General features: G+C 58.5%; 44 protein-coding genes and 1 pseudogene (1 of these 45 cut by a window edge). 16 read left to right on the forward strand and 29 right to left on the reverse strand.

The features are described 5' to 3' along the window. A protein-coding gene (locus tag ACIQ0Q_RS00280) for an NTP/NDP exchange transporter (RefSeq protein WP_395770957.1) crosses the window boundary here: on the reverse strand, positions 1 to 272 show its 5' end (the start). It extends 1039 nt beyond the left edge of the window; the window shows 272 of its 1311 coding nt (coding positions 1-272); the start codon lies at positions 270 to 272; its stop codon lies beyond the left edge, outside the window. 125 nt (positions 273 to 397) lie between these two features. On the opposite strand from ACIQ0Q_RS00280, the gene ACIQ0Q_RS00285 reads away from it, so the two are divergent. After that, entirely contained in the window at positions 398 to 1984 is a 1587-nt protein-coding gene (locus tag ACIQ0Q_RS00285; RefSeq protein ID WP_395770958.1) for a GMC family oxidoreductase, read from the forward strand. Here the strand turns inward: ACIQ0Q_RS00285 and ACIQ0Q_RS00290 are convergent. Together ACIQ0Q_RS00290 and ACIQ0Q_RS00295 are read right to left on the reverse strand one after the other, a co-directional pair. Next, positions 1981 to 3111, reverse strand: coding sequence for a PilT/PilU family type 4a pilus ATPase (locus ACIQ0Q_RS00290; protein WP_395770959.1), 1131 nt, complete (start codon positions 3109 to 3111; stop codon positions 1981 to 1983). The genes ACIQ0Q_RS00285 and ACIQ0Q_RS00290 overlap by 4 nt on opposite strands. 16 nt (positions 3112 to 3127) lie before the next feature. After that, a complete protein-coding gene (locus ACIQ0Q_RS00295) occupies positions 3128 to 4165 on the reverse strand; it encodes a type IV pilus twitching motility protein PilT (RefSeq protein WP_395770960.1) in 1038 nt (345 codons plus the stop codon). A gap of 75 nt (positions 4166 to 4240) precedes the next feature. Between ACIQ0Q_RS00295 and ACIQ0Q_RS00300 the strand changes: the two genes are divergently transcribed. Then, positions 4241 to 4924, forward strand: coding sequence for a YggS family pyridoxal phosphate-dependent enzyme (locus ACIQ0Q_RS00300; RefSeq protein WP_395770961.1), 684 nt, complete (start codon positions 4241 to 4243; stop codon positions 4922 to 4924). After that, positions 4921 to 5739, forward strand: a complete 819-nt coding sequence (gene proC / locus ACIQ0Q_RS00305) for a pyrroline-5-carboxylate reductase (protein ID WP_395770962.1) — start codon at positions 4921 to 4923, stop codon at positions 5737 to 5739. Before ACIQ0Q_RS00300 ends, proC begins: the two co-directional genes overlap by 4 nt. On the opposite strand, the gene ACIQ0Q_RS00310 is transcribed toward proC, so the two are convergent. The 3 genes from ACIQ0Q_RS00310 to ACIQ0Q_RS00320 are packed head-to-tail and all read right to left on the reverse strand — an operon-like array spanning position 5736 to position 7973. Beyond that, positions 5736 to 6527, reverse strand: a complete 792-nt coding sequence (locus tag ACIQ0Q_RS00310) for a cobalamin-binding protein (RefSeq protein ID WP_395770963.1) — start codon at positions 6525 to 6527, stop codon at positions 5736 to 5738. The two genes, proC and ACIQ0Q_RS00310, sit on opposite strands and share 4 nt — an antisense overlap. Beyond that, entirely contained in the window at positions 6524 to 7117 is a 594-nt protein-coding gene (gene pdxH, locus ACIQ0Q_RS00315; protein WP_395770964.1) for a pyridoxamine 5'-phosphate oxidase, read from the reverse strand. Before pdxH ends, ACIQ0Q_RS00310 begins: the two co-directional genes overlap by 4 nt. A 58-nt stretch (positions 7118 to 7175) precedes the next feature. Next, on the reverse strand, positions 7176 to 7973 hold the full coding sequence (locus ACIQ0Q_RS00320) for an NAD(P)H-binding protein (protein WP_395770965.1): 798 nt from the start codon (positions 7971 to 7973) through the stop codon (positions 7176 to 7178). 45 nt (positions 7974 to 8018) lie between these two features. Between ACIQ0Q_RS00320 and ACIQ0Q_RS00325 the strand changes: the two genes are divergently transcribed. The 4 genes from ACIQ0Q_RS00325 to hemE all read left to right on the forward strand — a co-directional run bounded on the left by ACIQ0Q_RS00325 (position 8019) and on the right by hemE (position 11073). Then, positions 8019 to 8564 carry a shikimate kinase gene (locus ACIQ0Q_RS00325; protein ID WP_395770966.1) on the forward strand — a complete coding sequence of 182 codons (546 nt, stop codon included), beginning with the start codon at positions 8019 to 8021 and terminating at the stop codon, positions 8562 to 8564. Further along, on the forward strand, positions 8557 to 9633 hold the full coding sequence (aroB, locus tag ACIQ0Q_RS00330; protein ID WP_395770967.1) for a 3-dehydroquinate synthase: 1077 nt from the start codon (positions 8557 to 8559) through the stop codon (positions 9631 to 9633). The genes ACIQ0Q_RS00325 and aroB overlap by 8 nt, the downstream gene beginning before the upstream one ends. Positions 9634 to 9766: 133 nt before the next feature. Continuing rightward, positions 9767 to 10024, forward strand: coding sequence for a WGR domain-containing protein (locus ACIQ0Q_RS00335; RefSeq protein ID WP_395770968.1), 258 nt, complete (start codon positions 9767 to 9769; stop codon positions 10022 to 10024). Beyond that, a complete protein-coding gene (gene hemE / locus ACIQ0Q_RS00340) occupies positions 10021 to 11073 on the forward strand; it encodes a uroporphyrinogen decarboxylase (RefSeq protein WP_395770969.1) in 1053 nt (350 codons plus the stop codon). The genes ACIQ0Q_RS00335 and hemE overlap by 4 nt, the downstream gene beginning before the upstream one ends. Positions 11074 to 11122: 49 nt before the next feature. On the opposite strand, the gene ACIQ0Q_RS00345 is transcribed toward hemE, so the two are convergent. The 5 genes from ACIQ0Q_RS00345 to rluD all read right to left on the reverse strand — a co-directional run bounded on the left by ACIQ0Q_RS00345 (position 11123) and on the right by rluD (position 18014). Continuing rightward, positions 11123 to 12454 carry a dicarboxylate/amino acid:cation symporter gene (locus ACIQ0Q_RS00345; protein ID WP_395770970.1) on the reverse strand — a complete coding sequence of 444 codons (1332 nt, stop codon included), beginning with the start codon at positions 12452 to 12454 and terminating at the stop codon, positions 11123 to 11125. Between the two features lie 123 nt (positions 12455 to 12577). Continuing rightward, complete coding sequence (gene clpB, locus ACIQ0Q_RS00350; protein ID WP_395770971.1) at positions 12578 to 15166, reverse strand: ATP-dependent chaperone ClpB; 2589 nt, start codon at positions 15164 to 15166, stop codon at positions 12578 to 12580. Positions 15167 to 15263: 97 nt separating this feature from the next. Continuing rightward, complete coding sequence (locus ACIQ0Q_RS00355) at positions 15264 to 16214, reverse strand: tetratricopeptide repeat protein (protein WP_395770972.1); 951 nt, start codon at positions 16212 to 16214, stop codon at positions 15264 to 15266. A gap of 67 nt (positions 16215 to 16281) precedes the next feature. Beyond that, positions 16282 to 17016 (reverse strand): peptidoglycan editing factor PgeF, encoded by a 735-nt coding sequence (gene pgeF, locus ACIQ0Q_RS00360; RefSeq protein ID WP_395770973.1) that lies wholly within the window; start codon positions 17014 to 17016, stop codon positions 16282 to 16284. Beyond that, complete coding sequence (gene rluD, locus ACIQ0Q_RS00365; RefSeq protein WP_395770974.1) at positions 17013 to 18014, reverse strand: 23S rRNA pseudouridine(1911/1915/1917) synthase RluD; 1002 nt, start codon at positions 18012 to 18014, stop codon at positions 17013 to 17015. The genes pgeF and rluD overlap by 4 nt, the downstream gene beginning before the upstream one ends. Before the next feature lie 104 nt (positions 18015 to 18118). Here rluD and ACIQ0Q_RS00370 point away from each other — a divergent pair, with 104 nt between their 5' ends. Continuing rightward, complete coding sequence (locus tag ACIQ0Q_RS00370; protein ID WP_395770975.1) at positions 18119 to 18973, forward strand: outer membrane protein assembly factor BamD; 855 nt, start codon at positions 18119 to 18121, stop codon at positions 18971 to 18973. Here ACIQ0Q_RS00370 and ACIQ0Q_RS00375 read toward each other — a convergent pair whose 3' ends face one another. From ACIQ0Q_RS00375 to sucC, 3 genes are all read right to left on the reverse strand, one after another. Next, complete coding sequence (locus tag ACIQ0Q_RS00375) at positions 18974 to 20623, reverse strand: NAD+ synthase (RefSeq protein ID WP_395770976.1); 1650 nt, start codon at positions 20621 to 20623, stop codon at positions 18974 to 18976. 76 nt (positions 20624 to 20699) lie between these two features. After that, positions 20700 to 21578, reverse strand: a complete 879-nt coding sequence (gene sucD / locus ACIQ0Q_RS00380) for a succinate--CoA ligase subunit alpha (RefSeq protein ID WP_395770977.1) — start codon at positions 21576 to 21578, stop codon at positions 20700 to 20702. A 51-nt stretch (positions 21579 to 21629) separates the two neighbouring features. Further along, positions 21630 to 22793 (reverse strand): ADP-forming succinate--CoA ligase subunit beta, encoded by a 1164-nt coding sequence (gene sucC, locus ACIQ0Q_RS00385; protein ID WP_395770978.1) that lies wholly within the window; start codon positions 22791 to 22793, stop codon positions 21630 to 21632. 131 nt (positions 22794 to 22924) lie between these two features. Between sucC and ACIQ0Q_RS00390 the strand changes: the two genes are divergently transcribed. The 7 genes from ACIQ0Q_RS00390 to coaE all read left to right on the forward strand — a co-directional run bounded on the left by ACIQ0Q_RS00390 (position 22925) and on the right by coaE (position 31275). Next, a complete protein-coding gene (locus tag ACIQ0Q_RS00390; protein WP_395770979.1) occupies positions 22925 to 24520 on the forward strand; it encodes a sensor histidine kinase in 1596 nt (531 codons plus the stop codon). Between the two features lie 43 nt (positions 24521 to 24563). Then, positions 24564 to 25847 carry a sigma-54-dependent transcriptional regulator gene (locus ACIQ0Q_RS00395; protein WP_395770980.1) on the forward strand — a complete coding sequence of 428 codons (1284 nt, stop codon included), beginning with the start codon at positions 24564 to 24566 and terminating at the stop codon, positions 25845 to 25847. Between the two features lie 235 nt (positions 25848 to 26082). Further along, entirely contained in the window at positions 26083 to 26502 is a 420-nt protein-coding gene (locus tag ACIQ0Q_RS00400; protein ID WP_395770981.1) for a pilin, read from the forward strand. A 305-nt stretch (positions 26503 to 26807) separates the two neighbouring features. Beyond that, positions 26808 to 28529: a type IV-A pilus assembly ATPase PilB gene (pilB, locus tag ACIQ0Q_RS00405; RefSeq protein WP_395770982.1), complete on the forward strand. Its 1722-nt coding sequence runs from the start codon at positions 26808 to 26810 to the stop codon at positions 28527 to 28529. Positions 28530 to 28565: 36 nt separating this feature from the next. Next, positions 28566 to 29795, forward strand: a complete 1230-nt coding sequence (locus tag ACIQ0Q_RS00410; RefSeq protein ID WP_395770983.1) for a type II secretion system F family protein — start codon at positions 28566 to 28568, stop codon at positions 29793 to 29795. Between the two features lie 2 nt (positions 29796 to 29797). Beyond that, entirely contained in the window at positions 29798 to 30661 is an 864-nt protein-coding gene (locus ACIQ0Q_RS00415; protein WP_395771002.1) for a prepilin peptidase, read from the forward strand. Beyond that, positions 30661 to 31275, forward strand: coding sequence for a dephospho-CoA kinase (gene coaE / locus ACIQ0Q_RS00420; RefSeq protein WP_395770984.1), 615 nt, complete (start codon positions 30661 to 30663; stop codon positions 31273 to 31275). Before ACIQ0Q_RS00415 ends, coaE begins: the two co-directional genes overlap by 1 nt. 49 nt (positions 31276 to 31324) lie before the next feature. Here the strand turns inward: coaE and ACIQ0Q_RS00425 are convergent, their stop codons facing one another. The 3 genes from ACIQ0Q_RS00425 to ACIQ0Q_RS00435 form a co-directional block, all read right to left on the reverse strand. Beyond that, a complete protein-coding gene (locus ACIQ0Q_RS00425) occupies positions 31325 to 32290 on the reverse strand; it encodes a Nudix family hydrolase (protein WP_395770985.1) in 966 nt (321 codons plus the stop codon). Beyond that, complete coding sequence (secA, locus tag ACIQ0Q_RS00430; protein WP_395770986.1) at positions 32287 to 34995, reverse strand: preprotein translocase subunit SecA; 2709 nt, start codon at positions 34993 to 34995, stop codon at positions 32287 to 32289. Before secA ends, ACIQ0Q_RS00425 begins: the two co-directional genes overlap by 4 nt. Positions 34996 to 35117: 122 nt before the next feature. Then, positions 35118 to 36026, reverse strand: coding sequence for a peptidoglycan DD-metalloendopeptidase family protein (locus tag ACIQ0Q_RS00435; protein ID WP_395770987.1), 909 nt, complete (start codon positions 36024 to 36026; stop codon positions 35118 to 35120). On the opposite strand from ACIQ0Q_RS00435, the gene ACIQ0Q_RS00440 reads away from it, so the two are divergent. Continuing rightward, positions 36013 to 36387, forward strand: coding sequence for a DciA family protein (locus tag ACIQ0Q_RS00440; protein ID WP_395770988.1), 375 nt, complete (start codon positions 36013 to 36015; stop codon positions 36385 to 36387). The two genes, ACIQ0Q_RS00435 and ACIQ0Q_RS00440, sit on opposite strands and share 14 nt — an antisense overlap. A gap of 83 nt (positions 36388 to 36470) precedes the next feature. Here ACIQ0Q_RS00440 and lpxC read toward each other — a convergent pair whose 3' ends face one another. From lpxC to ACIQ0Q_RS00500, 12 genes and pseudogenes are all read right to left on the reverse strand, one after another. Continuing rightward, the gene (lpxC, locus tag ACIQ0Q_RS00445; RefSeq protein WP_395770989.1) at positions 36471 to 37382 is read right to left on the reverse strand and encodes a UDP-3-O-acyl-N-acetylglucosamine deacetylase; all 912 of its coding nucleotides are present in this window, start codon (positions 37380 to 37382) and stop codon (positions 36471 to 36473) included. Positions 37383 to 37588: 206 nt separating this feature from the next. Then, positions 37589 to 38815: a cell division protein FtsZ gene (ftsZ, locus tag ACIQ0Q_RS00450; protein ID WP_395770990.1), complete on the reverse strand. Its 1227-nt coding sequence runs from the start codon at positions 38813 to 38815 to the stop codon at positions 37589 to 37591. A gap of 29 nt (positions 38816 to 38844) precedes the next feature. Continuing rightward, positions 38845 to 40086, reverse strand: coding sequence for a cell division protein FtsA (gene ftsA, locus ACIQ0Q_RS00455; protein WP_395770991.1), 1242 nt, complete (start codon positions 40084 to 40086; stop codon positions 38845 to 38847). A 1-nt stretch (position 40087) separates the two neighbouring features. Beyond that, positions 40088 to 40831 carry a cell division protein FtsQ/DivIB gene (locus ACIQ0Q_RS00460; RefSeq protein ID WP_395770992.1) on the reverse strand — a complete coding sequence of 248 codons (744 nt, stop codon included), beginning with the start codon at positions 40829 to 40831 and terminating at the stop codon, positions 40088 to 40090. Beyond that, on the reverse strand, positions 40831 to 41769 hold the full coding sequence (locus tag ACIQ0Q_RS00465) for a D-alanine--D-alanine ligase (RefSeq protein WP_395770993.1): 939 nt from the start codon (positions 41767 to 41769) through the stop codon (positions 40831 to 40833). The genes ACIQ0Q_RS00460 and ACIQ0Q_RS00465 overlap by 1 nt, the downstream gene beginning before the upstream one ends. After that, the gene (gene murC / locus ACIQ0Q_RS00470) at positions 41766 to 43199 is read right to left on the reverse strand and encodes a UDP-N-acetylmuramate--L-alanine ligase (RefSeq protein WP_395770994.1); all 1434 of its coding nucleotides are present in this window, start codon (positions 43197 to 43199) and stop codon (positions 41766 to 41768) included. The genes ACIQ0Q_RS00465 and murC overlap by 4 nt, the downstream gene beginning before the upstream one ends. 8 nt (positions 43200 to 43207) lie before the next feature. Continuing rightward, positions 43208 to 44278 (reverse strand): annotated as a pseudogene (murG, locus tag ACIQ0Q_RS00475) (undecaprenyldiphospho-muramoylpentapeptide beta-N-acetylglucosaminyltransferase); the annotation flags it as partial. Then, on the reverse strand, positions 44275 to 45561 hold the full coding sequence (gene ftsW, locus ACIQ0Q_RS00480; RefSeq protein WP_395770995.1) for a putative lipid II flippase FtsW: 1287 nt from the start codon (positions 45559 to 45561) through the stop codon (positions 44275 to 44277). The gene ftsW and the pseudogene murG, both read right to left, overlap by 4 nt. Then, positions 45561 to 46643 carry a phospho-N-acetylmuramoyl-pentapeptide-transferase gene (mraY, locus tag ACIQ0Q_RS00485; protein ID WP_395770996.1) on the reverse strand — a complete coding sequence of 361 codons (1083 nt, stop codon included), beginning with the start codon at positions 46641 to 46643 and terminating at the stop codon, positions 45561 to 45563. Before mraY ends, ftsW begins: the two co-directional genes overlap by 1 nt. After that, positions 46633 to 48018: a UDP-N-acetylmuramoyl-tripeptide--D-alanyl-D-alanine ligase gene (murF, locus tag ACIQ0Q_RS00490; protein ID WP_395770997.1), complete on the reverse strand. Its 1386-nt coding sequence runs from the start codon at positions 48016 to 48018 to the stop codon at positions 46633 to 46635. Before murF ends, mraY begins: the two co-directional genes overlap by 11 nt. After that, the gene (locus tag ACIQ0Q_RS00495) at positions 48015 to 49490 is read right to left on the reverse strand and encodes a UDP-N-acetylmuramoyl-L-alanyl-D-glutamate--2,6-diaminopimelate ligase (protein WP_395770998.1); all 1476 of its coding nucleotides are present in this window, start codon (positions 49488 to 49490) and stop codon (positions 48015 to 48017) included. Before ACIQ0Q_RS00495 ends, murF begins: the two co-directional genes overlap by 4 nt. After that, positions 49487 to 49744: penicillin-binding transpeptidase domain-containing protein (locus ACIQ0Q_RS00500; protein WP_395770999.1), on the reverse strand; the 258-nt coding region annotated here is incomplete at its 5' end. The genes ACIQ0Q_RS00500 and ACIQ0Q_RS00495, both read right to left, overlap by 4 nt.

Consider the following 49744-nt stretch of genomic DNA (forward strand, 5'->3'; position numbering starts at 1 on the left):
CCATAGAGCGGTTGCAACAGGATCATCACCACAAAGGTGCCGGTGAACAGCGCCTGCAAGGTGTATTCACCCAAAGCGATGCCATGGCCGGCGAACCAATCCACCATCGCCAGCGGGAACACATCCATGGCATTGGCCGAGGACCCCATGGCTTCGCGCACCGGGCGCAGCAGGTAGTAGGCGGTCAGCAACAGAAAGAAATACAGAAATGACCACGCCAGCGCCGGCGTCTGCCGGCCGTGTTCCCTGAATTGGACGAGCTTGTCGAACATGTACGGCAATCCTGTGGCGGTGAATCATTAAAACACAGTCCAGCACCGGCCGGCAGGACATGGTTAGAGTATCTGCTCTATGCCGCGGGCATAGTCTGCTTATAGTCATCATTAAAATACCAAATATGTACGATTACATCATCGTGGGCGCCGGATCCGCCGGTTGCGTGCTGGCCAACCGTCTGAGCGAGAATCCGGAAGTCCGTGTACTGCTGCTGGAAGCCGGCGCAGAAGATTGGAATCCGCTAGTGCACATGCCGGCCGGCATCGCGCAACTGGTCGGCCAGAAAAGTGTGAACTGGGATTACACCACGGCGCCCGAACCCAATCTGAAACAGCGCAGCCTGTGGTGGCCACGCGGCAAAGTCATCGGCGGCTCCAGCTCGATCAATGCCATGTGCTACATCCGCGGCCATGCCCGGGACTATGATGAATGGGAAAGTCTCGGCTGCGAGGGCTGGAACTGGAACAGTGTGTTGCCGTATTTCCGGAAGTCCGAGGGCAATGTGCGCGGTGGCGATGCCCTGCACGGCGCAGATGGCCCATTGACCGTGTCCGATCCGCGCCATCTGAATCCGCTGACCCAGGTTTTTCTGGAAGCCGTCGAACAGGCCGGCTTCGAGACCACCGATGATTTCAACGGTGCGCGGCAGCAAGGCTTTGGTCTGTATCAGACCACCACCCGCGAAGGCCGCCGGTGCTCCAGTGCCGTGGCCTACCTGCAGCCGGCCCGCAAGCGGCCGAATCTGAAAGTCATCACCAAGGCCACGGCTTCGCGCATCGTGTTCGAAGACGGCCGTGCCAGTGCCGTGGTCTATGCCGTGGCTGGCAAAGGCGGTTTCTGCGAAGCCGCCAGCCGTGAAGTGATTCTGTGCGGCGGCAGCATCAACTCGCCACAACTGCTGATGCTGTCTGGCATCGGGCCCGCGGCACACCTGCACCAGCACGGAATTCCGGTCGTCGCTGATTCCCCCGGCGTCGGCGGCAATCTGCAGGACCATCTCGATGTCTGCGTGCTACATAAATGTACGCAGGACATCACCTATGATTCGACCAGCCAGATCCTGGCCGGCCTGCAGTTCCTGCTGTTCAAGCAAGGCCCGGGCACCAGCAATGTCGCGGAATCCGGAGGATTCTGGACCTCGGCACTGGCCGAAGACGAGCGCCCGGACATCCAGTTCCATTTCGTTCCGGCACAACTCGATGACCACGGCCGCACCAAGATGCCGGGCGCGGGCTATACGCTGCACGCCTGCGTTCTACGCCCGAAAAGCCGCGGCCGCTTAACTCTGGCCGGCAACAGCATCGGGCAGAAACCGCGCATCGATGCCGGCTATCTGTCCGACGACGGCGGCTACGATATGAAGGTCATGCTGGCGGCGCTCAAGTTATCCCGCCAGCTGCTGGCGCAGCCGGCATTCGATGCCTACCGCGGTCCGGAAGTATTTCCAGGCAAGGCCGTACACAGCGATGCCGAGCTGGAAAACTTCATTCGCGAGAAAGCCGAATCCATCTACCATCCAGTCGGCACCTGCAAGATGGGTGCGCTCGACGATGCCAACGCCGTGGTCGACAGTCAGTGCCGGGTCAAAGGCGTGCGCGGTCTGCGTGTAGTGGATGCTTCGGTGATTCCAAAGCTGATCGGCGGCAACACCAATGCGCCCACCATCATGCTGGCGGAACGCGTGGCGGATATGATCAAAGCCGGTTAACGGTTTTCCGAAATCTTGATGTCGTCCATGCCTTGGGACAGGCTGGCAGCATCACCGCCCTGGGCCAGTTTGATGTTCAGACGGACTTCGTTGCGGGAATCAGCGCATTGCAGGGCAGATTCGTAGCTGATTTCCCCGGCCTGATAGAGCTCGAACAGACTCTGGTCGAAGGTCTTCATACCGAGCAGGGTCGATTCCTTCATCACTTCCTTGAGCTTGTGCACTTCACCGGTGCGGATGTAGTTCTGCACCAAGGGCGTACCGATCAGGATTTCAATGGCGACACGACGTTCCTTACCATCAACGGTCGGCACCAGCTGCTGCGCGATGATGGCTTTCAGGTTCAACGATAGATCCATCAGCAACTGCGCCCGGCGTTCTTCCGGAAAGAAGTTGATCATCCGATCGATGGCCTGGTTAGCGTTGTTGGCATGCAGGGTACACAAAACCAAATGGCCAGTTTCAGCAAAAACCACGGCATGGTCCATACCTTCGCGGGTTCGCACCTCCCCGATCATAATCACGTCCGGCGCCTGCCGCAACGTGTTCTTTAAGGCATTTTCCCAGGAGTCGGTATCGATGCCGACTTCGCGTTGGGTAATGATGCAGCCTTCGTGCTTGTGCACGAACTCGATTGGATCTTCGATGGTGATAATATGGCCAGTTGAATTCAGATTGCGGTAACCGATCATCGCGGCCAATGTGGTGGATTTACCGGTACCGGTAGCGCCCACGCACAGGATGATGCCGCGCTTGGTCATCGCCAGCGATTCCAGGATGACCGGCAGATTCAATTCTTCGATGGTCGGAATCTTGGTTTCGATCCGTCGCAGCACCATGCCGACCTGATTGCGCTGGTAGAAGCAGCTGACCCGGAAGCGGCCGATGCCGGCGGCACCGATGGCGAAGTTGCATTCGTGGGTCTTTTCGAACTCCTCACGCTGCGAGGGACTCATCACCTCGAGCACCATATCGCGACTCTGCTGAGTGGTCAGCGGGTCCTGGGTGATCGGTGAAACCTTGCCCTGTACTTTCATTGATGGCGGCACGCCGGCGGTGATGAAAAGATCCGACGCCTTTTCGTGGGCCATCAGTTTCAGGAACGAGGTGAAATCGATACTGCTCATCGCGCGTCTCCGTGGCCTATTCGAACAGGCGTTTATCTTTGGCGTAGCCCCAGGCTTGGGTCTTGCTGACCTGGCCGTTCTTGACCAATTCAAGCATGCACTGGTCGAGCGTCTGCATGCCGGACGCCTGGCCGGTCTGGATCGAGGAATACATCTGGGCGACCTTGTCTTCGCGGATCAGATTACGGATAGCCGGTGTAGCTACCATAATTTCATGCGCAGCCATTCGACCGCCGCCGATTTTCTTCATCAGGCTCTGTGAAATCACCGCGCGCAGGGATTCCGAAAGCATCGAACGCACCATCGATTTTTCAGCGGCAGGAAACACATCGATGATACGGTCGATGGTTTTCGCTGCTGAACTGGTGTGCAAGGTCCCAAACACCAAATGGCCGGTTTCAGCTGCAGTCAGAGCCAAGCGGATAGTCTCCAAATCGCGTAGCTCGCCAACCAAGATGTAATCCGGGTCCTCACGCAGGGCCGAGCGCAATGCGGCCTCGAAACCATGTGTATCGCGGTGCACTTCACGCTGATTGATCAGACACTTCTGGGATACATGCACGAATTCAATCGGGTCTTCAATGGTTAGGATGTGACCGAATTCATTCCTGTTGATATGATCCACCATGGCTGCGAGCGTGGTCGACTTACCGGAGCCCGTCGGGCCGGTGACTAAAATCAGGCCCTGGGGCTGTTCAATCAGCTCTCGGAATATTTTCGGGCAACCGAGTTCATCAAGGGTGAGGATCTGGCTGGGAATGTTGCGGAATACCGCGGCCGAACCGCGGTTCTGGTTGAACGCGTTGACGCGGAAACGGGCCAGACCGGGAATCTCGAAGGAGAAGTCGACTTCAAGGAACTCTTCGAAATCACGGCGCTGCTTGTCGGACATGATGTCGTAGACCAAGGCATGCACCTGCTTGTGATCGAGCGCCGGAATGTCGATCCGGCGCACATCGCCATCGACTCGGATCATTGGCGGCAGACCCGACGACAGGTGCAGGTCGGAAGCCTTGTTCTTGACCGAAAATGCCAACAACTCGGCGATATCCATATATTTTCCCCTAATCCGTGGCTATCATGGCACAGTACTGACCCAGTATACCCCCCCAGAGTATTTCGACAAGTCATGCCGGATTTGGCCCTGAACCTGCAGTCACTGCAAAACGCCCTGGCGGCCTGTGCCCCCAAAGGCCACTCGCCGGCTCTGCTTGCCGTCTCGAAAACCCAGACTGCCCAGCGTGTCGCCGAGTGCGCCGCGCTGGGTCAGCGCGCCTTCGGCGAAAATTATGTTCAGGAAGCTGTGTCCAAAATCATGGCACTGGCGATGCTCGATCTTGAATGGCACCTGATTGGCCCCTTGCAATCGAACAAATGCAAAACCGTGGCCGAACATTTCGACTGGGTGCAGACCGTTGACCGGGAAAAAATCGTGCCGCTGCTGGCCCAGCACCGTCCGGCCCGGTTCGCGCCTCTGAATGTGCTGATCCAGATCAACATCGATGAAGAACCGGGCAAGTCCGGTTGTTCGCCGGAAGCTGCAAACAGGCTTGCTGATCTGATCGACAGTTTTCCACGCCTGCGCCTGCGCGGACTGATGGCCATCCCCAATCCGGCACACAGCACCAATGGCATGGCTTTCGAACGCATGCAAGCACTTTACCGGACATTACAACAACGTCATCCACAGATGGATACCCTATCCATGGGTATGAGCGACGACTTTCCGGTCGCTATTGCGCACGGTGCCACTTTGGTTCGCGTTGGCAGCGCCCTTTTCGGCCCACGACCGTCACACAGCGAGGACATATGAAACCCACCATTGCATTCATCGGCGGCGGCAATATGGCGCGCAGTCTGATCGGTGGTCTGCTCAAGCAGGGCTACGATCACTCCAGCATTCGTGTTTCGGAACCTCATGCACCGACCCGTGAGGCCTTGGCCATCGAAACTGGACTTGCCGTGCATGATGACAATTTACGCGCCGCAACCGGCAATGCGGTCTGGTTGTTCGCGGTAAAACCCCAGGCCATGAAAGCCGTCTGTGCCGAACTGAAAGATCTGGCCCAGCGCGAGCGCCCTCTGATACTCTCGATTGCGGCCGGCATCACCGCCACGCAGCTAGAGAACTGGCTGGGCGGCAATCTGCCAGTGGTGCGCATCATGCCGAATACGCCGGCCCTGCTCGGCGCCGGTGCCAGCGGCCTGTTTGCCAATGCGCGGGTCAGTGCCGAACAGAAAACTATCGCCGGCATGCTTTTCGAAGCCACCGGCATCTGTGCCTGGATTTCCGATGAGGCGCAGATGGACACTGTTACCGCACTCTCGGGCAGCGGCCCGGCCTATGTCTTCCTGCTATGCGAAGCCATGCAGGCCGCTGCGGAAAAACAGGGCTTGCCTGCCGATACCGCGCGCGCTTTGGCGGTGCAGACTTTCGTCGGCGCGGCGCGCATGCTGTCCGAATCGGGCGAACCGGCGGATGTGCTGCGGCAACGGGTGACCTCCCCCAATGGCACTACGCATGCGGCGGTCACCGCCTTCGAGAATGGCGGCTTGCGGGACTTGGTGCAGACTGCGCTGGATGCCGCACGTGAGCGTGGCGAGTGCCTGAGCCGCGAAAACGATTAAGCCGGATGCCAGTCGCGGATATGCTGCGCCATAGCATGGACGCCATCGGTCAGCGCCGCTGGACCCGGTTGCAGAATGATCGGGGATTTTATTTCGAACAGCTGCTGATTCCGGACTGCCGCGATGTTTTGCCAGCCCGGACGTATCGCTACTTTATCCGGACGGAATTTCTTGCCGCACCAGGAACCGAAAATGATATCCGGATTCCGCGCGATGATCGTGCTGCCATCCGCCATGATGCGGTTTTTGGCCATGGGCTCGGCGGCAAGCTCGGGCAGGATGTCGTCGCCGCCGGCAATGCGGATTAATTCGGCTACCCACTGGATGCCGGAAATCAAAGGCTCGTCCCACTCCTCGAAATATACTTTCGGACGGACTGCATGGCGTGACGCCTGCAAAGCCAGCGACTCCAGATCGGCACGCAGGCCATCGGTATAACTGCGTGCTTTACCGGCGGCACCGACCAGCGCACCGAGCCGGAGGATGTAATCCAGAATACCCTCCACACTGCGGTGGTTACTGATCCAGACTTCCACACCCTGACGGATCAGTGCCGCAGCGATATCGGCCTGGATATCGGAAAAGCCGACAACGAAGTCCGGCTTAAGCGCCAGAATGGCTTCGATTTTGGCACTGGTGAAGGCACTCACCTTCGGCTTGTCACGGCGCGCCTGCGTCGGCCGCACGGTGAATCCGGAAATGCCGACGATGCGGTCCTGCTCGCCGAGCGCATACAGCACTTCGGTCGGTTCTTCGGTCAGGCACACGATCCGCTGCGGCCCGGTCATGGATACAGCATCACCTGGGACCAGACACCATTGCTACGCTCGTAACATTGCCGCTCGTGCAGACGGAACTGCGCGCCATACCAGAACTCGATGCGCTCGGGCACGACACGGAAGCCCGACCAATGCGGCGGACGCGGCACCGATGCGTCTTCATATTGTTTTTCGACATCGGCATAGCGCTTCTCGAACTGCTCGCGCGACGCCAGCGGCTGGGATTGCAGTGACGCCCAGGCACCGAGCTGACTGCCACGCGGCCGGCTGGCGAAATAGGCATCGGCCTCTTCGGCGCTGACCGGCTCGACGGTGCCCTCAATCTTGACCTGGACGCCATCACGCAGGTGCCGCCAATGGAACAGCAGCGCGGCCTGCGGATTGGCCGCGAGCTGCCGGCCTTTACGGGAACTGAAATTGGTATAGAACACGAAACCGCGTTGGTCGAACCCTTTCAGCAATACGGTACGTGCAGCCGGCCTCCCGTCACGGCCGACAGTGGCCACCGTCATCGCGGTCGGTTCCGGGTCGATGCTTTGCTTGGCCTGAGCCAACAGGTCGGCGAAAGTGCTCAGTGCAGTGCTGTACAGTGGGTCCATGGGCGTTCTCCTTGCCGCTTATTGTCACCTGATTTGCGGCAAGCCGATGTGATTTCAGTCAAACTCCGGGCACAGCATAGCTGTCCCGGTATGTCGGAAATACCGGTTGCCAGCCGCTGGCCTTCAGGCGGGCATTGGCAATGCGCCGGCCCGTGGGCGCCTGTGCAAAGGGCGGCAAGGCCGGAAGGCCATGCCCGGCGCGGATCCAATTGGCCACATCTATTTGCAGCGCAGGCAGATCATCACTGGCAATCCAGAGCGGTTCGGGGTCGGGCAGGTCCAGCAGATGGGAAAGCGCACCGGCGGCATCATCGATATGGATGCGGTTGCTCCAGGAATTGGCGATGCCCTCGCCCAACAAGGCTTTATTGATCAGCATGTGCCGGCCCGGACCGGTAATGCCGCTCAGGCGCAGGACGCGGTTGCCGGAGTGAATCTGGTTTTGTCTTTCGGCTTCACGCAGCACCCGGCCGTTGAAACTCTGTGCCATGGCTGGGCTGGTTTCATCCACCCGCTCGCCGGCATCCTGGGCATAAACGGCCGTGGAGCTTACCAACAAACAGCGCTTAGGTTGCAGGACGTCGCAGGCCTTGGCCAAGCCTTCCACATACAGGCGACGATAGGCGGCTTCATTGCGGGCATCCGGCGTGGCGCAGAACACCAGCCAATCCGGTGCGGCCGGCAGACGTTTCAAATCATCGGCCTGCGAGAGATCGCCGGTCACCGCCTGCACGCCCTCGGGCATGGCCAGCGGCCGACGGCGCAAAGTCGCCACGGCATCGCCGGCAGCGATACGCTGCTGCGCGACACGCCGACCGAGGTCGCCGGCACCGAGGATTGCGATCTGGAAAGCCATCTGCCGTCCGTTACGGATTATCAACGGCAATGGTAGCATTGAGACATGAATGTACGGTCAAATCTAATCCTGATCGGCCCCATGGGTGTGGGTAAAACCACCCATGGCAAATGGCTGGCACGGCAATTCGGCAAGGCCTTCGTGGATCTGGATGCCGATATCGAAAACCGGACCGGGGCCAGCATCGCCGACATTTTCGAGCTGGAAGGCGAGGCCGGATTCCGGCGGCGCGAATCGGAAGCCCTGGCCCGGGTGTTATCGGAAGACGATCAAGTAATTGCCACTGGCGGCGGTGCCGTTTTGAATCAGGACAATCGTACGCTGATGCGGCAACGCGGCCTGGTGGTGCATCTGCACATACCCCCCGAGCAACAACTGCAGCGTCTAGCCAATGACCGCAAGCGGCCGTTGTTGCAGAGCGAAGATCGAGCCGATCGGCTGCAGCAGTTGTATGAAGTCCGCACCCCGCTTTACCGGGGATGCGCCCATCTCAGCGTGGACCTCAGCCGCATGCCGATGTCACGGATCCGTCCGCATCTGCTGCAGGCTATTTCTGAATACCGTATTGACAGGAACCCTACGCATGCCTGAATTGACCGTCAGCCTCGGCAAACGCAGCTACCCCATCCGAATTATCGATGGCTTGTTCAATACAGCGGCGTCCTTGCCGATTGTCGGACCTTGCCTGGTTGTCAGCGACGACAACGTGGGACCGCTATATGCCGAGCGACTCAAACGCGCTATCGGCCGCAATGATTGTCCACTCTGGCAGATGCCCGCCGGCGAACCGGAAAAGAATCTTGGTCGTTTCACCGAATTGCTGCAAGCGATGGCGGCACAGGGCTTGAGCCGCAACAGCACGGTATTGGCACTGGGCGGCGGCGTCATCGGTGATTTGGCTGGTTTCGCCGCGGCCTGCTACATGCGTGGCATCGCCTACATCCAGATTCCCACCAGCCTGCTGGCTATGATCGATTCGTCGGTCGGCGGCAAAACCGGGGTGGATCTGGATGCCGGAAAAAATCTGGTCGGTGCCTTCCATCAGCCGCAGGCGGTCTGGATCGACACCACGGTTCTGGCTACCCTGCCCGATCGTGAGTTCCGTGCAGGTCTGGCGGAGGTGGTGAAATACGGGGCTATCGCCGATGCCGGTTTTTTCGGATGGCTGGAACAGCAGGCCGATGAGCTGCTGGCCAAGGATCCGGGCACCCTGGCGGAAGCCATCGCCCATTGCTGCCGGCAGAAAGCCGGCGTGGTCGCCCGCGATGAAACCGAACAGGGCGAGCGCGCGCTGCTGAACTTCGGACACACCTTCGGACATGCGCTGGAAGTGCTCGGTGACTACAGCACGCTGGTCCACGGCGAAGCGGTCGCCATCGGCATGCATCTGGCGGCCGCGTATTCGACGCACTTGGGACTGGCATCGGACGCCGACAGCCTGCGTCTGAAAAGACTGCTGTCACGATTCGGACTGCCGACCGGTCTGCCACATAGGACGGATATCGATCAGCTAGTGACTCAAATGCGCTTGGACAAGAAAGCCGTCAGTGGCAATCTGCGGCTTATTTTATGGCACGGCATCGGTCAGGCATTTATTGCCGACACTATCGATGCCGCCCAGCTACGAAACTTTCTAAGCCATGCTTCCGAACAAGAGTGACCTGAAGCAAGCCGATATACTTGACTTGGACTATGCTGTGCTCATCCATTACTGATGGATTTATGTGCTGTATTAGGCGCTGCTCAAGACCTGATTGGTTCGGAACGCATGAAAGCGCGATACAATAGCGGCCATGCGCGTTCTCATGCAACAGCCGCCGCAAGGCCTTGAATCGCCACGCTATGTCAGTATCAGCCTGCAGCAGGATCTGCTGGGAGGCTGGTTGCTGGTGCGGGAGTCCGGTTTGATCGGCGGCAAAAGTCAGCTCAAGCGCGAACAATTCCTCGACACCGAACCCGCCATCGAAGCATTCGAGAAAGCCCGCGCCACTCACTCGAAAAAGGGTTATCAGGTCATGTTCATTCAAGGCGTGGCGGAACCGAAATCATGAATAACCGTTTTCTTGACACCATTGCCGGCAAGCCGGTTGATGCTACTCCGGTATGGCTCATGCGGCAGGCTGGCCGTTACCTGCCGGAATACCGCGCCACACGCGCCAAGGCCGGCAGCTTCATGGGACTGGCGACCAATCCCGAGCTGGCCTGCGAGGTCACCCTGCAACCCTTGGAGCGCTACGACCTGGATGCCGCCATCCTGTTTTCCGACATCCTGACCGTACCCGATGCCATGGGTCTGGGCTTGAGTTTCGCCGAAGGCGAAGGTCCGCGTTTCGCACGCCCGATCCGCACTGCAGCAGATATCACCCGCCTGACAGTTCCCGATATCGATAGCGAACTGCGTTATGTCACCGATGCGGTCAGCCTGATCCGGCGTGAACTCCATGGCCGAGTACCCCTGATCGGTTTCTCCGGCAGTCCGTGGACACTGGCCTGCTACATGGTTGAAGGCGGCGGCTCCGACAACTTCGCACGCATCAAATCGCTGGCACTGAATGAGCCCAAATTGATGCACCAGCTGCTGGAAGTGGTCACCGATTCGGTCATCGCCTATCTGGCCGCACAACGTGAAGCCGGCGCTCAGGCACTGATGCTGTTCGATACCTGGGGCGGCGTGCTGGCGCCACACATTTACCGTGAATTCTCGCTTCGCTACCTGACCCGCATCGCGCAATCCCTGCCCCGTGGCGAAGGCGCCGGCAATACCCCGCTGATTCTATTCGGTAAGGGCAATGCCGCCTATTTGGAGGATCTGGCCGCCAGCGGTGCCGAAGGTGTCGGGGTTGATTGGCTGGTGTCGCTGGAAGAAGCGCGACGGCGCACCGGCGGTAAAGTCGCGTTGCAGGGTAATCTGGATCCGGTCACGCTGTATGCCGAGCCTGACACCATCCGTACCGAAGTGGCACGCACACTGGCCAGCTATGGCAAAGGCTCGGGGCATGTGTTCAATCTCGGTCATGGCATGTCGCCCGACATGAACCCGGATCATGTGAAAGTACTGGTGGATGCCGTGCATGAACTGAGCCGACCGTATCACGCCTGATTCATAGAAATGCGTAAAAAAGCCGGATCAAATCCGGCTTTTTTTGTTTTCAGGCATCCGGCCCGAGAGTGCTGCGCCGCTTGGCGGCGTCTTCCTCACTGAGCAACTCGCCCTCCCATTTGCCAATGACCGCCGAGGCGATGGAATTGCCGACGGCATTGGTGGCCGAACGGCCCATGTCGAGGAAGCGATCGATGCCTAAAATCAGCACCATGCCTTCCACCGGCAAGCCGAACTGCGCCAGGGTACCGGCGATGACCACCAGCGAGGCCGAGGGAATACCGGCCATGCCTTTGGAGGTGACCATCAGGGTCAGCAACATGGCGATCTGCGTGCCGAGCGTCATCTCGATGCCGTAGACCTGGGCGATGAAGATGGCCGCGAAGGCGCAGTACATCATCGAGCCGTCGAGGTTGAAAGAATAGCCCAGGGGCATGACGAAGCTGGAAATCTTGCGGCTGACCCCGAAACGGTCGAGCGCATCGAGGATTTTCGGATAGGCCGCTTCCGAAGAGGCGGTCGCGAACGACAGAAAGAAAGCTTCCTTGATTTCGTGCAGCAGCGAATACACGCGTCGTCCGAGGAAGAAGTGGCCGACCGCGACCAGCATCAGCCATAGCGTGACCAGTGCCAGATAGAAACACAGGATGAACTTCAAATAGGTCAACAGGATGCCAAGCCCCTGATTGGCAACGGCGCCGGCCATGGCCGCGAACACCGCGAACGGAGCGAACTTCATCACGTAGCCGGTGATCTTGATCATTACATGCGACAGTTGCTCGATCATGTCCTGCAGGGTCTGGCCGGACTTACCAAGCGAGCCGAGGGCGACCCCGAAGAACAACGAGAACACCACGATTTGCAACAGCTTGTTTTCACCCAAGGCATTGCCGCCGGCGGCATTGATGATCGATGTCGGTATCAGCTGGTTGGTGACGAAGGCGACGAATCCGGAATCATGTACGCCGCTCTGGAAGTTGGCCAGCTTTTCCTGACTGGCCGCAATCATCTCGGCAGTCGGCGGCGCCAGGCCGGCACCGGCACCGGGCTGCAGCACATTGGCGAACACCAGGCCCATACCCAGGGAAATGACGGATGCAACCACGAACCAGCCGAGCGCTTTCATGCCGACCCGGCCGACGCCGCCAGTGTTGCCCATGTGCGCGATGCCGATGACAAGCGTGGAGAATACCAAGGGTGCGATGATCATCTTGATGGCGCGCAGGAACAGCGTGGCCAGCAGGGTGATATAGGACATGTCGACGCTAATGGCTTTGATATTGACCAGCCAGCCGAAGACGATACCTAGCCCCATGGCGATGATGATCCACACCGCCAGGCGTTCTGCGCCTTTTTTATCCGTAAGATCTGATGACGACACCCTGCACCCTTTTGCGCCCTGGGCGCTTGCAATCAAACAGTCTGCATTGTGGCGTCAGTGCCGGTGCCGGTCAAGCCACTGTACAGGGCCGACACCATTGCCGGCCCCATAGGATCTTGCCGTTTACTTACGAAAAACCAGTCCTGTGCCTTCGGCGTCCACGCTGACGGTATCGCCGGACACGAACTCGCCACCCAGGATCTTGTTGGCCAGCGTGTTCTCCAGCAACTGCTGGATGGCGCGTTTGAGCGGGCGGGCACCGTATACCGGATCAAAGCCCTGCGCGCCGAGCAGATCCAGCGCCGCCGTGCTCAGTTGCAGGCTAATACCACGCTCGGCCAGACGTTTGGCCAAAGAACGCGTCTGGATTTCGGCAATGGCCCGGATGTGTTCGGCCGCCAGCGGGTGGAATACCACGATGTCGTCGAGCCGGTTGATGAATTCCGGGCGGAAATGCGACTGCACCGAACCCATTACCGCCGCTTTCATCTGCGTGTAGGCTTCCGGACTCAGACCCTGGCGCTCGGCGATTTCCTGGATGTGCTGCGAGCCGAGGTTGGAGGTCATCACAATCACCGCGTTGCGGAAATCCACGGTGCGGCCCTGACCATCGGTCAGGCGGCCATCATCGAGTACCTGTAACAGGATATTGAATACATCCGGATGCGCTTTCTCGACCTCGTCGAGCAGGATCACCGAATATGGACGGCGGCGCACGGCTTCCGTGAGATAGCCGCCCTCTTCGTAACCGACGTAACCCGGAGGCGCGCCGATTAGGCGCGACACTGAATGTTTCTCCATGAACTCACTCATGTCGATGCGGACCATGGCATCGGGACTATCGAACAGGAACTCGGCCAGCGCCTTACACAATTCGGTCTTGCCGACACCGGTTGGCCCCAGGAACAGGAACGAGCCGTTCGGCCGGTTCGGATCGGAAAGACCGGCACGCGAACGGCGGATGGCGGCGGACACTGAAGTCACCGCCTCGTGCTGACCGATGACCTTGCGGTGCAACTCGCCTTCCATACGCAGCAATTTCTCGCGCTCGCCTTCCAGCATTTTGCTGACCGGGATGCCGGTCCAGCGCGAGACCACCTCCGCGATTTCATCGGCGGTCACTTTGTCCTGCAATAGCTTGAAACCCTGGGTCTCAACCGCCATGGCTGCACCCAATTGCTTTTCCAGATCCGGAATGCGTCCGTACTGGATCTCACTCATCAGGCCGATGTCCTGCTTGCGCTGCGCCGCATCCAACTCAAGGCGTGCCTGCTCGAGCTGCTCTTTGATGCGGGTGGTGCCGGTCAGTGTGGCCTTCTCGGCTTTCCAGATTTCCTCCAGATCACTGAACTCGCGCTCGAGTTTGTCGATTTCCTGCTCGAGATCGTCCAGACGCTGTTTGGACTCGCGGTCCCTCTCTTTCTTCAGGGCTTCGCGCTGCATCTTGAGCTGGATCAGACGGCGCTCCATGCGATCCATTTCTTCGGGCTTGGAGTCGATTTCCATGCGGATGCGGGATGCTGCCTCGTCCATCAGGTCGATGGCTTTGTCCGGCAGTTGTCGATCGGCGATATAGCGGTGCGATAGCGTCGCCGCGGCCACGATGGCCGGATCGGTGATTTCCACGCCGTGATGCACGGCATAACGTTCTTTCAAGCCGCGCAGAATGGCGATGGTGTCTTCCACCGAGGGCTCGCCGACGAATACTTTCTGGAAGCGACGTTCAAGCGCGGCATCCTTCTCCACGTACTGGCGGTACTCATCGAGCGTGGTGGCACCGATGCAATGCAGCTCGCCACGGGCCAGCGCCGGTTTCAGCATATTGCCGGCATCCATGGCACCCTCGCCCTTGCCAGCGCCGACCATGGTGTGCAGCTCGTCGATAAACAGGATGACATTACCTTCCTGCTTGGATAGATCGCTCAGCACCGCCTTCAGGCGTTCTTCGAATTCGCCGCGGTACTTGGCGCCGGCAATCAAGGCGCCCATATCGAGCGCGAGCACGCGCCGGCCACGCAGGCCTTCGGGCACTTCGTTGTTGATGATGCGCTGGGCCAAGCCTTCGACGATGGCAGTCTTGCCGACGCCGGGCTCGCCAATCAGCACCGGATTGTTCTTGGTGCGGCGCTGCAGCACCTGAATGGTGCGGCGGATTTCTTCATCGCGGCCGATGACCGGATCGAGTTTGCCGCTTTCGGCGCGCTCGGTCAGGTCGATGCAGTATTTCTCCAGCGCCTGCCGGTTTTCCTCGGCATTGGCATCGGTCACCGTTTCGCCGCCGCGCAGCGCCTGAATGGCCTGCTCCAGTTTGGCTTTTTCCGTTCCGGCGGCTTTCAAAGCGCGCCCGGCTGGACCGCTGTCGCCGGCTGCTGCCAGCAGATACCACTCGCTGGCGATGAACTGATCCTGATTCTGCTGCGCCAGCTTGTCGGTCTGGTTGAGCAGGCGCGACAGTTCATTTCCGACCGAGACCTGCCCGTCCTGACCGGCCACTTTCGGCAGTTGCTCCAGGGCCTCATTGAGCTTCTGCTTCAGCACCGGCAAATTGACACCGGCCTGGCGCAGCACCGGCAGGCTGTTGCCGCCTTGTTGGTCAATCAAGGCCAGCAGCAAATGAGCCGGTTCAATCAGGCTGTGGTCGCGGCCGACGGCCAGACTCTGGGCGTCGCTCAAGGCCTGCTGGAATTTGCTGGTGAATTTATCGATACGCATGTGGCACCCCTTTCATGGATTGCGCCCCAAGGCGCCTGTCTATGAAATTGGGGTGCCGGCGGCGCTCTTCAAGGCCATTGTTCAGCTTGGATTGGGCTCAGAGCTTGGCCAATTCGGCTTTCGGTTCCTTGAATGCCGGGTCAAGCTTCAGTGCGCTTTGAAACGCCGTGCGTGCTTCGGCTTTCTTTCCGGCCTTGGCATACAGCTGGCCAAGCCGATAATAGGCGTGCTGATTGGCCGGCTCGTTGGCCATCCGCGGCAGCTTGAGGTATTTCTGCAACGCGGCAATGCCCTCTTCCAGATGCTGTCCGCTCAACACGCTGGTGCGGCCAAGCTGATACCAGGCGGCACCGGCAGTGGCATCCTGTGCGGTCCACGTGTGGAAATGGCGGAAGGCATCGTTGTAGCGTTCAGCCTGCTGGTAACCGATGCCGAGTGCCAGGCGGATTCCCGCATCGGACGGCTTGGCGGCATAGGCCGCTTCGTAGGATTTGAGTGCGCCAGCATTGTCCTTGTCGGCAAGTTGAATCTGGGCACGCGCCAGATGGCCGCGTGCGGCATCGCGCTTGCCGATTTCCCGGGCCTGCAGCAGGGCTTTATCCTTGCCGCCGCCAATCGCCGACGGCGCTTGCAGATAGAACTGCAGCAGCGCAGTGCGGGCATCGAGATTATTGGGATCCAAGGCCACGGTTTTCTCGAAAGCATCGCGCAGTTTCGGTGCCATACTCATCTTCGACATCATGCCAACCTCGCCGATGCGGCTGCCGTAGGCATTGCCGAGCCAGAACTGGGCCTGCGCGCTGTTGGGGGCCAGTGCCACCGCTTTCTGTCCAGCGGTCACCGCCGCCTCAGCTTTTCCTTGCAGCACCCGTGCCCGGGTCAGCAAGCTCCAGGCCTCGGCATTTTTCGGATTGGCCTTGGCATAGGCTTCGGCATTGGCCAAGCCACGTTTGTCGCCGGCCTGCAATTGCGCGCTGATTTCCTGCGGCGTCGCGGCCTGTACCGTGGCGCTGACCATCAGGGCAAAAACAAATAAGCAAAGTTTCATGAAGGACATCCCGGGAGGTGTTGCAGGCAGTGTATCAGCCGAAGTCACGCTCATTCACTGCCGGAAGTCATGCCATCCAGATCAGGCTGGCCATGCGTCCGGTGCGCTGCTCGCGCCGGTGCGAATAAAAACGGATGTCGGCCAGCGTGCAATGTTCTCCGCCGTAGACCCGTGACACCCCACAGGCGGCCAGACGCTGGCGCGCAATGGCCGGCATGTCGATACGGTAATGTCCCGGCCGGGTCGGTGTAAATGCCGATGCCGCAGCGGCATCGATGTCCAGAAACGCCTGACGGACTTCTTCGCCGACCTCGTAGCGTTCCGGACCGGCAGCTGGACCCAGCCAGGCCATCAGTTCGGTCGGCGATGATTGCATGGCCGTGACCGTGGCTTCCAGCATGCCCGAGGCCAGCCCGCGCCAACCGGCATGAGCGGCGGCAACTTCACTACCGGCCGTATTAGTGAACAGCACCGGCAGGCAATCGGCGGTCAATACTGCCAGCACGCTTTCGGGAAGCACGGTGACCGCGGCATCGGCCAACGGATCGCTGCCGCGGGTGCCGTCATCGCTGACGACCTGGATGCCATGCACCTGATGCAGCCAGAGCGGTTCGCCCGGCAGTGCGTATTTGCGGCACAGCGCCTCGCGGTTGGCATTCACGTCCGCCGGCTTATCGCCGCAACGGGCCCCCAGATTGAAGCGATTAAAGGGCGACTCGGAAACACCCGGGCCCAGACGCGTGGTGGTGAAGGCATGGATATTGGCCGGCGCCGGCCAGTCGGGCCGGAGGATGTCGCTCATGCCGCGTTGAATTGGCGGGTGTCGTCGCGCAGCGTGTCGATCAGGGCGACCATGTCGGCCGGCAAGGGCGATTCGAAACTCAAAGTGTCGCCGTTGACCGGATGGGTGAAGGACAATTTTTCGGCATGCAGGGCCTGCCGGCGGAAACCGCGGAGCGCCTCAACCAGGGCCTCGGTGGCGGCCTTCGGCAGCTTGAACGAGCCGCCGTACAGGGGATCACCGATTAGCGGATGTTTGACATAAGCCATGTGCACACGGATTTGATGGGTGCGCCCGGTTTCCAGACGGCACTCGACCACAGTATGGCTGCGGAATTTTTCACGGACACGGTAATGGGTGATGGCCTCGCGACCGGTGTCCGGCTTGGACACTGCCATGCGGATGCGGTCATGCGGGTGACGGTCGATTGGGGCATCCACGGTATTGCCGGCGACCATCGGGCCCTGCACCACCGCTACATACTGTCGGTGCACGGCGCGCGATGACAATTGTTCGATCAGACCGGCATGCGCTCGAAGTGAACGTGCCACCACCATCAGGCCAGAGGTGTCTTTATCCAGGCGATGCACGATGCCGGCACGCGGCAGCTGCGCCAGTTCGGGATCGTAATGCAGCAGGGCATTGACCATGGTGCCACGCGGGTTACCGGCGCCCGGATGCACCACTAGCCCGGCGGGCTTATTGACCACCAGCACATCAGCATCGGCGTAAAGCACCTCCAGCGGAATATTCTCGGCAACGGCATCGGTTTCCACCTGCTGGCGGGCGGCCAGCGTGACGGTTTCGCCGCCGTTGACCGCCACTTTCGGCTTGACGATTTCGCCATCGAGCAAGGCATCGCCGGACTTGATCCATTCGGTCAGACGCGAGCGCGAGAACTCGGGGAACATTTCGGCCAGGGCTTGGTCGAAACGTCGACCCGCCACATGCTCAGGTACTGTGGCTTCAATGCATTCGGGTTCGTTATCTTCAATGGCAGCTAGCGCGGTCTGGTTCATGTAATCAATGGCTTAGCGCTTCGCGCGGGAAATAATCGTGGAGCTCGATGCGAGCTTAGGGTATTATCCACTAATTGCCGATTTGGCGCTTAACTATGAAATTTATGATGCTTTCCACCCCTTCCCGTCTGCTCGCCATCCTGTTTTTGTTGGCTTCACTGAGCGCCTGCCAGACGACGAAGGAATTTTTCGGCATGGATGGAACTAAAAAACAGCCGGAAACCGAAACCCTGGAGCTCGAGCCGCTGTACGCGCTGGGCATCAAACAACTTGAAGACCAGAATTACGATACCGCTGAGCGCACTTTTGTCCGCTTGGTAGCACGCTTTCCTTACGGTGAGCTCTCGGAAAAAGCGCAGATCAATCTGGCCTATACCCAATACAAACTGGCCAAGCCCGAAGAGGCCACCTCCACCATTAGCCGCTTCATCAAGACCTATCCGACCAATCCGGACATCGATTACGCCTACTATCTGAAAGCACTGATCAACTTCGATCGCGAAAACCGCTGGCTGGCTAAAATCGCCCGACTCGACAGCTCGGCGCGTGATCTGGGCGCAGCCCAGCAGAGCTTCAACGACTTCAATGATGTAGTACGTCGCTTTCCGACCAGCAAATATGCCGAGGAATCACGTCAGCGCATGATTTATCTGCGCAACCGTCTGGCCCAACATGACCTTACCGTCGGTATGTACTACTATGAGCGCGACGCCTATGTTTCAGCAGTGGGTCGTGCCAAATACGTGCTGGAAACCTATCCGCAATCCGATTTCGATGACGATGCGGTCGCCCTGCTGGCCGCCTCATACAAGAAACTCGGCCAGGATGGCCTGTCCCAGGATGCCCGACAGGTACTGCAAAGCAATTATCCGGAACACCCCTATTTGACGGGTAACTGGCCGAGCCGGCGTTCCCGCTGGAACCACCTCAATCCGTTTGCGGGTGAAATCGAAAACTGATCAGGCGCCGTAGCCCGAACTGATCGGGTAGCGACGTTCGCGGCCGAAGGCGCGTCGCGACAGTTTCGGCCCCGGCGCGGCCTGCCGGCGCTTCCATTCCGAAATCCGAACCAGACGCAGCATGCGTATGGTTTCATGTGCAACATCATGGTTCGGCCAGTGCGGTGTCAGTTCGGCGATGATTTCTTCCGGGCTGCGCTCATGGTCGATGCTGGCTTTCAAGATGGCATCCAGCAAGGCATATGGCGGCAGTGAGTCCTGATCGGTCTGGTTTTCGCGCAACTCCGCCGATGGCGCTCGGTCGATGACCGCCTGCGGAATCACCTCGCCATCGCCCTGCCGGTTGCGCCAGGCACACACAGCGTATACCTCGGTTTTATAAAGGTCCTTGATCGGCGCATAAGCACCGCACATGTCGCCATATATGGTGGCGTAGCCGACCGCATATTCACTCTTATTGCCGGTGCTCAGCAGCAGACCGCCCTTCTTGTTGGCCAGGGCCATCATCAAGCTGCCACGACAGCGCGACTGCAGATTCTCTTCGGTCACATCCGCAGGCAAGCCTACGAACGACGGCGCCAAGGCCTCGAGAAAGCCCTTGAATGGCGCTTCGATAGCGATGGTGTCCAGCGCGACAGCGAGTTTGCCGGCCTGGGCTTCGGCCAGATGGTTGCTGAGATTGGCGGTATAGCGCGAGGGCATACGCACGGCAGTCACATTATCGGCACCGAGGGCATCCACTGCCAAGGCCAGCACCAGGGACGAATCAACACCGCCGGACAGTCCGAGCAGCGCCTTGCTGAATCCATTCTTGCCGAAGTAATCGCGGATGCCACGCACCATGGCGCGGTATGCCAACGATTCGAAACTCTCGTCGCGCTCGTCCGACCATTCGACTTTCCGGAACTTTCCAGAGGCCGGATCAAAATCGGCAAGTAACAAATGTTCAGCAAAACATTCGGCATTGACATGGATAGCACCATCAGCATCGGCCAGTACGCTGGATCCGTCGAACACCACTTCATCCTGACCGCCAACGGTATTGAGATAAGCGATGGCAGTGCAGGTTTCGCGCACGCGCTCAGTCAACAGACGGTCACGCTGCGCGGTTTTGCCATGCTCGAACGGCGAGGCATTGGGTACCAGCACCAGTTGCGCACCGGCAGCCACGCACTGGGCAATCGGTTCGGCGAACCAGACGTCTTCGCAGATGATGACACCCAAAGTGACGCCCTTGACCGTGAACGTGCAGGGATCGGCATCGGCGGCGAAATAGCGGCGCTCGTCGAACACCGCATAATTCGGCAGTTCCTGCTTGTGGTAGACCGCGACGACGATGCCGTCCTGAATGATATTGGCGGCATTGAACACCACCGCACCGACTGCACGCGGCGACGGCAACACCACGGTAATGCCCTGAATCTTGACGGCGATTTCGGCAAGGGTGCGCTCGCAGTCGGCGAGGAATCCCGGACGCAGCAGCAGATCTTCCGGCGGATAGCCGCTCAGGGCCAGTTCCGGAAACAGCAGCACATCGGCGCCTGCTGCCTTGGCCTGTTCGACCAGCTGCAGAATCTTGCCGGCATTGCGCGTCAACGCCCCGACCGGGAAATCGTGTTGCGCCAGCGCCAGTCGGAGGGTGTCATTCATGCGGGTATTGTAATGGAGAGGCGAAAAAAAGGGCGAACACGCGGCTCGCCCTTTTGATTACGTTGCAAGTGACGTTTTACAGAGCCGCCATGCGTGCGGCGATGGCCTTGCCGAGATCGCCCGGCGACTTCACGGTGGTCACACCGGCCTTTTCCAGCGCAGCGAATTTGCCGGCGGCGGTACCTTGGCCGCCCGAAGCGATGGCGCCGGCATGGCCCATGCGCTTGCCTTCTGGTGCGCTGGCACCGGCGATGAAGCCGACGACCGGTTTGGTGACATGTTTGGCGATGAACTCGGCCGCCTCTTCCTCGGCACTGCCGCCGATTTCGCCGACCATGATGATACCGAGGGTCTGCGGATCGGCCTGGAACAGCTTCAGACAATCGATGAAGTTCATGCCCTGCATCGGATCACCGCCGATACCGATGCAGGTCGACTGGCCGAGGCCAGCGTCGGTGGTCTGCTTGACCGCTTCATAGGTTAACGTGCCGGAGCGCGAGACGATGCCGATTTTTCCTGGCAAATGGATATGGCCCGGCATGATGCCGATTTTGCATTCGCCCGGGGTAATGATGCCGGGGCAGTTCGGCCCAATCAGCACGGTTTCCGGAAAGGCCTTCAGGCTGTTCTTGACGCGCAGCATATCGAGTACCGGAATGCCTTCAGTGATGCAAACGATGACTCGAATGCCAGCATCGGCTGCTTCCAAAATGGCGTCAGCCGCAAACGGTGGCGGCACATAGATGACGGAAGCATCGGCGCCGGTCGCATTGACGGCTTCACTCACGGTATTGAACACCGGCAGACCGATGTGCTGGCTGCCACCCTTGCCAGGAGTGACGCCACCCACGACCTGGGTGCCGTAATCCAGCATCTGCTGGGCGTGGAAAGTACCTTGCGTGCCGGTGAAGCCCTGCACGATGACTTTGGTGGTTTTGTTAACGAGAACGCTCATATCATTTTTTCCTTTTCACCCTCTCGGTCCGGGAGAGGGTCGGGGTGAGGGTCAGGCGCGTGCAGCGGCCACAACTTTCTGGGCGCCGTCGTTGATGTCATCGGCGGCAGTGATGGCCAGACCGCTGTTTTTCAGCAGCTCCTTGCCCTTTTCGACGTTGGTGCCTTCCAGGCGCACCACCACCGGCACTTTTACATCAACTTCCTTGACCGCGGCGATGATGCCTTCAGCGATCATGTCGCAGCGGACGATGCCGCCGAAGATGTTGACGAAAATCGCCTTGACTTTATCCGAGCTCAGGATCAGCTTGAAGGCTTCAGTGACGCGTTCTTTGGTGGCGCCGCCACCAACATCAAGGAAGTTGGCGGGCGAACCGCCGCTGAGCGAAATCACGTCCATGGTCGCCATGGCCAAACCGGCACCATTGACCATGCAGCCGATGTCGCCGTCCATGGTCACATAGTTCAGATCGTGCTGGCTAGCCAGCACTTCGGTGCTGTCTTCCTGGCGGATGTCGCGCATGGCGGCCAGTTCCGTATGCCGGAAGGTGGCATTGTCATCGGAGTTGATTTTGCCGTCGAGCACAGCGAGATCGCCCGAGCTGAGGATGGCCAACGGATTAAGTTCGACCAACGCCAGATCTTTTTCATTGAACAGTTTGTACAGGCCGAGCATGATCTTGCTAAGCTGAGCAACCTGCTTGGCATTCAACCCCAGTTCAAATCCGAGTTTGCGGCACTGATAGGCCTGCAGGCCCTGCACGAAATCGACATGCACGGCTTTGATGGCGTCCGGGTTGGTCTTGGCGACCTGTTCGATATCCATGCCGCCTTCGGCGCAAGCGATGAAGGTGATGCTCTTGCTGGCACGGTCGACCAGCACCGACAGGTACATTTCATTGGCGATATCGGTACCTTCGCAAATCAGCACGGAGTCAATCGGCAATTCCACACCGGCGGTCTGGTAGGTCGCCATGCTGGTGCCGAGCATGGCTTTGGCATACTGTTTGACCTCATCGAAGGAGCGCGCTAGCTTGACGCCGCCGGCCTTGCCACGGCCACCGGCATGGATCTGGGCCTTGACCACCCACATATCACCGGGAATCAGCCTGGCGGCAGCCACCGCCTCATCCGGCGTCCGGGCCACAATGCCCTTGGGAACAGCGATACCGTAATCGGCAAACAATTGTTTCGCTTGATATTCGTGAAAATTCATTCGACACCTGGGTTGAACGGGAAAGTCCCGTAATGGGGCACTATTGTCGCTTTTTCCGGCGCCAATGGCAAAAATAGCGGGGCTCATGCTTATACTGATGCTCAGCCAATCCACGAAAGCAAGTGAAATCAATGGCTCCAGCCTTTGCCCGGGCAACCGATGGCCTATTGCGCCAGCGCGAGCTTTACTATTTTGCGCTGTTCCGCTGCCTGGAGGCCGCCCTGCTTGCGCTTTGGGTATTCAGCCCGTACGCACCGACGCCAAATCCGGTCAATCTAGAAACCCTCCAGGTCCTGAGCGGCGCCTATCTGGTCAGCGCCGCCCTGCTGTTGGTCTGGGACCGTCTAGGAACAGAGCCCGGTCAACTGATCGCGGGCCTGAGCGTAGACATGGCGGTTTTCGCAGTCCTGGCCTGGTTGCTGCAATCCGAATTCCAGCGGGTGGCCCTGATGATGTTGGTCAACATGGCCGCCGCCGGTTTGCTACTGAGCCAACGCCGGAGCAGTGCACTGACCGTCATGGCCATCGCCCTTCTGTTCGCGCACTACCTGATGGTGCGCCTACGGAGTGAAGCCAATGCCGATGTGGTGCAGACCCTGATGCTCGCTGCCAGTTATGCCGCAACCGTGCTGTTCTGCCAGTTGCTGGCCAATCAGGCCAAACTGAGCCAGGCATTGGCCGAAACGCGCGGCCTGCAGCTTGCGGAAATGGCGCAGATGAACGAACAGATCATCAAATGCATGCGCTCCGGCGTCATTCTGCTCGATCGCCACCACCGGGTTCTGCTCAGTAATGAAGCGGCCGGACAATTGAGCCGACAATCTGTGCAGCACGGCCAGAGGCTCTGGGAGTTTTCCGAGGAGCTCGACAATCGGCTTGAGCTTTGGTGCAAACACCCGGAACAGCGACCTGAAGCACTCAGTCTTTACGAAGGTGGACCGACGGTCATCCCGCGTTTCGTCTCCATCGCACTCAATGAGCTGAACTATCTGGTGTTTCTCGAGGATAGCCGAATCTTTTCCGGACGTGCCGATGAACTTCAGCTCGCCAATCTCGGTCGGCTCTCGGCCAGTATCGCACACGAAATCCGTAACCCTCTGGCCGCTATCAGCTATGCCCAGCAATTGTTGGCAGAATCGGAAACGACCAACGAAAGTGACCGCCGGATGCTGGAGATCATCGGCAACCAGAGTAAACGCCTGAACGGCATCATCGAAAATATTCTTGGACTGGCCCGGCGCCAGACCGCCAATCCGCAGATTCTCGAAATCAATGGCTTCCTGGCCAATCTGGTGGCCGAACACCTGAGCACGCATCCAGATGACCGCGCATTGATACATCTGCAGTCGATACCAGAACCGGTACATGCCCTTTTTGATCAATTGCATCTGCATCAAATCATGACCGTGTTGCTGACCAATGCACTTGAATACGGACATGTCCCGCATATTGCGACCGAGATCCGCATTAGTGTGCGCATGGATGGCCGGACCCCGGTCATCGATATTAGTGACCGGGGTCCGGGCATTGCGCTAAAAGAGCGCGAGCAATTATTTATGCCGTTTTACACCACCAGTCACCATGGCGCCGGCCTGGGTCTGTATATCGCCAAGCAGCTCGCAGATGCTAATCAAGCACAGTTATGCTATGAAACGATTCCTGGCGGAGGAAGCCGTTTCAGTCTGCATCTTTGCGATGGTCAAACACTGCTGGACGATCACCGATGAGTAAGAGCATGCATCGGAAGCGAGACTCCATTATAATTTGAGCATGCAAAATCCTACTGCCTTAGTTGTTGATGACGAACGCGATATTCGTGATCTCCTGGGCATGGCTTTGTCGCGGATGGGGCTGCAGGTAGTTTCAGCCGAAAGCGTTCAGCAGGCCAAACTGCTTTTGGATGAGAGTCACTATGATCTTTGCCTGACCGACATGCGTCTGGATGATGGCAGCGGTATCGATCTGATTCGCTATGTCAATGAACATTTTCCCAACATGCCGATTGCGATGCTTACCGCCTTCGGGGATGTGCAGTCGGCGGTCAATGCCCTGAAAGCCGGCGCCTATGATTTCGTCAGTAAGCCGGTCGATCTTGGCACTCTGCGCAAGCTGGTGGACCAGGCGCTGGCCCTGCGCGAACAATCCCGTCCCGCGGCCTCGGAGTTGGTCGGTGAATCCAGCATCATCAAACATCTCCGCGAACAAATCGAGCGACTCGCTCGCAGTTTGGCTCCCGTCCTGATCGTCGGCGAAGCCGGTGTCGGCAAACAGGTGGTAGCCAAAAAAATCCATCAGCAAAGTCCACGTAATCGTGCACCGTTCCTGGAAGTGCAATGCGATGCCATTGAAGCCGATCAACTTGATACGGTTTTTTTTGGCAAGTCCGGTGCCTTTATGATGGCCCAAGGCGGCACCCTTTTTATCGACCATGTGGATGCCTTGCCCCTGTCATTTCAGATCAGGCTGCATAAGGCCATCCAAGATCGCGGCATACGCGCCATCGGAAGCCTTGCCGATACAGCCATTGATATCCGCATCATCTCGGCTACCCGCAAGAATCTAGTACAGGAAGCCGCCGGCAAGCGTTTCCGCCATGAGCTGCTGTACCGAATCAATGTCATCGAGCTGCACGTACCGCCCATGCGCGAACGCCGCCAAGACATCCTGCCCCTGGCACGTGCGTTTTTAGCCGAGCTCACCGAGCACAGTGGTTCACAGGAGCAGATGCGACTCAGTGCAGCGGCTGAAGCCTTGCTGTTGCAACACGCCTTCCCGGGCAATGTCCGTGAGCTGGAAAACATCCTCGAGCGCGCCACTGTGCTCGCCACCGGGCCGGTCATTGAAGCGGAGCATCTGCAATTTAATCGTCCGGAATACTACGACGCTGACGCCGGCATTCCCAAAGCGTTGCCGGAAGCGCTCGAACAACTCGAACGCGCCCAAATCCAAGCGGCCTTGGAAGCCTGTCGATTCAATAAGACCAAAGCAGCCGCACAACTCGGCATCACGTTTCGCGCATTACGCTACAAAATGGAAAAGCTGGGGATGGAATAATGTGACGCTCAGCGTCACTTTTAGCCAAATATCGGCCAAAACGACCCGCTGATATTCGAATTAAGTGCCTATTTCTAAAGATTTTTAGCGGGCGCTGACGGTTTCGAAGAAAACGCTTGCGAAGCTGCTAACTTAAGCGCATCGTAATCAGGCAAGTCCACGGTAGTTGCAATTCTAGGCTGCCGCAGTTTGTAACCACCTACCAGCGCAAACATTATTCCCAAGGGGATACATTATGAAATCCATGCAAAAAGGCTTCACCTTAATTGAACTGATGATCGTCATCGCGATCCTCGGCATCCTGATGGCCATCGCCATTCCGGCTTATCAGGACTACACCGTTCGTGCAAAAGTCTCTGAAGGCATTAGCCTTGCCGGCGCCGCTAAAACCGCCGTTGCAGAAACCTATATGTCAAATAACGCATATCCGGAAACTAACACTGCTGCTGGCTTGCCGGCATCGGATACCATCAAGGGAAACAACGTCAGCGGCGTTCTCGTTGGCACAGCTGGTGCGATTACCATTACCTATACCGGCCTGCCATCTGGTAATACCACTCTTATTTTGAAACCGACTGTGAATGCCGGGTCGGTTAGCTGGACCTGCAATACTGGTAACATCGAAGACAAATACCTTCCTTCTAACTGCCGTTAATCGTCAGATAGCTGCTTTAAAACCCCGCTAAGGCGGGGTTTTTTTAACTGAAAAAATAATCTTATTTTATGTTGAGTGTTCGGAGGCTTAAACACTTAAAGATAAAATTCGTCCAATATTCAAAGAAACTCGATGAATATGCTTCGATTTTAAAGGTCTGCATTGCTCTCTTTAAACGACCTCAAGCCCTGAGCTATGATCAGGCCTGCTTTTAATTTTCCCTTAAAATATGAGCTAAATCCCTTTTGTCAAAGGGTTTTTTGCGGTAAGCTTCAGATGGGTCATCTGAAAGCCAGATATCAAATATGAATGCATCTGCAGCGAATTTGGTGGGAATTATCGGAATCACCCGGCGCCTGGTGCAGGACGGCGTCCTGAGCGAAGCCGATGCCCGCGCGGCACAGACCGAGGCCGCCCAAGACAAACGCCCGATTCATAAATACCTGGCTGAAAACAACCTGGTTAGTGGCGCCGAGCTGGCCAGAGCACTTTCACTCGAGTTCGGTCTACCCCTGTTTGACCTATCGGCAATGGATCTAAACCAATCGCTGGCCACCCTGATTCCCGAAGAACTGGCGAATAAACAACAAGTCCTACCCCTGCAGCGGCATAGCGGCAAGCTGTTCGTGGCTATTGCCGACCCGGCCAATACTGAAGCCTTGGAAGCGGTAAAGTTCGTCAGCAATTCCATCGTCGAGCCAGTGATCGTGACAAAAGATGCCCTGCGCAAGGCGATTGAGCTGGCATATAGCAATCGGGCCGACACCCTCGATGACAGTGGTGATGATGATCTCATCAATCTGGAGACCGTCGGCGGTGATACAGAGCTTATCGATGACACGGCCGACAACCGGGCCGACGATACTCCGGTGGTCAAATTCGTCAATAAGCAGCTGACTGATGCCATTCGGCGTGGTGCTTCCGACATCCACTTCGAACCCTATGAAACCGAGTCACGGATCCGCTTCCGGACCGACGGCATTCTGCGCGTCGTTGCCAAGGCTCCGATCAGTCTGCATCCGCGCATTGCCGCGCGCTTGAAAGTGATGGCAGCGCTGGACATCGCCGAACGACGTGTGCCTCAGGACGGCCGCATCAAGCTCAATCTCAGCAAAACCAAGCAGATGGATTTCCGCGTTAGCACCCTGCCGACCCTGTTCGGCGAGAAGATCGTGCTACGTCTGCTGGAAAACTCCGCTGCCAAGCTGGGGATCGAGAAGCTCGGTTATGAGCCCGACCAGATGCAGATTTATCAGGAGGCGCTGGCCAAACCTTATGGCATGATTCTGGTCACCGGCCCGACCGGTTCGGGTAAAACGGTATCGTTGTATACCGGACTGAACATCCTGAATACGCCCGAGGTCAACATCTCGACCGCCGAAGACCCGGTGGAAATCCGCGTTCCGGGTATCAACCAGGTGCAGGTCAGCAACAAGAAGGGCATGACCTTTGCGGCGGCATTGCGCTCGTTCCTGCGCCAGGATCCGAACATCATCATGGTCGGCGAGATCCGTGATCTGGAAACCGCGGAAATCGCCATCAAGGCCGCGCAGACCGGCCACCTGGTACTGTCAACCCTGCACACCAACGATGCTCCGCAAACCATCACCCGTCTGATGAACATGGGCATTGCACCTTACAATATTACCTCTTCGGTCACCCTGGTCATCGCCCAACGTCTGGCCCGCCGCCTGCACGACTGCAAACGTCCGATGACAATACCGCTGCCATCTAAAGCACTGCTCAAGGAAGGCTTCACCCAGGAAGAAATTAACGAAGGCATCACTTTATATGAACCGGTTGGCTGCGATGAATGCACCGAAGGCTACAAAGGACGTACCGGTATCTATCAAGTCATGCCGATGACAGAAAAAATCCAGGAAATCATTCTGGCCGGCGGCAATGCGCTTGAAATCGCGCGGGCCGCGCAGGAATCCGGTGTGCGCGATCTACGCCGTTCTGCACTTATCAAAGTCAAGGCAGGCATTACCAGCTTGGCTGAAATCAACCGAGTGAGCAAGGACTAAACTATGGTTGCTACCCGTTCCGCTGCTGCAAAAAGCATGAAAAAACGCGTCGGCAACGATGTCATCTTGAAGCAGTTCACTTGGTCGGGCACCGACAAACGTGGCGTCAAGATGAAAGGCGAGGAATCGGCGAAGTCTGAAACCGCACTGAGAATTGATCTGCGCAAACGTGGCATCGCCAATCTGGAGGTCAAGATCAAGGCTAAACCGCTGTTCGGTGCGGCCGGTAAAACCATCAGTCCGCAGGATATCGCAGTATTCTCGCGTCAGCTCGCCACCATGATGCAATCCGGCATTCCAATGGTGCAGGCTTTCAGTATCGTTTCCGGCGGACAAAAAAACATTCGCATGCAGAATCTACTGCAAAACATCGGGAGCGATATCGCCAGCGGCACCGCACTCTCGGAAGCACTGTCCAAACATCCTCTGTATTTCGACAAGCTATATCAGAACTTGGTCTATGCTGGCGAAAACGCCGGCGTCCTCGATACCGTGCTGCAAACCATCGCCAGTTATAAGGAAAACATTGAAACCTTGAAGGGCAAAATCAAGAAGGCCCTGTTCTATCCGGCCGTGGTCATCGTGGTCGCGATCTTGGTATCGGCAATCCTTCTCATCTTTGTGGTTCCGACATTCCAGAACCTGTTCAAGAGTTTTGGCGCCGATCTCCCGGCGTTCACCCAACTGATCATTAAAGTCTCCGACTTCCTTATTGCCTACTGGTGGCTCATTCTGGGCATCATCATCGGCGGCGTGTTCCTAACCATCAGTGGCTTGAAACGCTCGCGTGCCTTCGCTGAATTCGTCGACCGCCTCCTGCTCAAAATACCCGTCATCGGCCAAATCATGCACAACTCGGCCATCGCACGCTTCTCGCGTACGCTGGCAGTGACCTTCAAAGCCGGTGTGCCGCTGGTTGATGCGCTGGCCACCGTTGCCGGCGCCACCGGCAATATCGTCTATGAGAACGCAGTCATGCGTATCAAAAACGACGTTGCTAGCGGCTATCCGCTGAACGTCGCCATGAGACAGGTCGGCATATTCCCGCACATGGTCATGCAGATGACCGCCATCGGCGAAGAAGCTGGCGCACTCGACACCATGCTTTATAAAGTCGCCGAGTTCTACGAACAGGAAGTGAATAACGCCGTGGATGCACTGTCTAGCCTGATTGAGCCGATGGTGATGATTGTCATCGGTGTCGTGGTTGGCTCCATGGTGATCGGCATGTACCTGCCGGTGTTTAAGCTGGCGGCGGCCATTTGATGCTGGCGATGTTGCAGGCCAATCCGGTCTTGCTGATCGCCTTGACATTCGGACTCGGCCTGCTGGTCGGCAGCTTCCTCAATGTAGTGATTCTGCGTTTTCCAGCGCGTCTGGAATGGGCCTGGCGCCAGGAGGCGCGTGAGATTCTGGCGCTTCCAGAAGTCTACGAACCGAAACCGTCCGGCCTGGTGCTTAGCCGTTCAGCCTGTCCGCACTGCAGCCATGCCCTTTCGGCATGGGAAAACGTCCCCCTGCTAAGCTTTGTGCTGCTGCGCGGCAAATGCAGTGCCTGCAAAACTCCGATTTCCTGGCAGTATCCGGCCGTCGAACTGATTACTGGACTTCTGTTCGCGCTGTGTGTGTGGCGCTTCGGTATTTCCCTACAGTTGCTGTTCGCACTGCCATTCACGGCGGCATTGGTGGTCTTATCCGGAATCGATTTGCGCACCACGCTGCTGCCTGACCAGATCACCCTGCCCTTGCTGTGGCTTGGTCTGATTGCCAGCCTGATTACTTTGTATATCGATCCGGTCTCGGCCATACTCGGCGTGGTGGCCGGCTATCTCAGTCTCTGGTCGGTAACCCGCCTGTTCAAACTACTGACCGGCAAGGACGGTATGGGTGAAGGAGATTTCAAACTGCTGGCGGTCATCGGTGCCTGGTGCGGCATCAAGGCGGTCCTGCCGGTGCTGCTGCTGTCGTCTTTGGTCGGTGCAATCATCGGCGGTCTCTGGTTGGCCACCGCCGGCAAACGCCGCGATACCCAGATTCCTTTCGGTCAATACCTGGCCATCGCCGGCTGGATTCAATTCATTTCCGGTGCCGATTTCCTCGGCATCTACCTGAACTGGGCCACGGGTCACTGATGCCACTGCGGATTGCGGTCGCTGGCGGAATCGCCGCGGGAAAATCCGTGGTGTGCCGGATACTGCAGCAGGGTGGCGCTGAGATCATTGATGCCGACGACATCGCCCGCGAACTGGTCGCGCCGGGCATGCCAGCTCTGGCTGAAATCGCCGAACAGCTTGGTCCGCAATTCATCAAACGCGATGGCACACTCGAACGCGCTGCACTGCGTGCTTACGTTTTCGCCGATGCCGCTGCAAAAACCCGTTTGGAAGCGATTCTGCATCCACCTATCCAACAGTCGCTGCAGCAACGCAGTAGCGCATCGAATGCCCGTATTGTCGCCGTGGCAATCCCCTTACTCAGTCCGCAGAGCCGGGCCGGCGCTTACGGCTGGCTTGACCGAGTTCTGATCGTGGAAGCTCCGCCGGAACTGCAGGTGGCCCGTATCCGCGCCCGCGACGGCTCATCCGAGGAACTGGCGACGGCGATGATGGCTGCACAGCTCGACAGCGCCGGGCGCCTGCCCATGGCGGATGATGTCCTGATCAATGACGGGGATCTGGCCAGTCTGGAACACTGGACGCAGCATCTACTGGTCCGCTACCGAACGCTGGCGGCGGGGTATCAATAAAAATGCGACCTGAGGCCGCATTTCTCTTATCAGACAATCATCACGGCAATCAGGCTAGATTCGGCCAGAATGCACGGATAGCGGCTACACCCTGTGCACCGTGCTGGCGGGCTACGGCGACATCCTGCGGACCCAGACCGCCGATAGCGAAGATCGGCAAGGACACTTCTGCCCGCATTTGTTGCCAGGCTTTCCAACCCATCGGTGACACGTCCGGATGGCTGGCGGTCTTATTGACCGACCCGAGCACCACGAAATCCAGACCGAGCGCCTGCGCGTGCCTGAGTTGCTCCAGATTGTGGCAGGAGGCCGCCACCGGCAGGCGTGCGGCCATCGGACGTGATTGCAGGGCCATCAGCTGATCGCTGGTCAGGTGTAGGCCAACGTCAAAATCATGCGCTAGCCCGAGTTGACCGTTGATCAACAGCTGGGCTTTGTGTTTCTTGCACAGCGCCACGGTCAGCGTCAGTAGCGCCTTCAAGGGTTTTTCCTGCCAGGTCTTGGCGCGCAGTTGCACCAAGCGCTGACCCGAGGCCAAGGCTGCATCCAGTTCGCGCAAAAAGCGTGTGGTATCGGTGGTGGGCTCGGGGGTAATCAGGTAATGTGGCGGCTTCTGCAGCACGGCCACCACCGGCAGATCGGCCGGCGGCATCGGATAGGACCGCAATTTGCTGTTCGGCACCCAGGCCAAGGCCTGATTTTCTAGGCCGCGCGGCTGACCACTGTATTTGGTGACCTTGAATACATCCAGCATGATGCTTTTGCTGCCGGTATGCTGCGGCACCGACATCAGCGGCTCGGCGGCCAACACATCGATGCCGAGTTCTTCCTTGAGCTCCCGCCTCAGTGCTTCTTCGGGAGTTTCATTGCGTTCAATCTTTCCGCCTGGAAATTCCCAGGCACCGGCCAGATCACGGCCGCTAATACGACGCGCCAGCAATACACGGCCACTGGCATCGGTCAGCACACCGGCGGCAACCGGCACCACGCGGGGGGTTACGGCTCGACGTATCATCCGATCTGCCCATGGCATTGTTTGAATTTCTTGCCACTGCCACAGGGACAGGGATCATTGCGGCCGACCTTCGGACCGGCGGCTTTGATGACGCCCATATCGGACAGTTCCTCATCGGCGCTGGCCGAGCCAGCGGATGGATGCTGGAAATTCATTTGACTGGCCTGCTGCTCGTGGCGGCGGCGATCGGCCTCTTCCATCGCAGATACCTCACTCTCATCACGCACGCGCACGCGTGCGAGCATGCAGGTGACATCGAGCTTGACCTTATCGAGCATTTCCGAGAACAGCTCGAAACTCTCGCGTTTGTATTCCTGCTTCGGCTGCTTCTGGGCATAGCTGCGCAGATGGATGCCCTGACGCAGATAGTCCATGCGCGCCAGATGCTCTTTCCAGGTCTGGTCGAGCACGTTCAGCATCAGCAGTTTTTCGATCTGACGTGTCATTTCCGGTCCAGCTTGCGCTTCCTTGTCCGCGAAGTGGCTGGTAACCGCGTTTTGAACGGCATCGGCGATGGCGGTATCATCGATTTCGTCGGAAGCGGCCAGCATCGCCTGCAGATCGACATTCACCGAAAAGTTCTCGAGCACGAACTGTTCCAGCCCCGGCAGATTCCATTGTTCATGGATTGAATCGCGCGGCACGAATTTACGGACCTGCTCCTCAACCACGTCTTCGCGGATGGCCAGGATGGTTTCTGAGACATCATCGGCTTCCAGCAGTTCATTACGCTGCTGGTAGATGACTTTGCGCTGGTCATTGGCGACATCATCGTATTCAAGCAGGTTCTTGCGCATATCGAAGTTGTGCGCCTCGACCTTGCGCTGAGCATTCTGGATCTGGCGCGAGACCAGACCGGATTCGATGACTTCATCTTCCTTCATGCCCATCCGGCGCATGGCGGTCTGCACCCAGTCGGCAGCAAAGATGCGCATCAGGTTGTCTTCCAGCGACAGGTAGAAACGGGATGAGCCTGGGTCACCCTGGCGGCCGGATCGGCCACGCAGCTGGTTATCGATGCGTCGTGACTCATGACGTTCGGTGCCGATGATGTGTAGGCCGCCGGAAGCGACCACCTGCTCGTGACGGACCATCCAAACGGCCTTTACCCCGTCGCGCTCAGCCTCAGTGGCCTCGGCGCCAAGCGCGTTAAGTTCAGCCTCGAGACTGCCGCCAAGCACGATGTCGGTACCGCGGCCGGCCATGTTGGTGGCGATGGTGACCGCCTTGGCGGCACCGGCATTGGCCACGATATGCGCTTCGCGCTCATGCTGTTTGGCGTTGAGGACTTCGTGCGGTACACCGGCTTTCTTCAGCTCGCCGGAGAGCAGTTCGGAGGTTTCAATCGAGGTGGTACCGACCAGTACCGGCTGACCGGCGTCAAAACAGCGATGGATATCCTCGACCACGGCTTTGAACTTGGCATCGCGGGTCAGGTAGACCAGATCGGGATCGTCCTTGCGGATCATCGGACGGTGGGTCGGGATGACCACCACTTCCAGCCCGTAGATGTTCTGGAATTCGTAGGCTTCGGTATCGGCGGTGCCGGTCATTCCGGCGAGCTTGCCGTACATGCGGAAATAATTCTGGAAGGTGATCGAAGCCAGGGTCTGGTTTTCGCGCTGGATTGGTACGCCTTCCTTGGCCTCGACGGCCTGGTGCAGGCCATCGGACCAGCGGCGACCCTGCAGGGTGCGGCCGGTGAATTCGTCGACGATGATGACTTCGCCGTCGCGCACGATGTAATCGACATCACGCTGATACAGGGCATGGGCACGCAAGGCGGCATTCAGATGGTGGACCACCGCCAGATTGTTTCCGGAATACAGGTCATCATCCTCAGCGAGGATACCCGCTTCATGTAACAGCTGCTCCGCGCGCTCCATGCCGGTTTCCGAGAGATGGGTCTGCTTGGACTTTTCATCGACCCAGAAATCGCCTTCACCGTCTTCTTTTTCCTGTTTGACGAATTTCGGCACGATCCGGTTGATCTTAACGTACAGCTCGGGCGATTCATCGGCCGGACCGGAAATAATCAGCGGAGTACGCGCTTCATCGATGAGGATGGAGTCGACTTCGTCGACGATGGCGAAATTCAGACCGCGCTGGAAACGCTCTTCCTTGCTGCTGGCCATGTTGTCGCGAAGGTAGTCGAACCCGTATTCATTATTGGTGCCGTAGGTGATATCGGCTGCGTAGGCGTCTTTCTTCTCCAAATGCGGCATGCCCGGAACCACCACTCCGACGCTCAATCCGAGGAAGTTGTAAAGCTTGCCCATCGTCGCAGCATCGCGGCGGGCCAGATAATCGTTGACCGTCACCACATGCACGCCTTTGCCTGACAGTGCATTCAGATAGACCGGCAGAGTTGCGACCAGGGTTTTGCCCTCGCCCGTACGCATTTCGGCGATGCGTCCGGAGTGTAGCACCATGCCGCCGATCAACTGGACATCATAATGGCGCAGGCCAAGGGTACGGATGGAGGCTTCGCGGCAGACCGCGAAGGCTTCGGGAAGCAGTTGATCCAGGGCCTCGCCCTTTCCGATGCGTTGCTTGAATTCATCGGTTTTAGCCTTGAGAGCCGCATCATCGAGTGCTTTCAGACCCTCTTCCAGCTGATTGATCCGCGCGATATTCTTCTGGTATTGGCGCAGGACCCGCTCGTTGCGGCTTCCGAAAAGCTTGGTAAGAAGTTGATTGAACATGGTTAAGCCGGTGATGGTGGTTCCTGCTTACGCAGGAGTGAGCCCTGGAGGCGCCAAAAAAAGCGGCCATCCGGGGATAGCCGCATATTTTAACCTGTGGGCGGAATTTGGTATATCAAGTCTTAGCCGCGGGATTTATCCAGAAAGGCGCGCGGATTGACCGGGCGGCCGTCTTTATGCACTTCGAAATGCACATGCGGCCCGGTCGAACGGCCGGTCGAACCGGCTTTGGCCACCACCTGGCCGGCACGCACGACATCGCCTTCCTTGACGGTAAAGGCGGAATTATGGGCATAAACCGTGACGTAGCCGTTCTGATGGTCGATTTCGACGACATTGCCGAAACCTGTCTTCCAACCGGCGAATTTGATCAGGCCGTTGCCGGCCGAACGCACCGGATCACCAATATTGGCTTCGAAATCGATGCCATTGTGGTGGGCACGACCGCCGAGGACCGGATGCATGCGATAACCGAAGTCCGAGGTCACATAGCTGTCGGTCGGGCGGGTGGTTGGCTGCGATTTCAGCTCCAACTCCTGTTCAAACAGCATGGATTCAAGCACGGACAGCTGCCGGGATGAGCTTTCGAATTCGGCCCTGACCTGCTTGAGATTGCTATTCAAATCGGCCGCGGACACGTCCTCGGCGTCTTCGGCACCACCGGCGCCCGGAGTCTTCTCGAAATCGAATTCGCCACCGGCCAGCTTGCTGTCGCGGGTCAGGCGGATGCCGAGGGCATTCAAGCGGTTGGCCTGGGCCTGCAGTTCAGCGAGCCGCAGGGCCATGGCATTCATGTCGCGCTGGTTCTCAGCTTTGATTTCGACGAGTTGACGATCCTGTTCGGCCACGCGTTGCTGCAGGTGGCTGAGCTGCAGACCACCAACGGCGCGGCTGGCCGCGATGCCCATCAAGAACACCAGGGCCAGTACAGCCAAGACCGCGCCGCCGAAAACCAGTGCGGTACGGCGGTCATGCAGATTAAATTTCCTTGGAGCTCTCAGGTATTTTGAAACGAGTATGATGTTCAGCATTACAGGACAATCTCTGGAATTCTTCATGGGCGCGGACAAACCCGCAAAACCCGAGCAATCCGCGCTGTCCGCGCTCAAAAGCTCCGGCCTCGGGGCCCTGATTACGCGCGCCGATGCATTGGCGAACGTGGATCAGAGACTGCGTCGAAGTCTACCGCCGGCCCTAGCCCGGCAATGCCGGTTGGTGTCCTGGGATGACGATAGACTGGTTTTTCATGCCGCCAGTCCGGTCTGGAAAAACAAACTCCGCTTACACAGCCAAGAGGTCTTGGTGGCGGCGCAGTCGCTTGGGCTTCATGCCCGGGAAATCCGGATCAAGGTCGATGTCGGTTTCGCGCCGAACACCGACCTGATGGCATAGGTCATTGTCGGGGGAAAAGCGGCAACAAAGGGTTAATAGCCGGTTAAAATAAAGTTAAATGCTTGAATTATTTCAGGTTCAGTTCAGCTAACCAAAACCGGATTGGCGTACGAAATCGGGGAAGTCTCTTCCTCGAACACCACCTCTTCCCATGCGCTCGGATCGGCAATAAGGGCCCTAAGCAATTGATTGTTAAGGCCATGCCCTGATTTATAGGCATAATAGGCACCAATCAGGCTGTGACCCATTAAATACAGATCGCCGATGGCATCCAGAATTTTATGTTTAACGAATTCGTCATCAAACCGCAGTCCATCCTCGTTCACCACGCGGTAATCATCGAGAACGATGGCATTTTCCAGACTGCCGCCCAGGGCCAGATTGCGGTCGCGCATGTATTCGATGTCTTTCATGAACCCGAAGGTGCGGGCACGACTGACCTCTTTAACGAATGAGGTGGTTGAGAAGTCGATTTCGGCATTGGCGGCCGATCTCTTGAACGCAGGATGTTTGAAATCAATGGTAAAACCGACTTTGAACCCTTCATAGGGTTCGAAACGGGCCCATTTGTCCCCGTCGCTAACCTGCAAGGTTTTGGTGATTCGGATGAAGCGCTTATGCGCGTTCTGCTCCTCGATACCGGCGGATTGAATCAGGAAAACGAACGGGCCGGCCGAACCGTCCATGATTGGCACTTCTTCGGAAGACAAATCGATATAGGCGTTGTCGATACCCAAGCCGGCCAACGCCGCCAATAGATGCTCGGTGGTTTTAATCTTGACATTGTTTTCATCCACCAACACGGTGCACAACTGGGTGTGACCAACCAGATGGGCTTGGGCCTTGACCTCAACCGGAACCGGGAGATCGATACGGCGGAACACAATCCCGGTATTGACCGCAGCAGGGCGCAGGGTCATGAACACTTTTTCGCCACTATGCAGGCCCACGCCGGTGGCGCGGATGACATTTTTCAATGTACGTTGCTTAATCATGCGGTGATTCTAAGGACTCATTGGTGTATGAAAGATAAATTTTGGCCTGAAAATGACGTCGGCTTGTTGAATTATCAGGGATTTACGAGTTTATTGTAAATCAAAAACCTATGTTTGACCAAAGAAAGGGCCCGACGGATGCCCGCCGGGCCGAAACAGCCTGGGACCGCAAGGACAACGGCCCAGGGATATTGCCTTGGATGGCTTCAGTCTGCCTGGCGGCGCAGGAACGAAGGGATATCCAAATAACTTTGACCACCGCTGTGGGCAAGATCACTCAAGGCCGTGGCTGGGGCGGCGGCAGCGGTGGTGGGTTCGGTCCTTCCGGAACGGCGCAGGGTGCTGGAAATGCCACCGAGGCCGGGCGGATCGACCGGATCAAACGGCACCGGGCCATGGGTGCCCGTGCCCGCCTGACGCCAATCCTGCACCGGCTCGACCAATACCGGCCGAGCGGCTTTGCCGCCACGGGCCTGATTGAGACCGGTCGCCACCACGGTCACTCGCACTTCATCACCCATGTTCGGATCGAGCACGGTACCGACGATGACAGTGGCATCCTCGGAGGCGAAGCCTTCGATGGTGCTACCGACTTCGTCGAATTCACGCATGGTAAAGTTCGGACCGGCGGTGATATTTACCAACACACCGTTGGCACCATGCAGATTGACTTCGTCCAGCAGCGGGTTATTGACGGCGGACTGGGCGGCTGCCTGGGCGCGGTCATCGCCGCGTGCGGTGCCTGATCCCATCATGGCCAGACCCATTTCGCTCATCACGGTGCGAACATCGGCGAAGTCGACATTGATGATGCCCGGACGGGTAATCAGTTCCGAAATACCCTGGACCGCACCCATCAACACTTCATTGGCAGCCTTGAACGCGCTGATCATGGTGGCGTCGCGGCCGAGCACGGTAATTAATTTCTCGTTGGGTACGGTGATCAATGAGTCGCAGTGCTTGGCCAGCTCTTCAATACCCTGCAATGCGGTCTGCATGCGCCGGCGTCCTTCGAATGGGAACGGCTTGGTAATGACCGCAACGGTCAGGATGCCGAGTTCTTTGGCGATTTGGGCAACCACCGGTGCAGCGCCGGTACCGGTACCACCCCCCATGCCGGCGGTGATGAACACCATGTCCGCACCTTCCAGCACACGCACGATGGCATCGCGGTCTTCTAACGCAGCCTGACGGCCGACTTCCGGATTGGCGCCGGCGCCGAGACCTTTGGTGACATTGGTGCCGAGCTGCAGATGGGTCTTGGCACCGCACTGTTTGATGGCCTGGGAGTCGGTATTGGCCATGATGAACTCGACGCCTTCCACGCCCGAGTTGACCATATGCGCCACGGCATTACCGCCGCCACCGCCGACGCCGACCACTTTGATGACTGCATTGGGTGCAGCCTGTTCCACTAATTCGAAATACGCCATGATGATGTCCTCTTTGGTTTTATGTGTGTTTACAACTCGCCTTTAATGAACTTACTGATCTTTCCGAACCAACCGCTAGCTGCATTTGGACTGCGGAACCCCGGTCGGCGCGGGTTGTCGCTCATGCGTCCCCACTGCATCAAACCGACTGCCGTGGCATAAGTGGGATTGCCCACCACCTCACCCAATCCCTGGATGTTCTGCGGAATGCCTTCACGCACCGGCATGTGCAGGATTTCCTCGGCCAGCTCGACCACGCCTTCCATGCGTGCGGCACCGCCGGTCAATACCATGCCGGCACGTACGAACTCTTCAAAACCGGAACGCCGCAATTCGGCATGCACCAGCTCGAAGATCTCTTCGTAACGGCTTTGCACCGCTTCGGCCAGCGATTGCCGGGCAAGACGGCGCGGCGCACGGCCGCCGACGCCCGGCACCTGGATGGATTCATCGGCGCGGGTCAATTGCGCCAATGCACAGGCGTAACGGATTTTCAATTGCTCGGCATCCGGCGTGGAGGTACGCAGGATGTGGGCGATATCATTGGTGACCTGGTCGCCGCCGATCGGTAACGAGGCAGCATGCCGGATATAACCGCCGGCATAGACCGCGATGTCGGTGGTGCCGGCCCCCATGTCGACCAACACCACGCCGGATTCCTTTTCATCCATGCTCAGCACAGCATGCGAGGACGCCAGCGATGACAGTACCAGGCCATCGACCTGCAGACCGCAACGGCTGATACATTTTTCGATATTGGATGCGGCTGAAGTCGCGGCAGTAATCAGCAGTGCGTGCAGCTCCAGACGCACCGCCGACATGCCGACCGGATTGCGCACGCCTTCCTGGAAATTATCCAGGATGTATTCCTGTGGTATGGCGTGGATGATGCGTTGATCGGAGGAAATGGCTACCACCTTGGCGGCTTGCAGCGCCTGCTCGAGATCGTGGTAATGCACCTCGCCGCCGACCACCGGGGAGATGCCGGACGACCTGCGGCATTCGGTATGCGAACCCGAGATGGCGGCGTAGACCGAGCGAATTTCGCAGCCGGCCATTACTTCGGCTTCCTCGATGGCACCGCGGATCGATTCCACGGTCGATTCGATGTCGACCACGACACCACGGCGCATGCCACGTGAATCATGGGTGCCCAATCCGATGACCTCGATTTCATCGCTATCGAGGGAGTATTCGCCGACCAGAGCCGTCACCTTGGAGGTTCCGATATCCAGTCCGACGATCAGGGATTTATCACTTCTGCGGCTCATATCAGACGGGTTCCTGTGGGTTTGTTGGCGGTTCGGCCGGTACTGGTGCGGCAAGCGCGCGCCAGGTCAACGCGAATCCATTGGTGTAACGCAGATCGGCATGCACCAGACGGCGCGGCTCTTCCCGTTTGATTTTCGGCAACAGCGCCACAAAGCGCGATAAGCGGGCATCGGCGTCATTGCGGCCGATATCCAGTACCAGACCATCGGAAAGCACGATGCGCCATGCATTGCGTTCACTGATGCTGAGTTCGGTGATGGCCAGACCGACCGACTGGAACAGCGGTTGCGCCTTGCCGTAAAAAGCCACCATGTCGGTCGCCTGCAAAGGATGGCCGTTGAAAGATGGCAATGCCGGCAACCGAGCCTTCGGCATCGCGAACACCGAGCCCTGCTCGGCCAGCATCTGCGTCCCGTTCCAGACCGCCAGAGGCCGGTACTCATGGATCTGCACGATGAGGGTGTCCGGCCACTGCTTACGGACCTCGACGCGCTCGACCCACTGCAATGTCTGCAGCTTGGCATTGATGGCATTGAGATCCACTGCGAAAAAGCCGTCTTTGAGATACGGTAGTACCGCGGTGCGGACTTTGTCCTGATCGACGAAAGCAAAAGGTGCGGTCACTTGCAGGCGTTGCATCGGCCAATGCAGTCCGCCGACCCAGCCGTTAAGCACGGCAATCACCGGCGTAGCCAGAATGGCCAGCACCAGCAGTCCGAGCAGCAGGCGGCGGAAGATGGGCATCAGTGCGTATCTCCCAGGCTTGATTCCAGAATGAGCCAGCACAGGGTGTCGAAATCGATACCGACCTGTTTGGCGGCCTTTGGCACCAAAGAATGTGACGTCATACCGGGGGCAGTATTCACCTCCAGAAGATAGAAACGGCCGTCGGCATCGCGCATGACATCAACGCGACCCCAGCCGAGGCATCCGGCTGCCCGGAACGCGGCCAGCGCCAGTGCGCCGATGGCCTGTTCGTCGGCGCCCTCAAGTCCGGGGCACAGATACTGCGTATCATCGGCCACGTATTTCGCGTGGTAATCATAGTATTCACCGGCTGGCACAATGCGAATCGAAGGCAGTACGTGCTCGCCGAGGATGGCGACCGTGTATTCCTGGCCAACAATCATCTGTTCCATCAACAGCTCACCGGGATAGCGCTTGGCCAGATCAACCGCAGCAGCCAGATCGCTTTCGGCGAACACCCGGCTGACACCGACACTGGAACCTTCGCAGGACGGCTTGACGATGACCGGCAGCCCGAGCTCACGGGCGGCGGCGGCGACATCAGCGCCCGGCGCCAGACGCGCATAGCGCGGCGTCGACAGACCCACCGACAACCAGATTTGCTTGGTGCGGATCTTGTCCATGCTCAACGAAGAACCGAGCACATCGGACCCGGTATAGGGCACCCCGAACGCCTCCAGCAGGCCCTGTAACACGCCGTCTTCTCCACCACCCTTGTTGCCATGCAGAATGTTGAATACCCGATCGACTTTCTTTTCGACCAACAAAGTCAGCAATGCAGGAAGGCCATCCACGGCAAAGGCATCGATGCCCTGCGCCTGCAGCGCGGCCAATACATTGCTTCCGGAATCCAGCGATACCGCACGCTCGGAACTGCTGCCGCCCATCAATACGGCGACGCGTCCGAAACGGGCGGGATCGTTCATCAGCTTCATGCGCCTTGCTTCCTTTCAAGTCCATTCGCGGCCAGTTCATTGGCGACCGCACCGATATCACCGGCACCCATCATCAACAGCAGATCGCCGTCTTTGAGTACATCGGCCAGAACCCGCGGCAATTCCTGCGCCGGTCCGACCACTACTGGATCCAAGCGGCCCCGGGTGCGTATCGAGCGCGCCAGAGATTTGGCATCTGCACCGATGATCGGCGCTTCGCCGGCGGCATAGACATCGGTCAGCACGACCGCATCGGCCTCGGAAAGCACGGCGGTGAACTCATCGAACAGATCACGCGTACGTGAATACCGATGCGGCTGGAAAGCCACCACCAGACGTTTTTCGGGCCAGCCGCCGCGCGCGGCGGCGAACACCGCCGCCAGTTCGCTCGGGTGGTGGCCGTAATCATCGACCATCAGCGCCATACCCTGCGTCAAGGCCAGTTCGCCTTTGATGTTGAAACGGCGTCCAACACCCTGGAATTCGCTCAGCGCCTTGGCGATGGCCTCCGGATCGACGCCTAATTGCCAGGCAATCGCAGCGGCGGCTAAGGCATTCAACACATTGTGTTTTCCCGGCATGTTCAAGGCCACGGCCTGAGTCAGGCCATCGGGCAAATGCAGCTTGAAATGCATCTGGCCGCCGAGCTGATGGACATCGCTGGCGCGCACTTCGGCGGCGTCACGGAAACCGTAGGTCAGACAGTGACGCGGCATTTCATCGGCCAGAGTGCGCACTTCATCGTCTTCGATGCAGAGCACGGCCAAGCCATAGAACGGCAGCCGGTGCAGAAATTCCGAAAACGCCTGTTTCACGCGATTGAAATCACCGCCGTAATTCTCCAGGTGATCGGCTTCGATGTTGGTGACCACGGCCACCAAGGGATTGAGTCGCAGGAAGCTGCCATCGCTCTCATCGGCTTCAGCCACGAGCCATTGACCGGAACCGAGTTGGGCATTGGTACCAGCGGACAGCAGCTGGCCACCGATGACGAAGGTCGGATCCATGCCGCCTTCGCGCAGCACACTGGCGGTGAGCGAGGTGGTGGTGGTTTTGCCGTGCGTGCCGGCGATGGCAATACCGCGCTTGAAGCGCATCAGTTCGGCCAACATTTCGGCGCGGGGTACCACCGGAATGCGTTTTTCACGGGCAGCCAGATGCTCGGGGTTGTCTGCCTTAATGGCACTTGATACGACAACCACATCGGCGCCGTCGACATGCCCTGCGGCATGGCCCTTGAACACAGTCGCACCCATGTCCTGCAAGCGTCGTGTGGCCTGGCTCTCGCTTTGATCGGAACCACTGACCTGATAGCCCAGGGTAACCATCACTTCGGCGATACCACTCATGCCCGATCCGCCGATGCCGATGAAATGGATACGTGGGAAGGCGCGGGCCAGATCACCGTCTTTCAATAAACGCCGCTTCATGCCGCCATCTCCCGAACGATCAATTCCACCACATCGTTTGCCGCCTGTGGATAGGCTGCAGCGCGTGCGGCATTAGCCATAGCCAGCCGCCGCTGCGGATCATTTGCCAGATTGGCCAGCTCCCGGGCAAGGTTCTTCGTCAGTTTTTCATCTTGGCGGAACCAGACCCCGCCACCGCTGTGCTGCAGGTATTCCGCATTAATGGCCTGATGGTCATCGACTGCAGTCGGGAGCGGAATCAGGATGCCGGCGACACCGGCCGCGCAGAGTTCGGCCACGGTCAAGGCGCCGGCCCGTCCGATGACGACATCCGCCCAGCCATAGGCCTGTGCCATGTCCTGGATGAAGGGCTCGATAACGGCTTCGACACCGGCGGCGGCGTAGGCGCTCCGCGCCTCCTCCAGCATTTTTTCGCCGCACTGGTGGCGAATGACAAAACTTTGCTTTGGCTGCAAAGCGGCAAACACCGACGGCAACGCGGCATTGATGGCACGCGCACCCTGGCTGCCACCCAGAATCAACACACGCAGGGCAGCATCGCGCCCAACGAAGCGTATGGCGGGATCAGGCAGTGCACTGATTTCCGGCCGCACCGGATTGCCAACCACGCGACTCTCGATACCGGGAAAACTGTCGGGAAATCCGGTCATGACCTGATCGGCAATGCGCGCCAGCAGACGATTGGTCATGCCCGGTGCACGATTCTGTTCATGCACCAGCAGCGGCCGGCCCTGAAGCCATGCGGCCAGACCGCCTGGACCGGCGGTGTAGCCACCGAAACTGACGACGGCCGCGGGTTTATGCCGGCGGATTAATGCCATCGCTTTGTGCACGGCAGTAAAAATTCGCCAGGGCGCAAGCAGCAGGCTGCGCAGATCTTTGCCACGCAGCCCTTTGATCGCGAGCGTTTCGATGGCTATGCCATGTTCAGGAACCAAACGGGTTTCCATGCCGCCCTCGGATCCAAGCCAGAGCACCGGCACGCCACGTACGCGAAGGGCTTCGGCCACGGCCAAGCCGGGGAAGATGTGGCCACCGGTTCCTCCGGCCATGATCATCACAGGCGACGGCACGGTCATGCCGAAGCTCCCGCTGTCGGTTCGATACGGCTACGTCCACCGAGTCGCGCAGCTTGCTGGGCTGCAGTCATCTGAGCAGGCGCGATATGGGTGAAACCGGAAGCGTCCACGCGCATCGGTTCGCTACGCTCACCGCGTTGGCGACGGGCACGATCAAGTTCATAACTGATGCGCAACAATAGACCCATGGCAGCGCAGGTCATCATCAGACTGGAACCCCCAGAGGAAATCAGGGGCAAAGTCAGGCCTTTGGTCGGCAGTACGCCGAGATTCACTCCGACCGATACCGTGGCCTGGATGCTAATCCATAGACCGAGTCCGAACGCACAATACGCGGCGAAAGGACGGTTCAATTCCAGACAGCCGAGCCCGGTCCGGAACGCTCGCCAGGTGAGTATGCCAAATAAACCCACCAGCACGCAGATGCCGATGAAACCAAATTCCTCGGCGAATACCGAAAAGATGAAGTCGGTATGTGCTTCCGGCAGATAATCGAGCTTGAGCACGCTGCCACCGAGACCGACGCCGGTCAGCCCGCCGCGGCCAATGGCGATGAACGCCTGCACCAGCTGGAAACCGGAATCGAACTGATCGGCCCAGGGATCCAGAAAAGTGGTCAGGCGCTTGACCCGGTAGGGTTCCAGCCAGGCGATGAACCCCATGGCGATGCCAATCAGAATCGCCGGTCCGATGATGTGCTTCTGGTTGGCGCCGCCCAGCCAGACCATGCACAAGGTGATTGCCAGCAATAGCGCCGAGGAACCGAAGTCCGGCTGAATCAGCAACAGAGCCACCAGAATGCAGGCCAATCCGATCGGTTTGAGCAAGGCTTTCAGGCTGACCGGAATTTGGTCACGGTAACGCACCAGATAACTCGACAGCCAAACGATGAACATCAACTTGACCGCTTCCACCGCTTGGAATCCGAGCGGTCCAAGCTGCACCCAGCGCCGCGCGCCGTTGACCGATTTACCAAGCCCGGGAATCCAGACACTGAGCAGCGCTAGGAAGCACAGCAACAGAAAAATATAGCCGTACTTTTCGATCTGCTTGATCTCGGTACGCAGTATCACCGCCGCTATAGCCAAACCGATGGCAAGGAACATCAGATGACGATTGAAGTAATAAAACGGACCCTGACCAGTCATCACTGCATACGACATCGAACTCGAAGCCACCATCACGATGCCAAGACCGATGAGTGCAGTGATTGCGCACAACATCCAGACATCGATACGGCCGCCCAGTTCATTGTATTTGGTGGCCTGGGCGGGCGTCGCCATCAGCGCACCTTCAGGGTCGCCAATGCGACCAGGACGAGAATGACCGAAATGATCCAGAAACGCACGATTACGCGCGGCTCCGGCCAACCCTTGAGTTCGAAGTGGTGATGGATCGGCGCCATGCGGAACACACGCTTGCCGGTCAACTTGAAGGAAGCGACCTGGATCATCACCGACAAGGTTTCGATTACGAAAATACCGCCCATGATCACTAGAATCAATTCCTGGCGTACGATCACGGCAATGGTACCGAGCGCGGCACCAAGTGCCAAAGCACCAATGTCACCCATGAACACCATGGCCGGAAACGTGTTGAACCAAAGAAAACCAAGTCCCGCGCCGGCAATGGCAGCACATACGATAGCGAGTTCACCGGCACCGGGAACGGCGGGAATCTGCAGATAGTCCGAGAATATAGCGTTACCGGACGCATAGGCGAAGATACCGAGACCGCCGGCGACCAACACTGTCGGCATGATCGCCAAACCGTCAAGACCATCGGTCAGATTGACGGCATTGGAGAAACCGACAATCCAGAAATATGCCACCAGCATGAACAGTCCTCCGAGCGGTATCGCCACGTCTTTCAAAAGTGGCAGATATAGCGTGGTATTCGAGGGGGCGTCGGCGGTAGTGAACAGAACGGCAGCGGCAATCGCGCCGAACAGCGACTGCAATGCGTATTTATGCCGTGACTTCAGTCCATTCGGATCGCGCCTGACGATCTTGATCCAGTCGTCCAGCCAGCCAATGAGACCGAAACATACCAATACCGCCAGCACGATCCAGACATAGCGATTGCGCAGATCAGCCCAGAGCAGGCTTGACAGGCTGATGGTCATCAGAATCAGTGCGCCGCCCATGGTCGGCGTACCGGCTTTGGAGAAGTGCGATTGCGGTCCGTCGGTGCGGATCGGTTGACCGCCTTTGAGACGCGATAGCCGTTCAATGACTGTCGGACCGAGCCAGAGCGACAACGCGAGCGCGGTCAAGGCGCCGAGAATAGCACGCATGGTAATGTAATCGAACAGGGCGAACAGTCGGGCGAATTCCTGCAACCAACGTGCCAACTCAAGCAGCATCCGGTTTCTCCTGGGTTCCATGGACTTGCAAAAGGGCGCTCACAACCTCATCCATCCGACTTGAGCGTGAACCTTTGATCAGCACGCGCTGCGAACCATCGACACTGCCGGCCAAGGTCTGGATCAAAGCCCTACGGTCCGGAAAATGACAGGCGCCAGCACCGAAGGCGTCACATGCCGCTCGGCTCAAAACGCCGCAAGTCATCATGCCTGTAATGCCTAGGTTTTTCGCCGCGGCGCCAATCTGGGCATGTAGATCCAAAGCAGTGTCGCCCAGTTCGGCCATATCGCCGAGCACCAGCACCGACTGTCTTCCGTCCAAGGCACAGGCAGCGGCCAGCGACGCGATGCCGGCCAATACCGAACCGGGATTGGCGTTGTAACTGTCATCGATCAGCACGGTGCCGTTGGCCAGCATCTTTCCATCCTGACGCCCAGCTACCGGCTTGGCTGACTGAAGACCAGCAACAATGGCTTCGAACGGTGCGCCGGCGGCCAAGGCCATGGCGCTGGCCGCCAGGGCATTGAGAATATTGTGACGCCCGGGCATGTGCAACTCGACCTCGGCACGCCCGGCCGGCGTGATCAAATCGAAACGCGTACCATCGGCACCGAGGATAATAGTGCCGGCGGTAACATCGGCATTGTTGTCCAGTCCGAAGCGCAGTACGCCGCGTCCGGCGATGCGTTCGAGGAAGTAAGGACAGAAGGCATCATCGACATTGACCACGGCCAGGCCATCATCGGGCAGAGCCTCATATATGGCACCCTTGGTTTCGGCGATGCCCAGCAACGAACCCATGCGCTCGATGTGCGCCGGCGCGATATTGTTGACCAGCGCGATATTGGGTGTAACGATGCTGGTTAGATAAGCGATATCGCCTGGTTTGCCGGCACCCATTTCATAGATGGCGAACTGCGCGTCTTCCGGCGCCTCGATAACGGCCAATGGCAGACCGATTTCATTGTTACGGTTGCCGGGATTGACATACGCCTTCCCCGCACGCGCCAGAATGGCATGCAACAGGGTCTTGACTGAGGTCTTGCCGTTGCTGCCGGTCAAGGCCAGCACCACGGCCGAGCGGGTGCGTGCAAAACCGGCGGCGATTTCACCGAGCGCTTCTTCGGTGTCGGCGCACAGAATGGTCGGCAGATCCGAATCCACCGGGCGATGCGTCAGCAAAGCCGCGGCACCGTTGGCTTTGGCCTGGGCGACGAATTCATGCGCATCAAAACGCTCACCCTTCAAGGCGACGAACAGCGCGCCTTGCAGATTGTCACGGCTGTCGGTGCTGATTGCTGAAATCGTCACATCGTTGCCGAGCAGTCGGCCTTCGCACCATTGCGCCAACTGCGAGAGTTCGACCGTTCTCATGCCGCCTCCTGCAAGAAGTTAGCGGCGATGGCGCGGTCATCGAACGGCGCTTTGATGCCATCAACTTCCTGGTAGGTTTCATGGCCCTTACCGGCAATCAGCACGATATCCTGCGGACCGGCGGCGGCAATGGCCTCGGCAATGGCGGCGCGGCGGTCGCGCTGGATTCGGACGGCTTGGGCCTGACGGAATCCGGCGCGGATTTCAGCAATGATGGCATCGCCGGATTCACTGCGCGGATTGTCATCGGTGACCCAGATTGCATCGGCCCATTGTTCGGCACTGGCGGCCATCAACGGGCGCTTGCTGCGATCGCGGTCACCGCCGCACCCAAACACGCAGATCAGCTGCGCCTGACTGTGTCCGCGCAGGGTTTTCAGCGCCTGCTCCAGGGCATCAGGCGTGTGCGCGTAATCGACCACCACCAGCGGTTTTCCGTGCACGCCGCCCAAGCGGCTCATGCGGCCATCGACCGGGCTCAAGCGCCCGAGCAGCGCGGCGACATCGCCCAGACCCATGCCGTCGGCAAGCAGCACACCGGCCACGGCCAACAGATTATCGGCATTGAAACGGCCCAGCAGCGGTGATGCCACGGCAGCGCGTTCGGCGCCGTAAACCAGCATGAAACGCATGCCGTCCAGTCCCAGCGCCAGCGCTTCGGCCCGCAGATCGGCTTCGGCGTCCTGCGAGGTAGTCCGGATACAGTGGATTCCGACTGGTAGTTTTTCTGCCAGCAGGCGGCCATATGCATCATCGACATTGATCACTGCATGACGCAGACCGGTCCAGGTGAACAGCTTGGCCTTGGCCTCGAAATAGGCCTGCATAGTGCCGTGGTAATCCAGATGGTCCAGAGTCAGGTTACTAAATACAGCGATATCGAAGGTGACTCCAGCTACGCGCCCTTGATCCAGCGCATGCGAAGACACTTCCATTGCCACTGCTTCAGCGCCGGCATCATGCATTTCAGCCAATGCCCGATGTACGGCGATGACATCGGGTGTGGTGCGCTCGCCGGAACGTAATTGACCGTAAAGTCCGGTACCGAGCGTGCCAATGGTACCGGTGCGGCGGCTCTGTAGTGTGAAGGCCTGTGCAATCAATTGGACGGTCGATGTTTTACCGTTGGTACCGGTCACGCCGACCATGGTCATCGCCTGTGCGGGTGCGCCGAAAAACCGGCTGGCAATAGTGGCCTGCAGGGATTTCAATGCCGGTACGGCAATGGCGTTTTCAGGAATGACGGTACTGGCCGGCGCCGGCGCCTCATAGAGCACCACCGAGGCCTGGGCCGCCTGTTCGGCATGCAGGTATGACAGGCCATGTGCAGTTAGACCCTGTACCGCGATGAAAGCATCGCCTGGTTGCAGGGCGCGCGAGTCGCTGGTCATGCCGGTCACAGTGCAATCGGCATGTCCGGAAAGTGCGAAAAGGCCTTCGGCCAATTCAGTCAATGCCATCTGCCGGATCATTGAAGCACCTCTGTATCCGGCGGTGGTGACTGCGCGACTGCCGGTGCAGGCAACGGCGCCAGAGCAGGCGCACGGGCGGCATACCATTGCTCGATGTTATCGGGCGGCACATCGAGCAGGCGCAGCGATCCTTCCATGACATTCTTAAATACCGGAGCCGAAACCACGCCGCCGGTATAACCCCGACTGGGGTCGGGATCCTGCAGGACCACCACCATCGAGAACCGTGGATTATCGACCGGCACCATGCCTGC

It is taken from the genome of Arenimonas sp., from assembly GCF_044348765.1.
Taxonomy (GTDB): Bacteria; Pseudomonadota; Gammaproteobacteria; order Xanthomonadales; family Xanthomonadaceae; genus Arenimonas.

What these genes read in the sequence shown, in the direction of transcription:
- coaE (WP_395770984.1), top strand. Translation starts at nt 30,661, where the DNA reads ATGCCACTGCGGATTGCGGTCGCTGGCGGAATCGCCGCGGGAAAATCC.
- ACIQ0Q_RS00310 (WP_395770963.1), bottom strand. Translation starts at nt 6,527, where the DNA reads ATGACCGGGCCGCAGCGGATCGTGTGCCTGACCGAAGAACCGACCGAA.
- ACIQ0Q_RS00400 (WP_395770981.1), top strand. Translation starts at nt 26,083, where the DNA reads ATGAAATCCATGCAAAAAGGCTTCACCTTAATTGAACTGATGATCGTC.
- murC (WP_395770994.1), bottom strand. Translation starts at nt 43,199, where the DNA reads ATGAAGCGGCGTTTATTGAAAGACGGTGATCTGGCCCGCGCCTTCCCA.
- ACIQ0Q_RS00460 (WP_395770992.1), bottom strand. Translation starts at nt 40,831, where the DNA reads ATGCCCATCTTCCGCCGCCTGCTGCTCGGACTGCTGGTGCTGGCCATT.
- ftsW (WP_395770995.1), bottom strand. Translation starts at nt 45,561, where the DNA reads ATGGCGACGCCCGCCCAGGCCACCAAATACAATGAACTGGGCGGCCGT.
- ACIQ0Q_RS00335 (WP_395770968.1), top strand. Translation starts at nt 9,767, where the DNA reads ATGCGCGTTCTCATGCAACAGCCGCCGCAAGGCCTTGAATCGCCACGC.
- aroB (WP_395770967.1), top strand. Translation starts at nt 8,557, where the DNA reads ATGCCTGAATTGACCGTCAGCCTCGGCAAACGCAGCTACCCCATCCGA.
- sucD (WP_395770977.1), bottom strand. Translation starts at nt 21,578, where the DNA reads ATGAGCGTTCTCGTTAACAAAACCACCAAAGTCATCGTGCAGGGCTTC.
- pdxH (WP_395770964.1), bottom strand. Translation starts at nt 7,117, where the DNA reads ATGGACCCACTGTACAGCACTGCACTGAGCACTTTCGCCGACCTGTTG.
- mraY (WP_395770996.1), bottom strand. Translation starts at nt 46,643, where the DNA reads ATGCTGCTTGAGTTGGCACGTTGGTTGCAGGAATTCGCCCGACTGTTC.
- lpxC (WP_395770989.1), bottom strand. Translation starts at nt 37,382, where the DNA reads ATGATTAAGCAACGTACATTGAAAAATGTCATCCGCGCCACCGGCGTG.
- ftsZ (WP_395770990.1), bottom strand. Translation starts at nt 38,815, where the DNA reads ATGGCGTATTTCGAATTAGTGGAACAGGCTGCACCCAATGCAGTCATC.
- ACIQ0Q_RS00300 (WP_395770961.1), top strand. Translation starts at nt 4,241, where the DNA reads ATGCCGGATTTGGCCCTGAACCTGCAGTCACTGCAAAACGCCCTGGCG.
- ACIQ0Q_RS00390 (WP_395770979.1), top strand. Translation starts at nt 22,925, where the DNA reads ATGGCTCCAGCCTTTGCCCGGGCAACCGATGGCCTATTGCGCCAGCGC.
- ACIQ0Q_RS00410 (WP_395770983.1), top strand. Translation starts at nt 28,566, where the DNA reads ATGAAAAAACGCGTCGGCAACGATGTCATCTTGAAGCAGTTCACTTGG.
- ACIQ0Q_RS00440 (WP_395770988.1), top strand. Translation starts at nt 36,013, where the DNA reads ATGATGTTCAGCATTACAGGACAATCTCTGGAATTCTTCATGGGCGCG.
- ACIQ0Q_RS00320 (WP_395770965.1), bottom strand. Translation starts at nt 7,973, where the DNA reads ATGGCTTTCCAGATCGCAATCCTCGGTGCCGGCGACCTCGGTCGGCGT.
- rluD (WP_395770974.1), bottom strand. Translation starts at nt 18,014, where the DNA reads ATGAACCAGACCGCGCTAGCTGCCATTGAAGATAACGAACCCGAATGC.
- ACIQ0Q_RS00290 (WP_395770959.1), bottom strand. Translation starts at nt 3,111, where the DNA reads ATGAGCAGTATCGATTTCACCTCGTTCCTGAAACTGATGGCCCACGAA.
- pilB (WP_395770982.1), top strand. Translation starts at nt 26,808, where the DNA reads ATGAATGCATCTGCAGCGAATTTGGTGGGAATTATCGGAATCACCCGG.
- sucC (WP_395770978.1), bottom strand. Translation starts at nt 22,793, where the DNA reads ATGAATTTTCACGAATATCAAGCGAAACAATTGTTTGCCGATTACGGT.
- secA (WP_395770986.1), bottom strand. Translation starts at nt 34,995, where the DNA reads ATGTTCAATCAACTTCTTACCAAGCTTTTCGGAAGCCGCAACGAGCGG.
- ACIQ0Q_RS00355 (WP_395770972.1), bottom strand. Translation starts at nt 16,214, where the DNA reads ATGAAACTTTGCTTATTTGTTTTTGCCCTGATGGTCAGCGCCACGGTA.
- ACIQ0Q_RS00325 (WP_395770966.1), top strand. Translation starts at nt 8,019, where the DNA reads ATGAATGTACGGTCAAATCTAATCCTGATCGGCCCCATGGGTGTGGGT.
- hemE (WP_395770969.1), top strand. Translation starts at nt 10,021, where the DNA reads ATGAATAACCGTTTTCTTGACACCATTGCCGGCAAGCCGGTTGATGCT.
- clpB (WP_395770971.1), bottom strand. Translation starts at nt 15,166, where the DNA reads ATGCGTATCGATAAATTCACCAGCAAATTCCAGCAGGCCTTGAGCGAC.
- ACIQ0Q_RS00370 (WP_395770975.1), top strand. Translation starts at nt 18,119, where the DNA reads ATGATGCTTTCCACCCCTTCCCGTCTGCTCGCCATCCTGTTTTTGTTG.
- ACIQ0Q_RS00395 (WP_395770980.1), top strand. Translation starts at nt 24,564, where the DNA reads ATGCAAAATCCTACTGCCTTAGTTGTTGATGACGAACGCGATATTCGT.
- ACIQ0Q_RS00295 (WP_395770960.1), bottom strand. Translation starts at nt 4,165, where the DNA reads ATGGATATCGCCGAGTTGTTGGCATTTTCGGTCAAGAACAAGGCTTCC.
- murF (WP_395770997.1), bottom strand. Translation starts at nt 48,018, where the DNA reads ATGAGAACGGTCGAACTCTCGCAGTTGGCGCAATGGTGCGAAGGCCGA.
- ftsA (WP_395770991.1), bottom strand. Translation starts at nt 40,086, where the DNA reads ATGAGCCGCAGAAGTGATAAATCCCTGATCGTCGGACTGGATATCGGA.
- ACIQ0Q_RS00375 (WP_395770976.1), bottom strand. Translation starts at nt 20,623, where the DNA reads ATGAATGACACCCTCCGACTGGCGCTGGCGCAACACGATTTCCCGGTC.
- proC (WP_395770962.1), top strand. Translation starts at nt 4,921, where the DNA reads ATGAAACCCACCATTGCATTCATCGGCGGCGGCAATATGGCGCGCAGT.
- ACIQ0Q_RS00495 (WP_395770998.1), bottom strand. Translation starts at nt 49,490, where the DNA reads ATGATCCGGCAGATGGCATTGACTGAATTGGCCGAAGGCCTTTTCGCA.
- pgeF (WP_395770973.1), bottom strand. Translation starts at nt 17,016, where the DNA reads ATGAGCGACATCCTCCGGCCCGACTGGCCGGCGCCGGCCAATATCCAT.
- ACIQ0Q_RS00285 (WP_395770958.1), top strand. Translation starts at nt 398, where the DNA reads ATGTACGATTACATCATCGTGGGCGCCGGATCCGCCGGTTGCGTGCTG.
- ACIQ0Q_RS00435 (WP_395770987.1), bottom strand. Translation starts at nt 36,026, where the DNA reads ATGCTGAACATCATACTCGTTTCAAAATACCTGAGAGCTCCAAGGAAA.
- ACIQ0Q_RS00465 (WP_395770993.1), bottom strand. Translation starts at nt 41,769, where the DNA reads ATGAAGCTGATGAACGATCCCGCCCGTTTCGGACGCGTCGCCGTATTG.
- ACIQ0Q_RS00425 (WP_395770985.1), bottom strand. Translation starts at nt 32,290, where the DNA reads ATGATACGTCGAGCCGTAACCCCCCGCGTGGTGCCGGTTGCCGCCGGT.